This window comes from Methylomonas rivi (assembly GCF_024505165.1).
GTDB lineage: Bacteria > Pseudomonadota > Gammaproteobacteria > Methylococcales > Methylomonadaceae > Methylomonas > Methylomonas rivi.
The window spans coordinates 1-49,739 of record NZ_JANIBK010000017.1; the positions used below are offsets into that span (position 1 = coordinate 1).

The 49,739-nt window shown below is 53.6% G+C and carries 42 protein-coding genes; 26 read left to right on the forward strand and 16 right to left on the reverse strand.

Going from position 1 to position 49,739, the window contains the following annotated elements:
- Window positions 1–419 precede the first annotated feature (419 nt).
- Window positions 420–965 (forward strand): PAS domain-containing protein, encoded by a 546-nt coding sequence (locus NP596_RS05060; RefSeq protein WP_256614180.1) that lies wholly within the window; start codon window positions 420–422, stop codon window positions 963–965.
- A complete protein-coding gene (locus NP596_RS05065) occupies window positions 962–2,434 on the forward strand; it encodes a methyl-accepting chemotaxis protein (protein WP_256614181.1) in 1,473 nt (490 codons plus the stop codon). The genes NP596_RS05060 and NP596_RS05065 overlap by 4 nt, the downstream gene beginning before the upstream one ends.
- Before the next feature lie 39 nt (window positions 2,435–2,473).
- Here NP596_RS05065 and NP596_RS05070 read toward each other — a convergent pair whose 3' ends face one another.
- On the reverse strand, window positions 2,474–6,508 hold the full coding sequence (locus tag NP596_RS05070; protein WP_256614182.1) for a hypothetical protein: 4,035 nt from the start codon (window positions 6,506–6,508) through the stop codon (window positions 2,474–2,476).
- Window positions 6,509–6,694: 186 nt separating this feature from the next.
- Here NP596_RS05070 and NP596_RS05075 point away from each other — a divergent pair, with 186 nt between their 5' ends.
- From NP596_RS05075 to NP596_RS05090, 4 genes are all read left to right on the forward strand, one after another.
- Window positions 6,695–7,618 (forward strand): phosphate/phosphite/phosphonate ABC transporter substrate-binding protein, encoded by a 924-nt coding sequence (locus NP596_RS05075; protein WP_256614183.1) that lies wholly within the window; start codon window positions 6,695–6,697, stop codon window positions 7,616–7,618.
- Complete coding sequence (locus NP596_RS05080; protein ID WP_256614184.1) at window positions 7,615–10,623, forward strand: EAL domain-containing protein; 3,009 nt, start codon at window positions 7,615–7,617, stop codon at window positions 10,621–10,623. Before NP596_RS05075 ends, NP596_RS05080 begins: the two co-directional genes overlap by 4 nt.
- A gap of 594 nt (window positions 10,624–11,217) precedes the next feature.
- Complete coding sequence (locus tag NP596_RS05085; RefSeq protein ID WP_256614185.1) at window positions 11,218–11,760, forward strand: cysteine hydrolase family protein; 543 nt, start codon at window positions 11,218–11,220, stop codon at window positions 11,758–11,760.
- Window positions 11,761–11,775: 15 nt separating this feature from the next.
- Entirely contained in the window at window positions 11,776–12,213 is a 438-nt protein-coding gene (locus tag NP596_RS05090) for an SRPBCC domain-containing protein (RefSeq protein ID WP_256614186.1), read from the forward strand.
- Window positions 12,214–12,245: 32 nt separating this feature from the next.
- On the opposite strand, the gene NP596_RS05095 is transcribed toward NP596_RS05090, so the two are convergent.
- A complete protein-coding gene (locus NP596_RS05095) occupies window positions 12,246–13,121 on the reverse strand; it encodes a LysR family transcriptional regulator (protein WP_256614187.1) in 876 nt (291 codons plus the stop codon).
- Window positions 13,122–13,264: 143 nt separating this feature from the next.
- Here NP596_RS05095 and NP596_RS05100 point away from each other — a divergent pair, with 143 nt between their 5' ends.
- Complete coding sequence (locus NP596_RS05100) at window positions 13,265–13,693, forward strand: VOC family protein (protein WP_256614188.1); 429 nt, start codon at window positions 13,265–13,267, stop codon at window positions 13,691–13,693.
- A gap of 3 nt (window positions 13,694–13,696) precedes the next feature.
- A complete protein-coding gene (locus NP596_RS05105; RefSeq protein ID WP_256614189.1) occupies window positions 13,697–14,575 on the forward strand; it encodes an EamA family transporter in 879 nt (292 codons plus the stop codon).
- 57 nt (window positions 14,576–14,632) lie between these two features.
- On the opposite strand, the gene NP596_RS05110 is transcribed toward NP596_RS05105, so the two are convergent.
- A complete protein-coding gene (locus tag NP596_RS05110; RefSeq protein ID WP_256614190.1) occupies window positions 14,633–15,055 on the reverse strand; it encodes a helix-turn-helix domain-containing protein in 423 nt (140 codons plus the stop codon).
- A 136-nt stretch (window positions 15,056–15,191) separates the two neighbouring features.
- Here NP596_RS05110 and tmpT point away from each other — a divergent pair, with 136 nt between their 5' ends.
- Window positions 15,192–15,836: a thiopurine S-methyltransferase gene (gene tmpT / locus NP596_RS05115; RefSeq protein ID WP_256614192.1), complete on the forward strand. Its 645-nt coding sequence runs from the start codon at window positions 15,192–15,194 to the stop codon at window positions 15,834–15,836.
- A gap of 11 nt (window positions 15,837–15,847) precedes the next feature.
- Window positions 15,848–16,651 carry a sulfite exporter TauE/SafE family protein gene (locus NP596_RS05120; RefSeq protein ID WP_256614193.1) on the forward strand — a complete coding sequence of 268 codons (804 nt, stop codon included), beginning with the start codon at window positions 15,848–15,850 and terminating at the stop codon, window positions 16,649–16,651.
- Window positions 16,652–17,204: 553 nt separating this feature from the next.
- Here the strand turns inward: NP596_RS05120 and ruvX are convergent.
- From ruvX to gshB, 4 genes are read right to left on the reverse strand one after another with little or no spacing between them, the layout of a single operon-like run.
- A complete protein-coding gene (gene ruvX, locus NP596_RS05125; RefSeq protein ID WP_256614194.1) occupies window positions 17,205–17,690 on the reverse strand; it encodes a Holliday junction resolvase RuvX in 486 nt (161 codons plus the stop codon).
- Window positions 17,683–18,249 carry a YqgE/AlgH family protein gene (locus NP596_RS05130; RefSeq protein ID WP_256614195.1) on the reverse strand — a complete coding sequence of 189 codons (567 nt, stop codon included), beginning with the start codon at window positions 18,247–18,249 and terminating at the stop codon, window positions 17,683–17,685. Before NP596_RS05130 ends, ruvX begins: the two co-directional genes overlap by 8 nt.
- 17 nt (window positions 18,250–18,266) lie before the next feature.
- Entirely contained in the window at window positions 18,267–19,157 is an 891-nt protein-coding gene (locus NP596_RS05135) for an energy transducer TonB (protein WP_504129735.1), read from the reverse strand.
- Between the two features lie 9 nt (window positions 19,158–19,166).
- The gene (gene gshB / locus NP596_RS05140) at window positions 19,167–20,123 is read right to left on the reverse strand and encodes a glutathione synthase (RefSeq protein WP_256614197.1); all 957 of its coding nucleotides are present in this window, start codon (window positions 20,121–20,123) and stop codon (window positions 19,167–19,169) included.
- A gap of 139 nt (window positions 20,124–20,262) precedes the next feature.
- On the opposite strand from gshB, the gene rpmB reads away from it, so the two are divergent.
- A complete protein-coding gene (gene rpmB, locus NP596_RS05145) occupies window positions 20,263–20,499 on the forward strand; it encodes a 50S ribosomal protein L28 (RefSeq protein ID WP_013816852.1) in 237 nt (78 codons plus the stop codon).
- 11 nt (window positions 20,500–20,510) lie between these two features.
- Complete coding sequence (gene rpmG / locus NP596_RS05150; RefSeq protein WP_045778960.1) at window positions 20,511–20,666, forward strand: 50S ribosomal protein L33; 156 nt, start codon at window positions 20,511–20,513, stop codon at window positions 20,664–20,666.
- 61 nt (window positions 20,667–20,727) lie between these two features.
- Here rpmG and NP596_RS05155 read toward each other — a convergent pair whose 3' ends face one another.
- Window positions 20,728–22,059 (reverse strand): cyclic nucleotide-binding domain-containing protein, encoded by a 1,332-nt coding sequence (locus NP596_RS05155; RefSeq protein ID WP_256614198.1) that lies wholly within the window; start codon window positions 22,057–22,059, stop codon window positions 20,728–20,730.
- A 140-nt stretch (window positions 22,060–22,199) separates the two neighbouring features.
- On the opposite strand from NP596_RS05155, the gene NP596_RS05160 reads away from it, so the two are divergent.
- Window positions 22,200–23,549 (forward strand): DegQ family serine endoprotease, encoded by a 1,350-nt coding sequence (locus NP596_RS05160; protein WP_256614199.1) that lies wholly within the window; start codon window positions 22,200–22,202, stop codon window positions 23,547–23,549.
- Window positions 23,550–23,627: 78 nt separating this feature from the next.
- Here NP596_RS05160 and NP596_RS05165 read toward each other — a convergent pair whose 3' ends face one another.
- The 5 genes from NP596_RS05165 to NP596_RS05185 all read right to left on the reverse strand — a co-directional run bounded on the left by NP596_RS05165 (window position 23,628) and on the right by NP596_RS05185 (window position 31,845).
- Entirely contained in the window at window positions 23,628–25,679 is a 2,052-nt protein-coding gene (locus NP596_RS05165; RefSeq protein ID WP_256614200.1) for a GAF domain-containing protein, read from the reverse strand.
- Window positions 25,680–25,873: 194 nt separating this feature from the next.
- Window positions 25,874–27,880, reverse strand: a complete 2,007-nt coding sequence (gene rep, locus NP596_RS05170; protein ID WP_256614202.1) for a DNA helicase Rep — start codon at window positions 27,878–27,880, stop codon at window positions 25,874–25,876.
- Between the two features lie 261 nt (window positions 27,881–28,141).
- The gene (locus NP596_RS05175) at window positions 28,142–30,310 is read right to left on the reverse strand and encodes a zeta toxin family protein (RefSeq protein WP_371927906.1); all 2,169 of its coding nucleotides are present in this window, start codon (window positions 30,308–30,310) and stop codon (window positions 28,142–28,144) included.
- A gap of 129 nt (window positions 30,311–30,439) precedes the next feature.
- A complete protein-coding gene (gene hemF / locus NP596_RS05180; protein ID WP_256614204.1) occupies window positions 30,440–31,354 on the reverse strand; it encodes an oxygen-dependent coproporphyrinogen oxidase in 915 nt (304 codons plus the stop codon).
- 233 nt (window positions 31,355–31,587) lie between these two features.
- Complete coding sequence (locus NP596_RS05185) at window positions 31,588–31,845, reverse strand: hypothetical protein (protein WP_256614205.1); 258 nt, start codon at window positions 31,843–31,845, stop codon at window positions 31,588–31,590.
- A 706-nt stretch (window positions 31,846–32,551) separates the two neighbouring features.
- Between NP596_RS05185 and NP596_RS05190 the strand changes: the two genes are divergently transcribed.
- The 6 genes from NP596_RS05190 to NP596_RS05215 all read left to right on the forward strand — a co-directional run bounded on the left by NP596_RS05190 (window position 32,552) and on the right by NP596_RS05215 (window position 39,296).
- The gene (locus NP596_RS05190; RefSeq protein WP_256614206.1) at window positions 32,552–33,139 is read left to right on the forward strand and encodes a Tll0287-like domain-containing protein; all 588 of its coding nucleotides are present in this window, start codon (window positions 32,552–32,554) and stop codon (window positions 33,137–33,139) included.
- A 133-nt stretch (window positions 33,140–33,272) separates the two neighbouring features.
- A complete protein-coding gene (locus tag NP596_RS05195; RefSeq protein WP_256614207.1) occupies window positions 33,273–33,968 on the forward strand; it encodes a DUF4145 domain-containing protein in 696 nt (231 codons plus the stop codon).
- A 229-nt stretch (window positions 33,969–34,197) separates the two neighbouring features.
- Window positions 34,198–34,641: a hypothetical protein gene (locus tag NP596_RS05200; RefSeq protein ID WP_256614208.1), complete on the forward strand. Its 444-nt coding sequence runs from the start codon at window positions 34,198–34,200 to the stop codon at window positions 34,639–34,641.
- Between the two features lie 158 nt (window positions 34,642–34,799).
- Window positions 34,800–37,541: a DNA polymerase I gene (polA, locus tag NP596_RS05205; protein WP_256614209.1), complete on the forward strand. Its 2,742-nt coding sequence runs from the start codon at window positions 34,800–34,802 to the stop codon at window positions 37,539–37,541.
- A gap of 15 nt (window positions 37,542–37,556) precedes the next feature.
- Window positions 37,557–38,399: an HDOD domain-containing protein gene (locus NP596_RS05210; protein ID WP_256614210.1), complete on the forward strand. Its 843-nt coding sequence runs from the start codon at window positions 37,557–37,559 to the stop codon at window positions 38,397–38,399.
- A gap of 12 nt (window positions 38,400–38,411) precedes the next feature.
- Window positions 38,412–39,296 (forward strand): MBL fold metallo-hydrolase, encoded by an 885-nt coding sequence (locus tag NP596_RS05215; protein ID WP_256614211.1) that lies wholly within the window; start codon window positions 38,412–38,414, stop codon window positions 39,294–39,296.
- Here the strand turns inward: NP596_RS05215 and yihA are convergent.
- Complete coding sequence (yihA, locus tag NP596_RS05220; RefSeq protein ID WP_256614214.1) at window positions 39,293–39,910, reverse strand: ribosome biogenesis GTP-binding protein YihA/YsxC; 618 nt, start codon at window positions 39,908–39,910, stop codon at window positions 39,293–39,295. The two genes, NP596_RS05215 and yihA, sit on opposite strands and share 4 nt — an antisense overlap.
- Window positions 39,911–40,020: 110 nt before the next feature.
- On the opposite strand from yihA, the gene NP596_RS05225 reads away from it, so the two are divergent.
- From NP596_RS05225 to NP596_RS05250, 6 genes are all read left to right on the forward strand, one after another.
- Window positions 40,021–40,701 carry a c-type cytochrome gene (locus NP596_RS05225; RefSeq protein WP_256614215.1) on the forward strand — a complete coding sequence of 227 codons (681 nt, stop codon included), beginning with the start codon at window positions 40,021–40,023 and terminating at the stop codon, window positions 40,699–40,701.
- Between the two features lie 90 nt (window positions 40,702–40,791).
- Complete coding sequence (locus NP596_RS05230; protein ID WP_256614216.1) at window positions 40,792–41,124, forward strand: cytochrome c biogenesis protein ResB; 333 nt, start codon at window positions 40,792–40,794, stop codon at window positions 41,122–41,124.
- Between the two features lie 153 nt (window positions 41,125–41,277).
- On the forward strand, window positions 41,278–41,547 hold the full coding sequence (ccsA, locus tag NP596_RS05235; protein ID WP_256614217.1) for a cytochrome c biogenesis protein CcsA: 270 nt from the start codon (window positions 41,278–41,280) through the stop codon (window positions 41,545–41,547).
- Window positions 41,547–42,152 (forward strand): thiol:disulfide interchange protein DsbA/DsbL, encoded by a 606-nt coding sequence (locus NP596_RS05240; protein WP_256614218.1) that lies wholly within the window; start codon window positions 41,547–41,549, stop codon window positions 42,150–42,152. Before ccsA ends, NP596_RS05240 begins: the two co-directional genes overlap by 1 nt.
- 110 nt (window positions 42,153–42,262) lie before the next feature.
- Window positions 42,263–43,792, forward strand: a complete 1,530-nt coding sequence (locus NP596_RS05245) for a diguanylate cyclase (RefSeq protein WP_256614219.1) — start codon at window positions 42,263–42,265, stop codon at window positions 43,790–43,792.
- An 11-nt stretch (window positions 43,793–43,803) separates the two neighbouring features.
- On the forward strand, window positions 43,804–45,123 hold the full coding sequence (locus NP596_RS05250; RefSeq protein ID WP_256614221.1) for a GGDEF domain-containing protein: 1,320 nt from the start codon (window positions 43,804–43,806) through the stop codon (window positions 45,121–45,123).
- Between the two features lie 11 nt (window positions 45,124–45,134).
- On the opposite strand, the gene NP596_RS05255 is transcribed toward NP596_RS05250, so the two are convergent.
- The gene (locus NP596_RS05255; protein WP_256614222.1) at window positions 45,135–45,821 is read right to left on the reverse strand and encodes a hypothetical protein; all 687 of its coding nucleotides are present in this window, start codon (window positions 45,819–45,821) and stop codon (window positions 45,135–45,137) included.
- A gap of 210 nt (window positions 45,822–46,031) precedes the next feature.
- Entirely contained in the window at window positions 46,032–47,618 is a 1,587-nt protein-coding gene (locus NP596_RS05260; protein WP_443192239.1) for a glycoside hydrolase family 17 protein, read from the reverse strand.
- A 356-nt stretch (window positions 47,619–47,974) separates the two neighbouring features.
- On the opposite strand from NP596_RS05260, the gene NP596_RS05265 reads away from it, so the two are divergent.
- Window positions 47,975–49,699: a multicopper oxidase domain-containing protein gene (locus tag NP596_RS05265; protein WP_256614224.1), complete on the forward strand. Its 1,725-nt coding sequence runs from the start codon at window positions 47,975–47,977 to the stop codon at window positions 49,697–49,699.
- Window positions 49,700–49,739: the final 40 nt, after the last annotated feature.

A 49,739-nucleotide genomic window follows, 5' to 3' on the forward strand; every position in this document is an offset into this window, starting at 1 on the left:
GGCAATGCGGGTAAAGGCGCGGCGATTGGCGCAGCGGCCGGCGGCATAGGCGGCGGCGCCAAGCAAGGCATCCAATCCGACGATGCGTATAAAAATGCTTACAGAAGCTGCTTAAGACAGCGCGGCCATACCGTCCTTAACTAACCATCCTTTCGCGATTGCAGGCGGCCGATGTCTTCGGCCGCCTGTGGTTATTAGCGCAGCCGTGTCTGCGGACCTTGCTGTTTTTTACCTGTTACTATGGCTTAGGCAGCCGAGCAGCTCATTAAGTCGGTGTTGTCGGCTTGCCTGTGCGTATTCGCCAAGCGCTAAGCTTTCGCTTATGAGTGTCGAATACTTTGCATAAAACACGGGGCGATTAAGTTTTTTTTCAAAAAAAGGCCTAAAATTTACCGGGATTATAAGAATAAGGTGTGGACATGAAACCTAGCATTACCCCCAATAAAACAGAATATAAGTTGGCCGAGGAGGATTTTATCGTCTCCAAGACCGACAAATCGGGCCGGATTACCTATGCTAACCGGATATTTATGGAAATAGCAGGCTACCCGGAGCACGAGTTGCTGGGCGTGCAACATAACATCATTCGCCACCCCGACATGCCGCGCGGGGTATTCCGGTTTATGTGGGATACCCTGAAAGCCGGCGACGAGTTTTTCGGGTTTGCCAAAAACCTCTGCGCGGATGGCGGTTTTTATTGGGTCTTTGCCAATATCACGCCGGACTATGACAAGGATGGAAAATTGCAGGGTTATTATTCCGTGCGGCGTAATCCGCCGCGTTCGGCGCTCGAAGCGATTACACCGATTTATAACGAAATGTTGGCTATCGAAAAAAACAGTTCCGTCAAGGAAGCGCCGGTACGGTCATTGGATTATCTTTTCGATGCGGTTAAGCATGCCGGCGCCAAAAGTTATAACAATCTGGTGCTGCAGTTGTATAAACCCAACGGAGTGTTGAAATGAGCCGATCCAATGCCAATATTCCATTCTTGAAAACCCGGGTTAATTATGCTGTTGCGGGTATCTTATTTTTTGCCTTGGCGTTGTTTGCCTATTGCCTGATAGCCATAGGTTTTTCCTGGGTCGCGCTGGTCTTGACCATTCCGCACCCCGTTATAGCTTGGTATATCTGGAAAACCGCCAAACAAAACCTGGATGTACTGGATCGCATGGAACAGGTTTTGGAATTGACCAACCAGGGCGAACTTTACCACCGCGTTACAGGTACCCGCGGCTTGGGCGAAGTGGGCAAGGTGGCCTGGGAGCTGAACGAAACGCTGGACATCATCGAATCGTATTTTAAGGAAATCAATACCTGTTTCAGTGAGGCCGGCAAAGGCAATCACGACCGCTATGCAATGGGAGACGGCTTACCCGGCTTGTTAAAGCAATCCACCCAAAACATAAACCTCGCCTTGGAGCATATGAATGAAAATGTCAGGTTAATGGTGAGAAGACGCCTCTCCGCCGGCCTGCACAGCTTGAATACGGCCAATTTGTCCGGCAATTTAAAGGCCTGCCAAAACGATTTGATCGGCATCACCGAACAATTGCAAAAGGTGGAGAACATTGCCGCGGAAACCGGCCGGAATGCCGACGACAGTTTGGGTACCGTCGAACAGATCAGTTCGTCGTTGCAAAACATCAATTCCACGGTTTTTTCGGTGTCGGAGGTGATTGCCGACTTGATCAACGACAGCAAAAAAATTACCGAATCGTTATCGATGATTACCGGGATTGCCGATCAAACCAATCTGCTGGCCTTGAACGCCTCCATAGAAGCGGCCCGTGCCGGCGAGCATGGCCGCGGCTTTGCCGTGGTGGCCGATGAAGTTAAAAACCTGTCTGAACATACCAAAAACGCCGCGCTGGAAGTGTCCAAAACTTTGCGCGCTTTCAACAAGCGGGTCGAACAAATGCACCAGGAAGCGGAAAGCTCTTCTACACTGTCGCAGGAAGTCATGCAACAGGTCAGCTCGTTCCGGCACCAGTTTTCGGGGTTATCCGATTCGGCAAAGGCGTCCGTGGGATACATTACCTATGCCAGGGATAAATCGTTCGGTTTGCTGACCAAGCTGGACCATATTATTTATAAACAAAACGGCTATATTGCGATCGAGCATCCGGAAGATTGTCCGCAATACCATGCCATCAAGGTAGACAACCATAACTGCAGGCTGGGCAAGTGGTATTACGAGGGCATCGGCTACGAAAAATTCCGTACCACCGAAGCGTACAGCCATTTGGAAATACCGCATCGGGATGTCCATAGAACCACGCAATTGGCCTATGAACTTTCCCGAGGGGATTGGGTGAACGATGCATTCAAGCTCGACGAAATCATTAAGCAAATGCATGCATCGGAGGCGGCCAGCGGATTGGTCATGCAATACATCGACGAGATGGTGGAAGAAAAATATCGTACGAGATAAAAAAGCCCGGATGGCAGGCAAACACCATCCGGGACCTTATCATGCGGTTTGTTGGGGCGGTTTCGAGGCGGATTTTGTTTTCCAGACGCCGCCTCCGGCGAAACACGACCAGCCCCATTGCAGCCAATTCAACAGCGCCAGGGCCATCCATAAAGACCAGCCCAACATCATTAAACGGTAGACCATCATCGGCACGGCTACCACGGTTGCAGTGGGCAAGATGGCGTCGCTGCGGTCCTGATACCAGTTCAAGTTTAGCGCCGCGGATTGATTGCCGGTAATTTGCATATCCGGCGCGCCGAGCAGGCCTTGCCGGACGGCGGCAAATAGCAACATCACCGCTGTCAGCGTCAACAGCCCTAAACCTACTTGCGCCAAATTAAAATAGCGTGGAGACGCCGGAGGGCATTTTGCCCGCGATCCCAGGGCAAACAGCCAGGCTATTACCAGCAGGCCGGCGGCGATATGGATTTGGCTCAGGCCCAACAATAGCAAAAACCAATGCCAGGTTTTTAAAGGCGTTAATGCGGTTTTGCCTAGTCCAAGGGCCAATAACAGCAACACGGCCAATAAGCCCCAAATCAACGCGGCCGGGCCGAATTTAGGGCCGAACGTGAATAATACCCAGCGATCCTGACCGGAAGTTACCTGTATTTGGCTGTTGACGCTAGCGATTCCTAAATCAACCGTGGGGGTGGTCAAGATCGTTGCCTGCTCGGTTTGCGTCTGCCAGTCCAACGTTATTTGCTGCTCGCCCGGCCTGATCGGCAGCGTGACGGTTCGGTCTTTTTGCCGGACAGGCTGACTGACGCCGTCAATTGCGACGTTTTGCAATACGGCGCGCGGCGGCAACTGTACATTATGCTGGCCGCCCTTGGAACTGCGCATGCGCAAATTCAAACTGGCTTGCTGGCTGCGTTTGCCGGGCTGGATGCTCAGCTCGGTTTTATCTATGGTCAGGGTTGGCCCCGGCACGGCTTGCGGCCGGCTGATTTGCAAGCTTACGCTATCGCCCGGCCAGGGCCGCCATTCCGGCAGCCATGCGCCCTGTTGGTCTTGATGGTGCACAACCGCAATGCCGCTGATTTGTAAATGCCAGATAGGGCTGACGTCGGCGCGCCATAATTCGCTCCAGGGGGCATTTTCGGCGGCGGTTAACTGCAATTGCTCGCGTTTTTCCAATAGCGATTGCCATTCCAGGCCTGCTTGCCCGGCCGGTAGGTTGACGAGGACTTTGCCGTCTTTAATGTGCATTTTAGCGCTGGTGACCGCTTCTCCCGGTAGTAGCGGGAGCTCCAATACCACCGGACTGTCGTTGCCGGCCAGTTTGACCACCCGGGTGGCGATGCGCCAGTCCAGGCCCAATTGCAGGGTCCTTTCAACGCGTACAAACGCCGGCATGGCGGTTTGCCGCAAATGCTCGGTTTGCCGGGTTGCCTCGGGGTCGAGGCGGGTAAATTCCAGCTGCGGGCCGGTTTTAGCGTCTTCGTACAGCCCATCGACCCGCCAGCCGTCGCTGTCGATATGCGTTTGTTGCGGTTGCAATGGCAGGGGCAGGGTAAATTTATAGTGCGGCGCATGCCGGCCCCGCAGCAAGACTTCATGTACGCCCGGATCGAGACCCAGCCAGAGCGTGCCGTCGTTTTGCCTGAACAGGGCGCGGGCGGGTTGGCCGTCGGTACTGACCTGTTCCGGAAACCACTGCTGCAGTTGCGCGGGCAACGGTACGGCGACGGCTTCCTGCGCATGAATCGATAATGCTATCTGCATGCTGTCCGGTTGGATCCTAATTGTCATGCCGGCTATTTGCGCGCAGGACGGCAAACACTTCGGCGCTTGCAATAGCCGGGTTTTTAACTGGTCCAGCAGGGTTTGGTCGGGGATGTCCGCCGAACTGTCGTGGCCTGGCAGCATCATTACCGGTACCAGCAGCCAGACAGGCGAAGCCGGAAAGGCGATACGCCAGGGCTTGTCGGCCAAACCTAGCATTTTTAAAGCCAGCAAGGCGGCCAGCAAGGCTTGCGCAAGGTGCAGCAATAAAGTCCAGCCGGGCGGCAAATACCAGAGCCGGATTTGCTGTTGGCTATCCACGGCGCCGTTCCAGGCCAGTTGTACGGTTTGCCATTGCCATTGCGGCAAGCCGGGGCCGGTTTGCAGATTGGCTTCCGGATCGATACGGTCGAAATTGGCGGCGGCACCGGCATAATCGGCCATGCTGGAATAGGCCTTGCTCATCATTTTTCCGGCCATGCGCGGGGCGGGCGCCGGCGATGCAGGCATGGCCATGGTCCGTTGTTCTTCGGCAACGCCCTCGCTCTCGGCCATGCTCTCGACATAAGCGCCGGTTTGAATCGGTTGCCAAGGCTTTTCCAGTTGCGGGTAAATGCCGATACGGATTTGCGCGATCATGAACGGCACCACGATCGCGATCAAACCCAGCCAGCACGCATTGCGATACCACTTGACCCAATCCGAAAAGCGGCTGGCCGGCAGCACTTTCAATAAAGCCAGCGCCGCCAGCGTATGCAGCCATATCCAGCGGGGCGCCTCGGCTTCATGCCAAAACAGGATTAGGCTAAACAGGGCCAGCAGCCCCCATTGCCAGCACCACAGGCGGCCAATCGCCAGGGCCGCGATCAGTACCAGGAACAAGTCCAGCAAGGTCCAACGGGTCAGCCAGCTGTCCGGGTCGTTGTCCACGCCGCTGACCGCCAGCAGGCGCCAGCCGGGCGGGATATTCAGTTCGGCTTGGGCTTTTTGAAACGCTTGTTGCCAACCGACCGCGTTCAGGCTGCCGATAGCGTTATCGATGCGGCTATCGGCCTGTAATTGCAGCGCGCCCCGGCGCACCTCGATACCTTGCCGGTCGCCGAGTTGGGTGATCAATTGATTTTGCCCGTTCAGCAGCACCTGTCCCAATAGCGTGTCCGGCAAGGCGTTCAAGCGCCAGTCGCGGGTCATTTTGCCGTCGATCCGGTCGCTGACGGTGTAACCGCCGCCATCGAAGTCCAGCCAGAGCTTGCGTTGCAGATTCAGACGGTTGGGTTCCGGTTCGGGGTCGCCTTGGCGGATCAGCTTGAATTGCATGCTTTGCCCTTGCTTGATTTGATAGGCCGGCAAATGCCGCCATTCCGCGGGCAGGTTGGTTTGGCTGGCGTCTACGGCGGGCAAGGCTTCGATTTCCACCAAGCGCAGGGCAGGCACGGCCTGAAACGCCCACAACTCGGATGCCGGCCAGTCCGGGTCTTGAACGGCCAAGTCCAGCTTCAACAACGGCTTGGGATGGCGGGCGAGTAGGGTGATGTGCCAGCGGCCGGGGCGGATTTGCAGCAACAGGCTGCCATCTGTTTCGATGCGGGCGGGCAGCGGGCTGTCGAGCCGAACCGGAATAAAGTCCGGTAATAAAGCATGGGGCAGACTGATTTCGCGGGCCGTGCCGGAGACGTTTAATTCCAGGCGGGTGGAGAGTTGAAGCGGGTTGTCGTCTATGACTTGCCGAAAGACTTGTAAATCCAGGTTGTCTTGTTGGCTGTCCGCCGACGTGGCTGCCTGGCCTTGCAACCAGAGCGCGCCCTGATCAATGCGCGGATAGGCGATGGCTTGGCCGTTCAGGATCAGTTCGATCAAGCCTGAATCCTGGGCAATGGCGAGGCTTTCCGGCAATTTGTCCCAGCTGAATTCGCCGCTGATTCGATAATGGCCGGCCGGCATCCAAATGGTCGGTTTGTCTTGCCGTTCGATAACAACGGCCGGTTTTCGGTCGATCAGCACCTGTTGCGGCCAATGCCGGTTGTCGCCGGGCAAGCCGATCCAGCCGGGCCGATACAGAGTCCATTCGCCGTTGAAGCGGCCATGGCGCTCATGCAATTCCAGCTGTAACGGACCGGGCCAACCGCAGTCTTTCTGTTGAAAATTGTTATGGAAAAACGGGCAATCGAATTGGGGCTGATCGGCCAATACCCACGGAACCCAGGGTTTTAATGCATCCGGCAGGGATTGGCTGTCTAGCGCCGCGGCCGGATAGACCCGGCAAAGCAACAGCAGGAATATCAAAAAATTGCGGGCACTATTCATGTTTATTGCTCCGATGGGGAATGCAATCACAAGTGTAGCCGGAAATAACGGTTAAAATATTCGAGGATAATAAATTGCAATAGTGGGATCAGGTTGCGACGCCGACGAAAACTGTTGAGAGGGTGTGCTTCAATGTTAAGCTTTGGACGGGGTTGGGTTTTATGCTGTTGCTTCTGGCTGGCGTGCTTGAACCCCGCTTGCGCCGGCGCCGGCGAAACCGCCGATGCAGGCGACTGGCTGCACCGGTTGCGGGATTATTTCGGCGGCCGGCCGGGCGGCCATTATCAACCGACATTTAGCGCGCAACCCAGGGAGCAGGTAAAGGAATATATTGTCGGTATTCACCCGCTGCACAACCCCAAGCGGCTGTTTGAAGTCTATGGGCCTATCGTCGAATATATCAACCAGCGTACGCCCGGCATTGAATTTAAGCTGGAAGCGTCCCGTAATTATCCGGAATTCGATAAAAAACTCTATGGGAGGTATTTCGCTATCGCCATGCCTAACCCCTACCAAACCATCAATGCCTTGCGGCACGGCTATCGGGTGTTCGGCAAAATGGCGGACGACGAGGATTTTCGCGGCATTATCCTGGTGCGCAAGGACAGCGGCATTCACAGCGTGGCCGACCTCAAGGGCCGGGCGGTTTCATACCCGGCCAAAACGGCGTTGGCCGCTACCATGATGCCGCAATATTATTTGCATACCCACGGCCTGGATGTGAACAAGGATATCGAAAACCGCTATGTCGGCTCGCAGGAGTCATCGATCATGAATGTATTGATGGGCGAGGTGGCGGCGGCGGCCACTTGGCCGGTGCCCTGGAAAATATTTCTGGCCGAGCACCCGGAACAAGCCGGCGAATTGGTCGTGAAATGGCAAACGGAACCGCTGCAAAACAATGGTTGGGTGGCGAGAAACGATGTGCCGGCCGACGTCGTCGATAAATTTTCCGGTTTATTATTTTCATTGCAGGATAGCGAAGCCGGCCGGGCCATGCTGGCCGCCGTGCCCGTGTCGCGCTTCGAAACCGCCGACGATCAAACCTATGCCCCGGTCGAGGCGTTTTTAACGCGCTTTAACCAAACCGTGCATTCGATTGAGCCATGAGCGATTTTTTGCGTTTCCGATTATGGGCGTCGTTGCGCCGCTTTGGGCGGGAATCCATCCACCGCCGCCTGGCCTTGGCATTCGGCGGGGTTTCCCTGCTGATGATGTTGGGCCTGGCCGGCTTGTTGCTGAAGCAGCAGCAGAACTTTCTGGATCAGGCCGGCATATTGCGGGCGAAGACGCTGGCTAACGGGCTGGCAAACAGCAGCAGTTCCTGGGTATTGGCGAACGATGTGGCCGGTTTGCAGGAGGTCTTGCAAGGCTATGCGGATACCCCTAATTTAATCAGGGCGTTCGTGCTTTCGCCGCGCGGACAGGTACTGGCGTCCACGCGGAGCAACGAGACCGGTTTATACGTGACCGACGAATTGAGTCAACGCTTGCTCGGCCGGCAGCCGGCAACCCCCCGTTTAATACTGGCCGACCGGGATATGATCGATGTGGCCGTGCCCATCTTGGCGAATCAACGCCTGGTGGGTTGGGCGCGTATCGAATTGGACCAACAGGCCACTCAAGCCAATCTACGGGCGGTTGCCATTGCCAGTTTGCAGTTTATTGTGGCGACCGTGCTGATTTTGCTGCTGGTGTCGCTGTGGTTGTCGACCAGTCTGATCAAGCCCTTGCAGTCCTTGATGGGGGTGGCGTCCGCGATTGAAACGGGCTCCCGCACCGAACGCAGCCGGCTGGAAGGCAATAATGAAATCAGCCAGTTAGGCCGTTCCATGAACCATATGCTGGATACCCTGGTGAGCTCCGAGCAGCAATTGGATTTGTTGAACCGGGTGTATGCGGCCTGGACGGAAAGCGTGGCCGCCATCGCGCGCGAAGCCGACGAATACAGTTTGCTGACGCGGATATGCAATATTTTGGCGGAAAAAATTCGCCTACGCTTGGTATTCGTCGGCATGCTGGATACATCGGGCCGGATCGATGTGCTGACGCATAGCGATAGCGAACCGGGGTATATCGGCAAGCTGCATATTAGTATCGACCCCCGTTCGCCTTATGGGCAAGCCGTATTGGCGCGGGCCATACGCCAAGAACAACCCTGCATTTTGAACGATTTTATCGGCGAGCCGGATACCCGCATCTGGCATGAATCGGCCCGGGAGGCGGGTATCCGATCGGTTGCCGCTTTTCCGCTGTTGCGCAATAAGCGGATTATCGGCGGATTGGCGGTGTATTCCGAACGGGCCGGCTTTTTTAGCGACAACATCATTACCCTGTTGAATGGCTTGGTCAACGATATGTCCTACGCCCTGGACAATTTCGACCGGGAAAGACAGCGCAAACAGGCGGAAATCGAACTCGCCCTGGCCGCCTCGGTGTTCGAGAATAGCCAGGAAGGCATTTTGATTACCGATGCCGACAAGACCATTCTCAGGGTTAATCGGATGTTCAGCGAGTTGACCGGTTATGCGGCCGAGGAATGCATCGGTAAAACCCTGCGGCAAATTGCCTGCTGGCCTAGGCAAGCGGCGTTGGATCAGACTGTTTGGGACAATGCCGATGCGCAACAATGTTGGCAGGGCGAGGTCGACAGTTGCCGCAAGGACGGCCGGCATTATCCGCAATGGTTGTCCCTCATTAAAGTCGTAAATCCGCAGGGGAATTTGACGCATTATGTGGTGACATTTACCGATATTACCGAGCGCAAGCTGAATGAAGAACGCATTTATAAATTGGCGTTTTACGACCCCCTGACGGATTTACCCAATCGCCGGCTACTGCTTGAAAAGCTGGAAGCCGCATTAATAGCCAACCAGCGCAAAGGCGGCTATGGCGCCGTGATGTTTTTGGATTTGGACCGCTTTAAAATTTTAAACGATACCCAAGGCCATAATTTAGGCGATCAGCTGCTGGTCGAAGCCGGCAGGCGGCTGTGCCGGTCGGTCCGGGAAGTGGATACGGTTGCCCGGCACGGCGGGGACGAATTTGTGGTTTTGCTGGGAGAATTGTCGGCCGATGAGCAAACCGCGGCGATTAACGCGCAAAAAATCGGCAACAAAATTCTCAATGAAATGAATCAGATCTACCGCTTGCTCCAAGCCAACCCCGAAGGCGGTACGGCCCTAGTGGAACACTATTCCAGCGTCAGTATCGGCGTGGCGCTGTTTCGCGGCGCCGACATCGATAGCGAAGAGTTGTTGAAACAGGCGGACATGGCTATGTATCAGGCTAAACAGGCCGGGCGCAACACCTTATGCCTGTTCGATCCGCAAATGCAGGCAGGGTTGAATAAGCGGGCCGCATTGGAGGCCGATTTGCGCAACGGCTTGGAACAAAATCAGTTCAAGTTGTTTTATCAAGTCCAGGTAGACAGGCACGGCCGGCCGGTAGGCGCCGAGGCGGTGTTGCGGTGGGAGCACCCTCGGCGCGGCTTGGTGGAACCGGGAGAATTTATCGGTCTTGCCGAAGAAAGCGGTTTGATTGTGGTGCTGGGGCGCTGGGTTTTACTGGAAGCCTGCGCGACGTTGGCGAATTGGGCCCGGCAGCCGGCGATGGCCGAATTGAGTTTGGCGGTGAACATCAGCGCCAAACAACTGCGGCAGCAGGATTTTGCCGCGCAGTTGCAAGGCCTGCTCGGCCGGACCGGCGCTAACCCGCAGAGGCTGAGACTGGAAATTACCGAGAATGCGGTATTGGGCGGCGTGGAAAATACGATAGCCATGATGCAAGCGCTAAACAAACTGGGGATAGTCTTTTCGATGGACGATTTCGGCACCGGATATTCATCCTTGACCTACTTGCAGCGTTTGCCGCTGGCTCAGATAAAAATCGATCGTTCTTTTGTCGGCGGCCTAAACGATGAAAACCATCACGCGGTGATTGTCCGCATCATTCTGGCCTTGGGCAATAGCCTGGATTTACAAGTCATCGCCGAAGGCGTGGAAACCGAGCGGCAGCTGGCCTATTTGGTCGCCAATGGATGCCGGTATTTTCAAGGTTATCTGTTTGGCGGCCCCGAACCCGTGGCGCAATTTAATGCCCGCTTTAACGGCTAAAAACCGTGCTAATTTCCGGAAAGCCGCGTGTCAAGCAGTATCTGTCGGATCATCCGCTTCGGAGAGGGTTGCGGTGAGGGGGGTGAAAATCAATAACCTGTTGTTTTATATGCTCTCATCTTAACGATCATGAATGCCTTTACTTCGCCCCGGCTCATGAAAGCAGTATCCCCGGGTACGGTTGCTTGTGGAACAGGACGCCGTGAATACGTCCGTGTCGGCTCGGCGCCGTCATCCTTGCCGCCGACGCCTGTCGGCCGATTGTGTTGAAAAAATCGGTTTTTTAAGAATTTTGACCAATTTTACTGTTCGTCAAAAGCATAACCATTTGTTTTTATTGGATTAAAAATTAGGCATACAACTGAGTTTTTCAGAAAATGGCCTTTTTCAACACAATCGGCCAAAACCCGACCGTCGGGGTTGCTATCCAATTTCAATAGATTAGGTTACCAGTGCTCCTTTTGACTGTCAGGTATTGGGCGAGAAAAATGGCATTGTCACTGGCCGCTACGACCATAACAGAATGTGCTAAGGCAAATAGTTAACCCTAATTTAACACCGATAATAGAAAAACCTATGGAACGAACGGCTTTAATGCTAGTTGACGTGCAGAGAGGGTTCGATAACCCGCAATGGGGTATCAGAAATAACCACGATGCGGAACGGAACATCGCGCGACTGCTGACACGTTGGCGAACATTGCAATCACCTATAATCCATATTCAACACCGTTCCACCACTGCAAATTCGCCATTGGCGCCCGATCAACTTGGCTGTGATTTCAAACCGGAAGCCACACCCATCGCCGGCGAACCGATCTTCGGCAAACAGGTCAATAGTGCTTTCATAGGAACAGGGCTGGATCAGTTTCTGCAGGAGCAAGGCATACACAAACTTGTCATCGCGGGTTTCACCACCGACCATTGCGTTTCTACCACGACCCGCATGGCGGGCAACCTCGGCTATGAAACCGTACTTGTGTCAGATGCGACCGCCACCTTTAACCGCCGAGGACTCGATGGTGTCAATATCTCCGCAAATGACATCCATAATGCACATTTGGCCAGCCTTGACGGCGAGTTCTGTATGGTTAAAACCACCGACGAAGTTTTGATCGATTTATTTAAACCGCGTTAACTTGAGAGAAAGCCAATGAATAGCTATCGCTTACATACCGAAATTGAAATAGCTGCCACGCCGGAGCACGTTTGGTCCATTCTGACCGATTTCCCGTTTTACCCGGAATGGAATCCATTTATCGTCAGTATCAATGGCGACATTAAACATGGCGCCAAGCTCCAAGTACGGATACAGCCGAACGGCGGAAGAGCCATGACGTTTCGGCCGCGTCTTGTGGTTGTTCAGCCCGGAAAGGAGTTGCGCTGGCTGGGCCAATTTTTGTTCCGCAATCTCTTTGATGGCGAGCATCGGTTTGCCATTGAGCCTATCGCCGATGGACGCGTCCGCTTTACGCAGAGTGAGCATTTCAGCGGATTGCTGCTGCCGCTATTCCAAAAAAGCCTTGCGCAAAATACCAAAACGGGCTTTGAAGCGATGAATCGAGCCATCAAAGCCCGCGCCGAAACCTGACACCACCTGTATTTTGCTTTTCACAGGGTGCATCACAACCCGATAGCCCTGATGCTCGAGCGCAGCCAAGCTAGTTCGAGATTCCGGTCGGCGCCTGCCCGCCAGATCGATACAAAGTCGAAGTTGGGTATTGCAAACGGCGGTTCCAACACAACAAGATTGGGAGAGATTTTTTCAATATTGATGGCTCGTGCGGCAATGGTTAGCAGTAAATCCGTTCCCACCAGCAACTCGGCGGCAACCGTAAAATGCGGCACCAACACCGCTATTCGACGCTTCAATCCGCGCGCCGTCAGAGCGTTATCGACATGACTGTGGTGCATGGCCTGCGTTGAAACATGGATATGCGGCGCCGCAAGGTAATCGCTAAGCGATAGACCGGTTGGGGGCGTCAGGTTGCGACGATCCGTTACCAATACAAAGCGCTCCTGAAACAGAAGATCGCTTTCCAGTTCCTCGGGCAGCAGCGGAAACACACCGATGCCACCATCCAATTCACTTTCCGCCACTTGACGCAGCATCTCCAGTCGCGATGATTGGGACACAACCAGATTTACGCCCGGCGCCTCGACGCGAACACACTGCAATAGCCGAGGCAGCACAACCGCCGAGCCATAATCCGACATACCCAGACGAAAGGTTCTCTGGCAATTTACTGGTTCAAAGGGCCCCGACATGACGACTTTACGAACATGAGAAAGCGCTTCGGTAAGCGGCCCGATCAGGGTTGCGGCTTTAGCCGTCAAGCGCATTTCATTGCCAACCCGTACTAACAACGGATCGCCTATCAACTCGCGCAGTCGATTGAGCGCATGGCTAACAGCCGGCTGTGTCATCGCCAATCGGTTGGCCGCGCGCGAGATATGCCGCTCGTCCAACAGTGCGTCGAGAACCACCAGCAGATTCAAATCAATATGCCGCAAGTCATGTACTGAATTCATAGGCCACTTACAATTTATTCATTTCTATTCGTCTACAGAATAGCTGAAACTGCTTACAACGGGTTTAGCCGAAGCCATAGTGGTATCGGGCCGGTGTCAGGAGATTAAACATGTCGAATTCAAACTTACCCCTGGAATTTTCCAATGGTATCCACGTCGCACAAATCAGGATTGCCAGACCTACCAACCAATTAGACACCGTTGTGCGGTTTTACCGAGACGGGCTAGGCTTGCCGGTGATTGGCTCATTCCAGAATCATTCCGGCTATGACGGTGTCATGCTCGGTTTACCAGGACGCAACTATCACCTGGAGTTTATCCAGTATGCATCCGGGGCTCCCTACTCGCGGCCTTCTGCCGAAAATCTTTTGGTGTTATATGTAACCGATGCCGAGCAGCGACAAAAACTGTTTGCTAACCTAACCGCAGTCGGGGCCAAGGAAGTCAATCCGGAGAATCCCTATTGGCTGGATAAAAGCCGAACGTTTGTGGACCCCGACGGTTGGCGGGTGGTGATTTGTTCGGTCGTCGGCGTCTGACCGATGATGGCGCCGCGACACATCTTGCTTGCCCTATTGTGTGTGTTGGTTTGGGGCGGCAGTTTTTCGGTGATCCGTTGGGGCTTACGGGATTTACCGCCATTGGCTTTTGCCAGTCTCCGCTTTGGTTTGGTGGCTTTGCTAATACCGTTTGTCCCACGGCCAACCATTAACTGGTCAACCATATTCTTATATGGGACAGGCTGGGGAGCGGTTCAATTCAGTGGCCTTTTTCTAGCCATTCACCACGGGCTGCCGACGAGTCTCAGCTCCGTCTTGGCGCAATCGCAGGTATTTTTCACGCTGTTGTTTGCTGTCGTTTTTCGGTTGGAACGGCTCTGTATGCGTAAAGTTTTGTCCTTGGGGCTAGCGATCACTGGGGTAAGCGTTATTGCTAGTGACCAAACTTCTGTGGTGTCGTCGTTTGCCATTGCCTTGAGCTTATTCGGGGCTAGCGGCTGGGCATCGGGAAATATTGTCGTCAGAATGGTAGCGATTGACGGGCAGAGGTCTGATTCCCTGACGTTTATCGTCTGGGCATCGCTGATACCTGCTGTAGTACTGGCATTTATGAGTGCTCAGTTTGAAAACCATCAGACGATTTTCAACTTGAACCCGGCCGCCGCCTTTCGTGCGATCCTCGCATTGATCTATCAGTCGATCGGTGCATTGCTGATAGGCACTTTGGCCTGGAATCGGTTGCTGACCCATTACCCGGCGAGCACAGTTTCCCCTTTTTCCTTACTGACACCGTTGATAGGCCTATCAATCGGCTACCTTCTTTGGGGGGAGACACTTTCAACCGCGGCGTTTGTCGGCTCGATACTGTTATTTTTAGGCTTGATCAGCAATCTATCAATTGCGAAAGTGCAATCCAAATAGTCATCTTGCCTGCGCGTTGGTTCACCAAATCATCAGTTATTCAGCAGTTTGCACGCCTCATTTAAATTTGTTTTCCTTCAATTTACTTGGCTGTCTAAACCGATTCTTACCTGCAACACGGAGAAGACGAAGAAATTTTGGACACTCAAAATGGTTTGGTGCGTTGCAGACCGCAGCATGACGGAGTCCATTTCGCATGGCCGTCAGTTCTTTAATCTTTCTGTCCAACTCATCCGCCTTGGCCAAAAGCAATGCTCTATTGATTTCGGGGCCTTCAGGGGTAAACATTTCACTGATCTCATCAAGCGAAAAACCGGCGCCACGCCCCAAACCGATTAAAGCCAGCCGCTCTAGCACATCGGAATTGAATAGACGGCGCAGACCCACGCGACCAGTAGACTGGATCAATCCTTTTTCTTCATAGAATCGTAACGTCGAGGCTGGTAATCCAGATACCTTTGCGACCTCAGTTATATCCATAATTTTACCTGTCGAAATTAATACTTGACTTCAAGTTGACTTGAACTTTTATCCTAACTCGGAACACAACTTGGTTCAACACTGAAACATCAAGGCAGTGGTGATTTTTAATACGTCAATGATTTAAGGAGTCGATATGGAAGCAAGTTTCTGGCATCAAAAATGGGAACGCGGTGAGATTGCGTTTCATGAAAGCGAAGCAAATCCTTTTCTGGTAGCGCATTTCGAAAATCTAAATTTGGCAAAAGATAGTCGTGTATTTCTGCCGTTGTGTGGAAAAACACGGGATTTTGCCTGGTTGCTTACCTTCGGTTATCGAGTGGTTGGCGCAGAATTGAGCAAACTTGCCGTCGATGAGTTGTTTAAAGAACTTGGCTTAGAGCCGAAAATCTCTATAGAAGGCAAATTGACCCGGTACAGCGCTAAAGACATAGACATTTTAGTGGGCGATGTTTTTGATCTGTCTACTGAAGATATTGGGACCATAAGTGCGATATATGATCGGGCGGCTTTGGTTGCCCTACCAGCCGACATACGAGAGCGCTATACCTCCCATCTGATGAACATTTGCGGCACGGCTCCGCAGTTACTGATTACTTATGAATACGACCAACGTCTGATGGATGGGCCTCCGTTTTCAGTGACCGAAAACGAAGTCAAGCGACATTATGGAGCTGCTTACCGATTGAGGCCAGTTGAAAGCAAGAATATCGAGGGAGGACTGAAAGGGGAAGTAGCAGCAACGGAGACCGCCTGGTTACTCCAAAACGCTAATAAATAGGCTGGTTTTATATGCCCGGTGTCGAATGGATATTGTTTTACCTTGTATTGGGTGCTTTGGTTGGTTATATGGCGGGTTTGTTGGGGCTTGGAGGTGGGGGAATATTGGTTCCTTTGCTGTCATCCATTTTTCTTCAGCAAGGTATTAGCGTGGATAAGGTCGTTCATGTGGCATTGGGAACGTCATTGGCTTGCATGCTGATTGCTTCAGTAGCAAGTATCCGCGCACATGCTTCTCGAGGTGCGGTTGATTGGCAAATCGTTCGGGGAATGTCGCCGGGAATTATTGTTGGCTCTTTTCTGACGACCCAACTCGCCGCCAACGTTAACTCGGCCTTTATTGCCCTATTTTTTGCGCTATTTATGGCACTTATAGCTGTGCAAATGTTTATTAATTGGCAACCAAACCCTAGTCTAACGCCGACAAGTTTCGGCAGACTAATTGTGGCTGGTGTGGTGGTCGGATCGGTATCAGCACTTGCCGCAGTGGGTGGCGGTTTCCTTACGATTGTATACTTAGGATATAAGAATGTGGACATTAAAAAAGCTATTGGTTCTTCGTCGGCAATTGGGTTTCCAATTGCTGTTACGGGTACTGTTGGCTATATGATTAGCGGCTGGCACGACTCATTAAGCAATCCCTATGTCTTCGGGTTCATCAATGTGCCGGCATTTTTAGCAATATCGATTGCTAGTGCTATTGTCGCCCCCTACGGAGCTGCCTGCTCCCATAGTCTGCCTGTAGTTTATTTGAAAAAGATATTCGCCATTATTTCGCTGATTTTGAGTGTAAAGATGCTAGTTTCGTTCGTTTAGTATTGATCTGAGATTATTAGCTTCAACAATGCCATAAGCAGGAACGAAAAGTGGCGCGATAAAGATTTCGTAGGCATGACGGACATATCGGAACGGCAGTTTTAAAGCACATGCTTGTCATTGCACTAAATTTCCTGACCGTATCTTGTTGGCGGCTTGGTTGAGTTCGCCAACGACTGGTTTGTAGTTCGCCAGCCTTCAGAAACTGGCTTTGGCCGACTGACCGGTTTGGAGAAACGTGACAGACCGGTTTGGGTCGATTGTGTTGAAAAAGGCCATTTTCTGAAAAACTCAGTTGTATGCCTAATTTTTAATCCAATAAAAACAAATTGTTACGCTTTTGACGAACAGTAAAATTGGTCAAAATTCTTAAAAAACCGACTTTTTCAACACAATCGGTCGTAACAAGACGATCATGCCTTACCTAACCAAGCGGTGAATTTTACGAGAACCGAATTTCAATCATGTGATTGAACTCAATGATTAAGCCTAGCGGCTTGCATTCCAAACTTATTTTGCGATTAGCGGAAAAAACGAAAGGAAAAATCGCCGCTCATTTTCGTTCTTCGTCCTGTCTCTTTGCGTTGTCGGCAAATTGGTTAAACCAGCTTTGCAGAATCAGTTGCGCGGCCAGTTGGTCCTGAACTGCCCATAGTTTACCGGCACTGACTTTAAGGTCATCAAATAACAATTGCTTGGCGGCAAAAGTGGTCAGGGTTTCGTCGATTTGATGCACTGGCAGATTGTAGCGGCCGTTGAGTTGGCGGCAAAATTTTTGCATGCGCGGGGTGACGATATTGTCCGAGCCGTCTTGTTGCCGGGAAATACCCACCACCAAACCGAGCGGACGCCATTCCGCAATCAGTTTGCCGATGGCATCCCAGTCCGGCACTTGGTTGAGCGAGCGTAGGGTTTGCAAGGGGCTGGCGATGCCGGTATCCGCGTAACCCACCGCGACGCCGATTTTTTTATTGCCGAAATCGAACCCCAAATAAGCGTCGCTGCTGAATTTGGCGGCCAGCGGGTCGGGCTTAACCATGGCCGGCGGCGGTAGTGAGGCGATTGATGTCGATGCCCAGTTGGCTGGCGGCGGCATTCCAGCGTTGATTGACCGGGGTTTCGTACAAAATGGCTTCCCCGCAAGGCGTATTAAGCCAGGCATTTTCGACGATTTCCTTTTCCAGTTGCCCGCTGCCCCAGCCGGCATAACCTAGCGCAATCAGGTAATGGGCCGGGCCTTGGCCCTTGGCGATGGCTTCCAGAATGTCGCGGGAGCTGGTCAGGTTGATGTTGTCGGCGGTCGAGATACTGGAATCCCAGGTTTGTTCGCAGGGGCTGTGTATTACGAAGCCGCGTTCCTGCTGCACCGGGCCGCCGGCAAAAACCGGCGTGTTCAACACCTGTTCCAGGTCGGTTTCTATGCCCATTTGCTCGAAAATATCCTTCAATTTCATATTGGTGGGGCGGTTGATGACGATGCCCAGCGCGCCTTCCCGGTTGTGTTGGCACAAATAGGTCACGGTATGAAAGAAGTGCGGATCGAACAGGCTGGGCATGGCGATCAAAAATTGATTATTCAGGTAAGTGCTATCTGTCATAACTATGCTGGGTTGGGCTAGCGGGCGGTCATGCCGGTTTCGTCTGAAAACTTCCAGACCCGGGTAATGACTAAAACGTTCACTTCCTTGAGTAAGTCCGTCGGTAATTCCGCGAACGGCGCGCTCATTTTGACGATGCGTTTGGCCGCTTCGTCCAGCGCGGCGTTGCCGGACGATCTGACGATGCGCATGCTGTAAATGCTGCCGTCGGCGTTGATACCGACATCCATGGTCAGCGATTGCGACGCGCCGGGTTTTCTGGCCGCCGCGGGATAATTGAGATTGCCGGTGCGTTCGACCTTGTCTTCCCAGTCCTTGACGTATTGCGCCGCCAAATATTTATGGGTGCTGACCGAGCTGACGAATTTGATTTTACTGTCTTCGGCGCTTTGCCGGGTATTGCGGATCTGTTCGCCCAATTGGGCGATTTGCTGCTGCAAGGCTTCGGCGGTGAGTTTGGGTTGTTCCGTATTCGTTTCTTCCACCGGCTCTTCGACCGTTTCCACGGGGGCGGCGACTTTTACCGGGGCCTTGGCTTGGGTAACGACTTTTTGCGGCGTCGGTTTTTGAGCCTCGCGGGCGGGTTGTTTGGGCGGTTCGGCTCGAACGGGCGTTGCGGCCCGAACTGGCGGCGCGGGCAAGCTTTGCTTAACGGGTTCGGGTTTTTGGGTGGCGTCGCCCGCCCCCAGTTGATGATCCTGGGCCAGGTATTTGGCTGGCTTGGGGGCCTTTTTTAAGGGGGCGTGCGACAAGGTGATCTCGATCGATCTGTTAGCCTTCGGCGCTTGCGGGGCTTTAAAATTGATGCCCAGTAAAATGCCGACGTGCACCAGCGTTGCAACGAATACCGCCAGTAACAGCGAGTCGTCGTTGGAAAGCGGTGAGCTCGTGAGAGGCTGGTCTTGCATCATCGGGATTTACTGTTTCGGTTGTAGCCGGTTTTGGATATGGTCCATCAGTTGCGCGCTGATATTGATGCCGAATTGCTTGTCGAGTTCCTGCACGCAGGTAGGGCTGGTGACGTTGACTTCGGTCAGATAGTCGCCGATCACGTCCAGGCCGACGAAGACCAGACCCTTCTCGCGCAGGGTAGGACCGACCTGTTCGGCAATCCAGCGGTCGCGTTCGCTGAGTTCGCGGCCTTCTCCGCGGCCGCCGGCGGCCAGATTGCCTCGGGTTTCGCCGCTGGCCGGAATTCGGGCCAGACAATACGGCACCGGCTCCCCATTCACCATCAAAATACGTTTGTCTCCGTCCTTGACCGCCGGCAGATATTTTTGCGCCATGATGTAGCGCGAGGCATGCTCGGTCATGGTTTCCAGGATCACGCTGAGGTTGGGGTCGTTTTCGCGTACATGAAAAATCGAGGCGCCGCCCATGCCGTCCAGCGGCTTCAGGATGATTTCCTTATGTTGCCGCAAGAAGCCGCGAAGTTTTTGCGGGTCGCGGGCGACAAACGTGTCGGTGCAGCATTGCGGAAACCAGGCGGTATACATTTTTTCGTTGGCATCGCGCAAGGATTGCGGCTTGTTGACCACGTAAACCCCCTGCCGTTCCGCTTGTTCCAGCATGTAGGTGGCATAGATGTATTCCTGGTTGAAGGGCGGGTCCTTGCGCATCAGGATCACGTCCAACTCGGCTAAATGGATTTCCCGCTCGCCGGTAAAACGATGCCACTGGAGCTCGTTGCGCTCGACCTCCAGCAAGCGGGAGCGGGCAAATGTCTGGCCGTTTTGCAAAAACAGGTCGCCCAGTTCCATGTAATGCAGCTCCCAACCGCGCGCTTGCGCCTCCAGCAGCATGGCGAAACTGGTGTCTTTTTTGATGTTGATCTGGCCGATGGGATCCATGACCATGCCGAATTTAAGCGTCATTCGCGTCCTGTTTTAATTAAGTATCGAAAGATAATTGCAAAATTCTAACAAATTATTTTTAAGAATGTTGTTTACCGGCAAAAGTATTTTTGGTATAAAGCTCGGCTATTTTGAATCAAAAGCTCGCATTGAGGTAGTCATGTCCAGAGTATGCCAAGTAACCGGTAAGCGTCCCGTCAGCGGGCACAACGTTTCACACGCAATGAACAGAACCAAAAGACGTTTTACGCCGAATCTGCATCATCACAGATTTTGGGTTGAAAGCGAAAACCGTTGGGTTCGCCTGAGAGTATCCTCAAAAGGCATGCGTATTATTGACAAGAACGGTATCGATGCCGTGTTGGCCGACATCCGCGGCCGCGGCGAAAAAGTTTAAGGAGAATTAACATGCGCGATAAAATCAAATTGGTTTCGACAGAAGGTACCGGCCACTTCTACACCACCACCAAAAACAAAAAAACCATGCCCGAGAAAATGGAGATCAAAAAATTCGATCCCGTGGTTCGCAAGCATGTGATGTATAAAGAAGCCAAAATCAAATAACCGGCTTTTTGTTGTCAAAGCGACAGGCTAGTCAAGCATTCCGCTTGCGCTAGCCGACGCTTCAGTTCTTCCCCCCCATTCTTTCCTGCTCGGTTTTAAATTTTTCCAGTTGCCTGGTCAGCGACGAGCATTTCAATTCCAAGGTCATTTTTTCCGCCTCCAGCGCCCGGCATTTGGCTTTGAGCTGCTGAACCACTTGCCTTAAGTCGCCGGTTGCCGCTTCTTCCGTCCGCTCGTCGGTTTGCTCTGCCAGGGTCAACGGAGACGGTTCGCCGACGGGGCCGGAAAGGTTGCCGGTTTCGGTGCCGTCGTCAATGCTAAACGAGGCGGGTTCGGCGCGCAGTTGCTCCGGGTCGAGGCCGCTAATGCCGTTTTTCAGGATCAGCGCGTTGAACTTATTCTGCTGCAGTATAAAGGCCGCCATTTCGCTGGTTTTGCCGTCTTTGCAAACCACAATGACCGGATGATGGCGATTCAGGGTTTTCAGATACATGCGCAGCGAAAAAAACGGCACATTCGTGCTGTTCGGCAGATGGCTGTTCTTGTATTCATCGGGGCCGCGCACATCTATCACTTCCGCGCCCTGGCGCGTGTGCTCGTGCAGGCCGTCGATACCGATGTATTTGAGCGTGGGCAGCTTGATCAGGTTAATGAACTGTTCCTTGCCCAGCCGTAACAAGGTCATGTCGGTGATCGCCGTAACCGTGGTGCTTCTCGGTTCGCCGGAAATCAAGGCATCTTCGCCGAAGGTATCCAGGTCGGCCAGTTTGGACAGTTTGATATCCTTGGCATTGGGAGACGGCTTGCGGCTGATTACGGCCTGGCCTTTTTTGATGATGTAGTAATAATCGCCCGGTTCGCCCTGGCGAATGATGGGCACGCCCGGAGCGCAGCTGATTTCTTGTAAACTCATCAGCAGTTTTTGCAGGTTGGCGGGTGGCAGCGCGCGAAAAATAGGCGACTTCAATAAAGTCGTCATCCAGTCACCGTTCGCGTCCAAATCGTCAACCATCATAGTGCTTTCGTTCTCTTCATAAGCGGTTTCTGTTGTTATTTTCATCATATCAGCATTCAAACGCAAAAACTGAATTCTGCTATTGGCTACCGCATCAACTTTTCTGGGTACTTGGTGGGCGATCGCAAAACGGGCCGAATCGCTGCCGGCCTTGAGGGTTTCTATTGTGAACGTTTCGGTTTGCAAATTAATCGAGCCGTCCAGCAAATAATAAAGGCTGGTGTTCCGGTCGCCGCGCTTGAACAAAACCGCGCCCTGTTCGGCGTGTTCGAGCTGTAATTGCGCGCACAGGCTGATAAACGCTTGCGACGGCAAGGTCGATAGAGGAATCAATTGCCGGATGATGCGGGCTTCTTCGGACTGGGAATCGACTGCCATGGTTTGACGCAGGATGAGCGCGAATTAAAATGCCGGGAGCAAAAGCGCCTATCATAGACGATTATGCGTTAATATTTTTTAGTGAAACATTTTTACAGCCGGCTTGTCCATGCTGGCTCATTGACTGCCGGAAGACACTTATGACCAACAAGACAAAAATAGGGCTGTTTTTTTCACTCGTTTTCACTGTTTGGCAAACCCATGCCGCATTGCCGCTGCAAGTGGATGGCGAGCAATTGCCGACCCTGGCGCCGATGCTGGAGCGCAGCATGCCGGCCGTGGTAAACATTTCCACCTCCACCAATGTGCGCATGCAGGACAATCCGTTACTAAACGATCCGGTGTTCCGGCATTTTTTCGGCATACCCAATAATCCGCGCCAGCAGCAGCGGAACAGTTTGGGCTCGGGTGTCATCATCGACAAGGATGAAGGCTATGTGCTGACCAACAACCATGTGATCGACAAGGCCGACAAAATAACCGTCACGCTTAGCGATGGCCGGCAATTGAACGCCAAACTGTTGGGCACCGACCCCGAGGCCGACGTGGCGGTGATCCAAATTCCGGCCGACAATTTATCCGCGTTGAAGATTGCAGATTCCAGCCAATTAAAAGTAGGCGATTTCGTGGTGGCGATCGGGAACCCTTTTGGATTGGGGCAAACCGTTACCTCCGGCATCGTCAGCGCCCTGGGCCGTTCCGGCTTGGGCATAGAAGGCTATGAGGATTTCATTCAAACCGATGCCTCGATCAATCCCGGCAACTCCGGCGGCGCGCTGGTGAACTTGCGCGGCGAATTCGTCGGCATGAATACGGCGATTCTGGCGCCCAGCGGCGGCAATGTCGGCATCGGTTTCGCCATTCCGTCGAATATGGCCGTCAAATTGATGGAGTCGCTGGTTCAGCATGGCGAAGTCCGCCGCGGCTTGCTGGGCGTGACCACGCAGGATTTAACCGCGGAACTGGTGAAGGCCTTTAATTTGAAAGGCCAGCACGGCGCGGTCGTCAGCCGCGTTGACGCCGGTTCGCCGGCGGAAAAAGCCGGTATCGAACCCGGCGACATAATCGTCGCGGTTAACGGGCAGGAAATCAGGAACGGCAGCAGCCAGATCCGCACCGCCATCAGTTTGTTGCAGGTGGGCGATACGGCCAATATCGAGGTCATGCGCGGCGAGGAACGTTTGAGTTTGCAGGCCGTGATAGGCAAACCCAAGCGTCCTGAAATCGCGGGCGACAAGATACATCCGATTTTGAAAGGGGTGACTTTGGGCGTGACCGGTAAAGGCCAGATCGAAGGCGTGTTATTGGAAAAAATCGAGCCTAAATCGTATGCTTGGAAAACCGGTTTGCGCCCAGGCGATATTATCGTCAGCGCCAACCGCTACCGGGTCAGAAATCTGGATGAATTTAAACAAGCAGTCGACCCGCAATCCGCCTTATTAATCAATTTGCAACGCAACGGGGAAGGTTTTTTCGTCGTACTGCAATAATGCCGAGTTGGCGCCGGCCGGGTTCAGGGCCTGCGCCAACGCTCGATTTCCGCTACGGACGGTTTTCGCGGTTCCGCGCTACCGGCGGTGCTCGGCTTCGTCCATGTCCAGCGCGAAGGCAATGTCATCGGCCATGTCGCCCAGCAGCTTGATCGCCTGATTGGTAAATGCGCCGGTGGTACCCGCGTATAGCGAAAACACCCCCCGTACCCTGCCCTTGACCGTGATAGGCAGGGCCAGCACGCTATGGTAGCCCAAGGCTAACGCTTTATGCCGCCAGGCCTGAGTACGCGGATCGCGTTCGATATCGTTGCTGCCGACGCTACAAGCTTGATTGTAGGCGGCATTGGCCGGATAGGTATTTTGATCGCCGGGCGCGGCTAAATTATTGAGTTGCTCCAGGGTTTCCCTATCGATACCGGCGAAAGCGGCCGGAACCAGCGCCTTGCCGCCGGCGTCCGGCCAACCGACCCAGGCCATGCCGAAGCCGCCATCCTGTACGGCAATGCGGCACACTTCTTTTAACAGTATATCCGTATCGCGCAAGTGCACGATAGCCTGATTGATGTTGCTTAACAGGGTATACACGCGGGTCAAATTGGCCAGGCGCGTTTCGGCATGTTTACGCTCGGAAATGTTGTCTTTTACCGCAATGAAATGGGTGATGCCGCCGTCCCTGTCGCCAACCGGGGTGATGGTCAGCGATTCGGTATATGAAAAGCCGTCTTTATGCGTATTGACAATTTCCCCGCGCCAGACCCGCTTGCCGAGGATGCTGATAGACAAGGCCCGATAAAATGCTTCGCTTTGCAGCCCGGAGCGGACTAGGTCTTTGGGCGGTTTGCCGAGCGCGTCTTCCAAGGGGAAGCCGGTCAGGGCGGCAAAAGCCGGATTGGCCCAGCGGATGACGGCATGATTGTCGGTAATGACGACGGCATTGGCGGCTGCCTTGAGCGCCGCGTTCGGCAATTGCAAGCGGTTTTCGGTTTGCTCGCGCAAAGCCGCGGCCTCCTGCAATTGGGCGGTGCGCTCCGCTATCAGCTTGTGCAGATTTTGCTCGGATTGCAGTAGTTGGGCTTGCAAATGTTTTCCGGATTGACGCAGGCCGGCCAGCTTCCAGCAACCGATACCTTCCAAAAGCAACAGCGCCAGCATCGATCCCAGAACAGGCTTGAACAAAGCCCGGTCGCCGTACAGCGCCTCGGAGGGCAACAGGGAGACAATTTTCCAGGCATTTGCGGTTACCTCGTCCGGCCGGGCGTCATCGTCCCGGTCGGGGTAGAGCGTATCGAAAGTCCAGACCCCGGCGGCGTCCTCGAATTGGCCGCGCTCGGCTTGCTTAATCCGCTCCCAGATTTCGGGGTAGTGATTAGAAAAACCGGGCGTTGTGGGCGTGAAAATAAAGCCACGGTTTTTGTCGGGCAAAGGGCTGTTTAGCCAGAAGCCTTGCGGATTAAGCAGCATGGCGCGGCCGGCAATTTCGGTTCCGGCCTTCTCGAAGCGGGCCAATAATTCGGCGCCAAAATAATTGAGAACTACAATGCCGCGCCGCCCGCCAAGGCTGTCGAATACCGGCGCTGCAATACGCAGCATGGGCTTGTGGGGGAATTCCAGATTGGCATGTTCGATATTCAGGTCCAGGGGGGACACGTAAACCGCGCCGGCATTTAATTTATGGGTTTCCATAAAGTAATATCGGCTGCTTTTGTCTTGCAATTCCGCCTCGGGTGTCCGCGATGGCTTGCCATTGTTATAATCGATGCGCACTCGCTCATAGCCGGATTCGTCTATCCAGCGAATCTGGTCATAAATTTTGGTCGCGGCCGATAGGTTAAGCATATCCAGTTCGAAGTTATGCAACGCGTCGGGGGACGGATGCTCGAGGATGCGTTTCAGCTGGTAGTGGTCGGTAATCAGGCGGAGATCGCGCCTTGCCGTCCGCAGGAGGTTGTCGAGGGCGTCTTTTTTGAGTTCGACGCCGATGCGTTCATGCGCCCTATTCCGAATGGAAATGCGCTCTTGAACGCCGTGGTAAAAATAGTAAGCGCCCGCGCAGGTCAATAGGGCCAGGAATAAATAGCGTTTTAGAAACTGCGCCAAGTAAGGTCGGCTCAGGCTAAATGTTATCAATTTAGCCTTTACCATGCCGGTAAAGTCGGAGTAAAGGGCGTGCCGAATGCATATAGAGCGGATGCGGAGGTTTAAATTGGATACAGGGCCAGTATATCGCAGTCCGGACGAATTGCCAGCCGGCTGGAGAATAGGTTGAGGGCGTGAGCCACCGGCTTATACGGTTCCGACGGCGTGCGGAATAAACCGGCGGGTTATGCCAGCATTTCCCGCAGTTGCGCCAGACTGGCCTTGCCGCGCTGTTTGATCTCTTCCGGCGGCAGTTGTTTTTTATTGGCCCATTCCAGATCGTCAGCCGGCAGTTCGCTTAAAAACCGGCTGGGTTCGGATTCGCTGATTTCGCCGTAGCGTTTGCGATGGGTGCAATAACTGAAGGTCAGGGTTTTCTGTGCCCGGGTGATGCCGACGTAGGCCAGCCGGCGCTCTTCCTCGATATTGCCGCTGTCTATGCTGTTTTGATGCGGCAACAGGTTTTCCTCCATGCCGATCAGAAACACATGCGGAAATTCCAGTCCCTTGGCGGCGTGCAGCGTCATTAAACTAACCTGGTCGCCGGCTTCCTGTTCCTGGTTCCTGTCCAGAATATCCAGCAACATGACCTTGGCGATCACATCCGCTAGCGATTTCCCCTCGCCCTGTTCGTTGCCGGCAATCCGCTGCAGCCATTCGATCAATTCGTACACATTGCTCATGCGGCGTTCGGCGGCGGCCGGGGTTTTACTGTTTTCCTGCAACCATTGCCGGTATTCGATCTGCTCCAGCATTTGCTGGATGACTTTAAAGCTATCTTCCTGCTCGATTTTGCGGGCGGTCTCGTTGATCCAGCCGCAAAATTGCCCCAACCTCTGCACCGATTTTTCCGACAGCCGCTGCTGCAAGCCAAACTCGGAACAGGCGTCGAACAGGCTGATATGGCGTTCGTTGGCGTAGGCACCCAGCTTTTCCAGCGTGGTGGGGCCGATTTCCCGCCGCGGGGCGTTGATGATGCGCAGAAAAGCCGCATCGTCGCCGGGGTTGACCATTAACCGCAGGTAGGCCAGCACGTCCTTGATTTCCGCATAGCTAAAAAACGAGGTGCTGCCGCTGATGAAATACGGCACGTTGTTTTCGCGCAGTTCCTTTTCGAACAGGCGCGACTGGTGGTTGCCGCGATACAGAATCGCGTAATCGGCATAGCTGCCGCCGTGCTTGAAGCGGTGGTGGACGATTTCGGCGGCAATCTGCTTGGCTTCGTGCTGATCGGATTTATGGCTCAATACCCGCAGCGGATCGCCGTAGCCCAGTTCGCTCCAGAGTTTTTTCTCGAAGGTATGCGGATTGTTGGCGATCAATTGGTTGGCGACTTTCAAAATCCGCCCGCAGGAGCGGTAGTTTTGCTCCAGTTTGATGACTTGCAGGCGGCCGTAATCTTTCTGCAACTGGCCGAGGTTTTCCGGCTGCGCGCCGCGCCAGGCGTAAATGGATTGATCGTCGTCGCCCACCACGGTGAAGCGGCCCAAATTGCCGGCCAACAAGCGCACCAATTGGTACTGGGTGATGTTGGTATCCTGGTATTCGTCCACCAGCAGATAACGGATTTTGTTTTGCCATTTTTCCAGTACCGGCGCATGTTGCTGAAACAGTAATACCGGCAGCAAAATCAGGTCGTCGAAATCGACGGCGTTATAGGCCTTCAGGCTGCGGGTGTAAGCATCGTAAAGCCGCGCGGCGGCAAGAGTGGTAGCATCGGCGTGGCCGAGAGCCTGTTCCGGGGTGACGAAAGCGTTTTTCCATTGGCCGATTTGCCGGTTATATTGCTCGACCTCGTCGAGGTCGCAGTCTTTCAGGCCGTGGCCGATCAGATTGCGCAACAAGGCCAGCCGGTCCTGTTCGTCGAACAGGGTGATGGCGGCTTTGTAACCCAGGGTTTTGTGCTCCGCCCGCAGGATGTCCAGCCCTAGCGAGTGAAAGGTCGATACCCGCAGGCCGCGGCTTTGTTTGTCGTCCAGCAATTTGGACACCCGGCTTTTCATTTCCCGCGCCGCCTTGTTGGTAAAGGTGACGGCGGCAATATGACGGGCGGGCAGGCCTTGTTGCACCAAATAGGCGATTTTCTCGGTAATCACCCGGGTCTTGCCGCTGCCGGCCCCGGCCAGTACCAGCAGGGGACGGTCTATGATTTTAACGGCGGCTTGTTGTTGCGGGTTGAGTTTGGGCGACATGGACCAGGTTTGCTTTAGTGGTTTTTTTGCGGGCGGCCGCGGATATCGAATCGGCAATCGCGGCACTGTTGTTCCGTGCCGGATATGCGGTGTTCAACGCGCCATTAACGTAGCCCGGGGCGCTGAAATTCACGCTGTCCACGGCATTTTCCGGCTGCTGAAAATTTCAACGGATTATTGGGCATTACCGGCCAAAGCGCAATGCCGATTCGGTTTGCCGCAATGCTTATGAAGAAAATCGGCTCAAATAATACGCCGGTATTATTCCACCGTCCCCTGCAAGCGGGTAATCCAGGCCTGTTTGGCTTGCGGGTCGACGTGAAAACCCAGCGCCCAGGGTTTGTGCAGCAGGCCGTCCTCGCCGGAGGCATTGGGGTTGAGCTGGCGTTTTTGCACGAAATCCACCATGCGTCTGACGTTGTAAATAGCCAGCACCCTGTTGTGCTCGCTGCCGCGATAAACCAAATAACCGACATTATCCTCGCTCAAGGCCGGGTTGCGCTCGATCAGGGCTTTTAAGGCGCCGTCGTAATGCCGGGCCATGTTCTTCAATACCGAGTCGTGATGACGGCTCATGATGGTTTTGAAATGCGGCGCCAAAGTGCGGGCGATTTGTTGCTCGTGCAGGTGTTCGATGTCTTCGTCGTACATTAAAAAACTTTCCGCCACCAGATAATGCTGGTCGCGCTCGCCGTCGTTGGCGAACAACGAAAGTTTCGCCAGCGCGGTATCCTGCAAGGCCAGCAGAAAAGCCTGCGGCGAGCGGATGTGTTTGTCTATGGTGACCACCCAGGGCAGGGCCCGGCCGGTGGCTTCGTAACGCGATTTGACGCTGCCGATCACGCCGGCCCGCGACAACTCTTCTTCCCGCCCGGCCGGTTTGACCAGAAACGCATCGACGGCGGTGATTTGAGTATGGAAGCCGGCGCTTTGAAACTGGCTGATCACGGTCGAGTAACGCGGTTGATAAGGAATGCCGGTACCGTCGTATAACAAATTGATGCGATTCTGCCGGGCGTGGTCAGCCACCAAATCCCGCAAGCGGTTGGCGAACGGCTCCACGTAAACGTAATCGTCGCTATGATGATTGGCGGCGGTCAGCAGGCAATACAAATCGCTGAGTTTGCGGAATTCGTCCAGCGAGGCCACCACGAAATTGTCCCCGCACTGGGAGCGGGCGATTTCCTCCACCGCTGTTTTGCCGGCCCCGGCCCCGCCCATGCACATGAACAGCTTCGGTTTATCGACGGCGGTTTTGCCGTTAAAGATGTTGCGTAGCGCGGTTTGCAAGGCCAGGTTGATTTTGCCCAAGCGTTTATAGGCAATTTCTATGGTGCGTTGCAAACGGCTTTCGCCGTGGGTGGCCGCCAGCATTTTGTGTTTTAGGGCCGGATTGTCCGCCAGTACAAACACCTTGGCCTGTTCGCCGGCAAATTGCCTGATTAAATCCAGTAGTTCGGCGTGACTGGGCGGGCGCAGGCTGGTCAGCATGTTGATGTCCAGGCAGAACAGCGGCGCCACGCCATCCTCGCGAACCGGGATGGCGTCGATTTCGGTTTTGCCTGGCGCGCGCAACTCCTCGGTGCCGGGCAAATAGCCTATGACGTGTTCCGAGACGCTTAAAGAATTATCGGCAAAATGCTGGCCGGTAATGAATTGGTCGACTTGGATGCTGTCCAGCGGCACCAGGCCGCCGTTGACGGTCACCAGGCAATCGATGCCGTCCGCCGTGGTGTGGGATAAAAACGGAATGCCTTGCAGAAAGCGCTTGTTTTCCGGCCATTTGCCGTAGCCGTTGGCCTTGTTGACCAGGCTATGGGTGCGGGTCGGATCCAGCGCATTGCTAAACGCCTGGGTGATGGCGGCATGGTTGCTGTCCGGGTCGTGCAAGGCAATGGCATCCGCATGCGCCAGACGGCGGAAGTCTATGCCTTGTTCGTATACGGCCTTGAAGGCCGGCAAATTCCCCAGCGCGGTAATAAACAGATCCAGGGTAATGCGGTTGCCGAAGGAATAGGGGCGAATAACCCGCAGTTCCTGATAAAAACTGGCCAGGCGGGCGGCGATGTCGTCGCATTGCATGACAAAGCCGTTGTTGTCGAAAATCGCGCTGTCCTGATTGCTGTCGCCATCCAGCACCAGGCGTTCGATGGCAATCCGGAAGCGTTTGCGCTTTTCCTTCTCCAGCATGGTGCCCGGCCGGTGGTTGACCGTGATCTGTTCCCTCCAGTCGCTGAACATCTCCCGGTGGATGCGGGTGAACAATTCGGTCATATAAGTGACGCGCTTGGTTTGGTCGTGGGAGACGGTGGATTCCAACTCCTGCAGCAGCCGCGACAACAGCCGGCTGCCCTGGGCAATCCCCAAAGCGGTTCGCAAGCGCTTTAGTTGCCGATAACCCGGAATGTCTCGGTTCGGGTTTTTATTCATGCTCATCCCCCTGATTGCTGGCCCTGCTCTTGGACGGTGGGCTCCGCTGGTTTTAATAATTATTATGCCGGCCTTGTCCCTGGCCTTCGTGCCGGCTAATGCTGGGCCGCGCCGGCCCCTGCTACGCCATCAGATGTTCAACCAGTTTTGCGGTTGCAAATAGCTGTCGTAAAGTTCGGCTTCCGGACTGCCGGGTTCCGGTTGCCAATTATACCGCCAGCGGGCGGCCGGCGGCATGGACATCAAAATCGATTCGGTTCTGCCGCCCGACTGCAGACCGAATAGAGTGCCCCGGTCGTAAACCAGATTGAATTCGACATAGCGGCCGCGCCGATAAAGCTGAAAATTGCGCTCCCTTTCCCCATAGGCGGTAGTTTTACGCTTTTGCACGATGGGCAAATACGCCGGAATATAGTGGTTGCCGACGCTTTGCATGAAACCGAATGCGGTAGTGAAATCCGGCTCGTTCAAGTCGTCGAAAAACAGCCCGCCGACGCCGCGGGTTTCGCCCCGGTGTTTCAGGAAAAAGTACTCGTCGCACCATTTTTTATAGCGGGCATAGACGTCCGCGCCGAAAGGCTGGCACGCTTCGCGGGCGGTCTGGTGCCAGTGCACGACGTCTTCCCGGAACGGATAAAACGGCGTTAAATCGAAACCGCCGCCGAACCACCAGATGGTGGGTTCGCCTTCCTTTTTGGCGATGAAAAACCGCACATTGGCATGCGAAGTGGGCACATAAGGGTTGCGGGGGTGCATCACCAGCGACACGCCCATGGCTTCGTATTGGCGATTGGCCAGTTCCGGGCGCTTTGCGGTCGCCGACGGCGGCAAACTAAAGCCGTAAACATGGGAAAAATTCACGCCGCCCTGCTCGAACACTTCGCCATCCGTCAACACCCGCGTGCGCCCGCCGCCGCCTTCTTCGCGCCGCCAGGCATCCTCAACGAAACGCGCGCTGGGTTCTGCCGTTTCCAACGCGGCGCAAATTTGATCCTGCAGATTCAGCAAATAATTTTTGACTTGGGAGATGTCGTTTTCGGTCATGATAAGGCTGGCTACTGTCGGTAATCGTCGAAGCAGGCGAAACTAACAGCTTTTGCGGGGTTTGCGCAAATCAATACGCATTCGGAATGCTATACCGGTCCGGCCCATGCCTCTGCAATACCATGGCAAGCCGGATGCCCAAATGCATGCATTTGGGCTAAAACATAAAACGCTATTGGATATGCCCTAAGCAGCAGGCCGTTTTATGCTTGTTTGCGTTGAACGACTCCGCCTTATTTGACGATTTCCGCGGCGGCGGCTTTTAATTTGGCTTCATCGGCCTGAATGGATTTCATCATCGGATTGGTAGAGCTTTTAGCGCCCGCCACCAAGGCATCGGCGGTTTTAAACTTGGTTTTTAGCGCGTCGACGGCCGGTGCGACCGAACCGTTGTGGCAACCTTTGCAAGTATCCGCGGCGCCGGCGACCGCCAGGGACGGCAGCAAGCCGACCAAAGCCAGTATGGTGAGTGCCAATAGATTTTTTTTCATTCCAGTCTCCTCGGTTTTATAGTTGTTATGTATCTTTAGAGGTAACGTTCGAACGCTTTCTCGCTGATGTCCAAACGTCTGATGCGAATGGTTTTATCCCTCCGCGAAAAAATTTCTATCACAGCCTTAATTTCGATGCAAATTCTTTACGCTTACCGGGCCGTCGTTCTCCGGCAACCGGCAAGCGGTCAATCCGCTCCTTTACGGCTGATGGGTGTATTAAAAGCGCGAGACTCCCGGCCATCAACCCGAATGCGGCCGCATCGGCATCGTTATTCCGAGCATCCGGTTCGGGAGTTACACTGCCGCTAACCGGCGCGGTTAACAGAAACGAATCGCCTATTTTCTGCGGGAATGTAAGGTTGAGGAACGCGTGAAGATTGTCCAGCTCCGCCGCCAAGATTTTCGCGGATGCGCCGGCATAATCATTGCTTTCGCCGACACCTAACAGGGAAACCGCGCTACCGGAAAGCGTTTCGACAGGGCTATTGCTATTCCGTGCAATAGACGAAATGAAATCCAAATTGGATTGATAGATGCTGCCGGTTAAGGGTAAAACAGGATTGAATGTGGTTGCGGCCAAGCCGCTGATCGGCAAAAGAGCCCTGCACAGCCAGCTCTACGGTAATATCCGCTCTTGTCGGCGGACTGGGATTTGCCGGTCCGATTAACGTTGTATTTAAACTTAAAGCGCCCGGAGATCGTTATGAATTCGAAATTTAGCTATCGCTTATTACCCTTATTGATCATGGCGGCGCCGGTATTGGCCGTCGACGCCGATAATCCGCACGATCTGCAAGAAAGCCGCCGGATTGCGCAGGGCTTCGTGCAGCGCCTGGGCGGCACCTTGAAACAGCAATTGGCAACCGCCGGTCCGGCCGGCGCGATCGGTGTTTGCAAACATGTCGCGCCGGCCCTGGCGGCGGAGTATTCCCAGGACGGTTTTCTGGTCGGCCGGGTATCGCTGAAAACCCGCAACAAGACGCTGGGTACTCCCGATGCCTGGGAGCGCGCCATACTGGAAAAATTCGACCAGCAACAGGCGCAAGGCAGCGCGCCGGCGGAAGTCAGCGAGCTAACCGAAGACGCCGACGGCCGCTGGTTTCGCTACCTAAAACCCATACCGACCCAGCCCATGTGCCTGCAATGCCACGGCCAGCCGGACGACATGGCCACCGAAGTCAAGGCAATGCTGGCCCGGGAATATCCGGACGACCAAGCCACCGGTTATCGGGCCGGCGATATTCGCGGCGCCATCACCATCAAGCGCAGGCTGGGGGACGCGGGCGAATAAGCTGTCATAAAAATGTAGGTGCGATTAGCTTTCGTAATCGCACATTTTGAAATTAACATTCCTCCGATTACGCTATCGCTAATTGGAGCTACGCGGGCTATTTAATAACTTGTTATGAGTCATGGGGAGCGAAATGACTGATCGAACGAAAATATATTGCAACACCTGCAAAGGCGAGACCAATCACGATATTAAATTAACTCATGATCAGTCATATTACGAAGAGTATGAAGATCATGGACAGAAGTTCCTTGGATACTACGAGGAAACAGAATATCGATTTATAGTCTGTAGAGGTTGTGATACTGCTACTTTAGAGGAGAAATGGACTTCTGCTGGAATGTGCGATCAAAATGGAGACAACATTTATTCCTACAATTACCACCCCAAAAGAAAGAATCTAGGTGAAAGAGAAATCAAAAAATTTCATCATGTGGATAAAAAACTAAATGAAACGTACAAAGAAATAATATCTGCTTTTGAACAAGGGCTTGGAATTGTTACAGCTATGGGAGTACGGGCATTACTCGAGGGAATTTGTGTGCTTGAGGGGATTAATGATCAAGATACTTGGGGATTAGCTAAAAAGATAGACAAGCTTAAAGAGGTTTCCAATATCCCAATTAGCATTATTGACGGTCTTAAGGGAATAAAATTTGTCGGAGATGATGCAGCTCATAGACTAAAAGCTTGCGATAAACAGAGTTTAAGCTCAGCAATCGATCTTTTAGAATCTCTTATGATTCATATGTATGAAGCGAAAATAGATCTTGAGCGTAAAGCTGAAATAATGATGAAAACTCATAATAAGGCTAATTCAGTCCAGTAGGTCACGTTGCCGCGACAGCGGTTACGTGACATTCGAAGCCATGAACTCCGACTTTGTCAGGGAACGCTCCGCGCACCCTGACCTACCGTCCGCGCGCCTAAAAATCCAGGTGACAGCTGTGATTTTTCCGATATCATCACATTGCGAGCCGGGCAACAGACCGAGGAAGTTCTTAACCAGCGCTCAATGATTCTTAAGCGATAGCTGACAAACAAATAGGAGAGAAAAGATGGCATACGAAGCAGACTTTTACGTTCCGGAAAACATAATCGGCTACACGGGAGACATTGACGATAAACCCACCGTGTATTTCAAACGGGTTGAAGCGGATGGGATGATAACCTTCGGACATATTACCCAAAACTGGTTTGACGGAACGTTCGGTGAAAGCAATAGCCCTAACGTTGGCCGGGAAGAGGTGCGGTCCGCCAAAGACTATACTATCGAGAATGTGAATAATGCCATGCTGGAGCAAGCGCCCAGCATCAACTTTCGTCATCCGTCCCGCAGCAAGATTACCCTGTTGGACAGGGCATCGAAGGCAAGTACCAAGTACAAGTTGAGCCTTGCGATAGCAAACTTCACCTGCCAAAAGCATTGGGAACGCCTCACGGACAATGAAAAAGAGCAATTCGCCAAGGGGGCGAAATATCTCCACAGTAAAAAACCATAAGCCCCGTAAGTCGGAGCCGACCGCGCCTTGTAAGGAACGGTCGGCAACGGCTCCTGGCTTACCCGACTTCCCTCATAATCACGGTAAACCAATCTCCGCTTGCAGCCGCCCTGCTCGGACTGTATCGTTGCCGGTTTGAACCTTACGCCGCAACCCGCATGTCCGCACATTCCGCCAACACTCTGATTCTGGTCGACGGCTCGTCGTTTTTATTCCGCGCCTTTCATGCCGTGCCGCCGTTGAGCAATGCCCAGGGCCTGCCGACCAATGCCGTTTACGGCGTCTCCAACATGCTGCGCAAATTGATCAACGATTACGACACGCCCTACGTCACGGTGGTATTCGACGCGCCGGGCAAAACCTTTCGGCACGACTTATACGATCAATACAAGGCGCACCGGCCGCCGATGCCGGACGATTTACGGGTGCAGATTCAACCTTTGCACGACTTGATTCGGGCGCTAGGTCTGCCGCTAATCATCGAACACGGCGTGGAAGCCGACGATGTACTGGGCAGTCTGGCGCAAAATGCCGCCCGGCAAGGCTTCCATGTGGTGATTTCCACCGGCGACAAGGACATGGCGCAACTGGTCACCGAACAAATCACGCTGGAAAACTCCATGACCAACACCCGCATGGATATTGCCGGTGTGGTGGAAAAATTCGGCGTCAAACCCGAGCAAATTATCGACTATCTGGCCTTGATGGGCGATACGGTGGATAACATTCCCGGTGTGCCCAAGGTCGGCCCGAAAACCGCCGCCAAATGGCTGCAGCAATACGACACACTGGACAACTTGATTGCGCATGCCGACGACATCAAAGGCAAGATCGGCGACAATTTGCGCGAGGCTTTGTCGCAACTTCCGCTGTCGCGGCAATTGACCACCATTAAATGCGACACAGCCTTGCACTACAGCCTGGACGATTTGAAACGCCGGGAGCCGGACATCGCCGCGTTGAAGCAACAGCTGGGGCATTTGGGCTTCGGCAGCTGGTTGAAGACTTTGAACGGCAATGGCTCAACGCCCGCTACAATGGACGAAGCTCAATCGGCCTCCTCAACGGAGAAGCCGCCGGCTTCCGCGGCAAGCCGCGATTATCGAACCGTCCTCACCCAAGCCGATTTCGATGCTTGGCTGGATAAACTCCGGCAGGCCGAACTGTTTGCCTTCGACACCGAAACCACCAGCCTGAATTACAGCGATGCCGAAATCGTCGGGATCTCGTTCGCGGTGGAAGCGGGGCAGGCGGCCTATGTGCCGTTGGCGCATGATTATCCCGAGGTTCCCGTTCAATTGGACAGACAAACCGTACTCGAGGCGCTGCGGCCACTATTGGAAGACCCGGCAAAACCCAAATTGGGTCAAAACCTGAAATACGACGCCCACGTGCTGGCCAACCACGGCATCAGCCTGCGCGGCGTCCAACACGACACCATGCTGGAATCCTATGTATTGAACAGCACCGCCAGCAAACACAACATGGACGATCTGGCCAAGCATTATCTGGGCGTGGACACCATTCATTTCGAGGACGTGGCCGGCAAGGGCGCCAAGCAGATCGGCTTTCAGGAAGTGCCGATCGAACAGGCCGGACAGTATGCGGCGGAAGACGCCGACATCACGCTACGTTTGCACCAAACTCTGTCGGCGCAATTGCAACAGCTGCCGCGTTTATGGGATTTATACAAAGACATCGAAATTCCGCTGATAGACGTGCTGGTGCGTATCGAGGAAAACGGCGTACTGATCGACAGTGCCATGCTGGATCAGCAAAGCCTGGAGCTGGCCAATCGCATGATAGGTATCGAACAACAGGCCCACGATCTGGCCGGCTCGGCGTTTAATCTGGGTTCGCCGAAACAAATTCAGGAAATTTTGTACGACCGCCTGAACCTGCCGGTGCTGAAAAAAACCCCGAAAGGCCAGCCGTCCACCGACGAATCGGTATTGCAAGAACTGGCCGTGGATTATGCCTTGCCCCGGCTGATTCTGGAATTTCGCGGCATGAGCAAGCTGAAATCCACCTATACCGAAAAATTGCCGCAGCAGATCAACCGCAGGACCGGGCGGGTGCATACCTCTTACCACCAAGCCGTGGCCGCCACCGGGCGCTTGTCGTCGTCCGACCCCAATTTGCAGAACATTCCGATCCGCAGCGAAGAAGGCCGCAAAATACGCCAGGCCTTTATCGCCCCTACGGGCTACAAAATCGTCGCCGCCGACTATTCGCAAATCGAGCTGCGCATCATGGCGCACTTGTCCGGCGACGCCGGCTTGCTGGCGGCATTTTCGCAGGGCGTGGACGTGCACAGCGCCACGGCGGCGGAAGTTTTCGAAGTCGATCTGGATCAAGTCACTCACGATTTACGTCGCTCCGCCAAGGCCATTAACTTCGGCTTGATTTACGGCATGTCGGCTTTCGGCCTGGCGCAACAGCTGGGATTGTCCCGCAACCAGGCGCAAGCCTATATTGATCTATACTTTAGCCGCTATCCCGGGGTGAAACTGTACATGGACAACATCCGCGAACAAGCAAAGCAACTGGGCTATGTAGAGACCCTTTTCGGCCGCCGCCTGTATTTGCCGGACATCAACGCCCGCAACGCCGCGCAACGCCAATATGCCGAGCGCACCGCCATCAACGCGCCGATGCAGGGCACCGCCGCCGACATCATCAAGCGGGCCATGATTGCCTGCGATGCCTGGATACGCGACAGCAAGGCCGATGTAAAAATGATCATGCAGGTGCATGACGAGTTGGTGTTTGAAGTAGCCGAAGCGCAATTGGCCGGCTGCATGGCCGAGATTCGCGGCATCATGTCGGCCGCGGCCGATTTACAGGTGCCGCTGCTGGTGGAAGTGGGTTGCGGCGAGAATTGGGACCAAGCGCATTAACGGGGGATTAACGTTTTGACCAGCCTGGATGAAGAGCAGTTATTGGCATTTGTCGACAAAATGCCTGCCTTCCGCGGTAGCGTACAGCGTTTGCTGGTGTTGGCGGCCGATCTGGATGCCGATAGCCGGGAAATCGTCCAGGTGATCGAAACCGACCCGTTGATGACGGTGAAAATTCTGAAAGTGATCAATTCGCCGTTCTATGGCCTGGCGCAAAAAATCAGCTCCGTGCAGCGCGCGGTGGTGCACCTGGGTATCAACACCATTAAGAACCTGGCCTTGTCGGTGGCCGCCATCGGCGTATTACCCAGCCAAAACCAAGCCGGCTTCGATACGCACGCCTTCCTGTTGCATTCTTTGACCAGCGCCGCCCTCTGCAAACTGTTGGCCGAACGCCTGAACGTTTCGTCTATGCAAAGCAGCGATTATTTCGTGGCCGGCTTATTGCACGACTTCGGTAAGATCGTGTTCGCGGAATTTATACCCGCCACCTATAAACAGGTTTTGCATGCCGCTCGCGCACAGGAAATAAACCTGTTTCAGGCAGAGCTCGATCTTTTGGGTACGGACCATAGCCGGGCCGGCAAGCTGCTGGCGCAGCATTGGGGTCTGGCCGATGAATTGATCGAAGCCATCGACCACCACCACAGCGAACATCGGCATACGCAGTTGGGCGACTGCCTGTTCGCCGCCAATCAAATCAGCAAAAAATTGCAGTTCGGTTTTGCCGGCAACCCGGTAGTCGATGAATTGCCGCCCGGCACGGCGCGCGTTTTCGGCATGAATTTGGAGGGTTTGATCGCCGACCTGGGCGACCTGTCTCCGATCAAAAACGAAGCCTTGGCTTTTATCGATTAGGCGGGGCGGGCGATGAAATTCAAATTTTGGGGCGTCAGAGGCTCCATTCCCACCCCCGGCCCCAACACTGTCGAATACGGCGGCAACACCACCTGCATCGAAGTCAAAAACGCCAGTAACGATCTGTTGATTCTGGATGCCGGCACCGGCATTTTCGCCTTGGCGCAAACCCTGGGGCAGGCGCCCGTCGTCGCGCACATTTTGATTACCCATACCCATTGGGACCATATTCAGGGCCTGCCGTTTTTCCTGCCCTTGTTGTCCGCGCAAAATCAAATCCACCTTTACGGCGGCATGGACCCGGTCACGCAGCAGGGTATCGAAAGGGCTTTAACCGTCCAGCTGCAATACAGCTACTTTCCTATCATCGAATCGCAGTTGAAAGCCGAGGTGCATTACCACACTCTCAGGCCCGGCGAAGCCTTACAAATCGGCAGCACCAAAATCACGCCGACGGTATTGAACCACCCGGTATTGAATCTAGGGTACCGGCTGGACGATAGCGACGGCGGTTCGCTGTTTTTTACCGGCGATTACGAAGCCCCTTGCAACCTCTATTCCGCCGACGATCCGGACTACGTTTCCAACCAGCAATTTATCGAAGCCAGATTGCGCGAAGTGCATGCCGCCATGCGGGGCGTGGACGCGCTGATAGTGGATTCGTCCTACACCGATGCCGAATACGTTAAAAAAGCCGGCTGGGGCCATGGCACCTATGGCGCCGCCTTACAACTGGCCCGGCAGGTACAGGCGAAAAAACTGTTTTTGACCCACCATGAACCTACCCGTAGCGACCGGGAATTGGAAGCGATTTTTCGGGATGTCCTGGCCAAGGCCGGCCCGACGGATTTTGAGATTGCGCTGGCTCGGGAAGGCGTCGAGCATGTATTGCGCTAAGCCGGTTTTTCAGCCGTATTGAACCCGAACCATTCGTCCAGCAGTTGGTGAATATCCTCGACACCGGTTTTATTCAAGGCGGAAAACAACTGCAAGGTCACGGTAATGCTGCTCCGGCCCAATTCCCGCTGCACGGCCAGCAGGGTGTTTTTGGCGGCGCCGAATTTTAACTTGTCCGCCTTGGTCAGCAAAATATGCAAAGGTTGACCGGTATGCTCGCACCATTCCACCATTTGCCAGTCGAATTCGGTCATGGGGTGGCGGATGTCCATTACCAACACTATGCCGCAGAGGGCTTGGCGGTTTTTCAGGTAGTTTTCCATCATTTTTTGCCAATCGCGCTTAACCGCCACCGGCACCTTGGCGTAGCCGTAGCCGGGCAAATCGACCAGCTTGCGTTGTGCGTCTATTTCGAAAAAATTCAGCAGCTGGGTGCGGCCGGGGGTTTTACTGACTCTGGCCAATGCGGTTTGCTGTACCAAGGTGTTGATGGCGCTGGACTTGCCGGCGTTGGAACGCCCGGCAAAAGCGATCTCCATGCCTTGATCGGGAGGCGCATCCTGCAAGCGGGGCGCGCTGTTGATGAATTTGGCCTGATGGTAGATTGGATTCATCGCTGTCTCGCTTAAGGGTTATAAATCGGTTAGAATCCGGGCATTATAGCGTCCGGCAGTATATTTAAGGCTGCTTGTCGTCGATTAACCTTCCTGAACAGGGGCCAATAATGATAAAAAAACTGCTGACTGTTTCCATTGCCTTGGCGCTTGCCACCAGCACCGGTTTTGTTTATGCGCAAGGTAATGCCGGCGCGGGTAAAGAAAAAGCCGCGTCTTGCGCGGGTTGTCATGGCGAAGACGGCAACAGCATGATGCCGGGCTTTCCAAAACTTGCCGGCCAACACCAGGGTTATCTGGTCAAGCAATTAAAGGCTTTCAAGGGCGGCGAGCGTATTTCGCCGATGATGGCCCCGCTGGCGATGGGGCTTGACGAGAAGAGCATGGAAGAGATTGCCGCTTATTACGCTTCGCAAAAAATCTCCACCAACCCCGCCCCTGTTTTACCGGCCGGCGATGAAGACGATGATAAAGCGGCCAAAACCGATGAGGAAAAGCAAGCCGAGCTGGCTAACTTGATCGAGCAGGGCAGCGATTTATACCGCAACGGCAACATCGGCCGCGAAGTCTCGGCTTGCGTGGCTTGCCACGGCCCGTATGCGGAAGGCAATAAACCGGCCGCGTACCCGGCCTTGCATTCTCAACATGCCGACTATTTGATCAAAACGCTGACCGACTTTAAAAACGGCGCCCGCAGCAATAACCGCGAAAACATGATGCATATGATCGCCAAAAAAATGACCGATGAAGACATCAAAGCCGTGGCCTACTACATCTCGACCATGAAATAACCGGCCACGGTTAGCCGCTCCGGCGGATTCGGCCGCCGGAACTCAATAAATCCCCGTCTGGGACGGGGATTGTAAGAAAGTCCTTAGTTCATGCCGCAATCGACCTTTCCTATTCTGCCGCGCTTTTCAGGTTCGATGAACCTGGCGATTGCCGTAGCCGCGGCGATAGGCACGGTGGTGCAACAAAATCAGCCTTATCCCGATTATGTTTTGAAATTCGGGCCGTTCAATGTCAATCCCGATCCCGGTGGCGAGAAAAAATTCGTCAATCTCGGCCCCAGCTTCCAATACAAGCTCCGCCAGGCCGACGAATATCCGACCTTGCAACCCCACGGACGATTGTTCTATCTGCGCGGCGGTCGGCATTCAACCCTTAATACCGGCCTTGAACAGTTATTGGATGAAAATCCACGTATCGGCTAATTTCGTCGGTTACGGAGCATTTTCCCTGGCGGCCATGATAGGCTTGGTATATGTATTAAAATGCCGAATCGGGGCCGCCAATCCGGCGGGGGCATTATCCGTCAGACTGCCGGAACTCGCTTTGTTGGACGGCTTGATGCATAAAGCATCGCCTTGGGATTTGCTTTTTTCACTCTGGCAACCATACTCGGTGCGTTATGGGCGGCGGAGGCCTGGGGCGGCTATTGGTCCTGGGACCCTAAGGAAACCTGGGCGCTGATCGTCCTGGTTGAATTACGCCGCCTGGCTGCACATGCGGCCGACCAAGGGCTGGAGCGGCAAACCCATGGCCCGGTGGGCGATAATCGCTTTTTTGTCACCCTGTTTGCGTTTCTGGGCGTGAACATGTTTTTATCTGGTTTACATTCTTACGGAGAACTTTGATGTTGAAAAAAATTGCATTCCTGGCGCTGTTTTGCTTGACCGGTTTAGCCCGCGCGGAAGGCGGCTACGAAGCCGTATCGCCCGCGCAGCCGGTACAAAATCCGGACAAAATCGAAGTCATCGAGTTTTTCTGGTATGGCTGCCCGCATTGCTACAGTCTGGAGCCTTCCTTGGCGGCTTGGCTGAAAACCAAGCCCGCCAATGTCGAGTTTATCCGCCAGCCGGCCGTTTTCAGCGATTTGTGGGGCAAGCACGCCAAGGCCTTTTTTACCGCCGAAGCCTTGGGTGTGGGCGAAAAAGTCCATGCCGATTTTTTCGACGCCATTCAAAACAAAAAACAAAAACTGACCTCGGAAGACGAACTGGGCAAGTTCTTTGCTGCTCACGGGGTAAAGGATGAGGATTTCCGCGCCGCCTACAACTCGTTTATGGTCGACGCCAAAATGCGCCAAGCTGAAACCATGGCGGCCCGCTACGGCATCAGCGGCGTACCGGCCATCATCGTCAACGGCAAGTACAGAGTAACGGCAACCACCGCCAAATCCCAGGAAAATATGATTGCCGTTACCAGTCAGCTGATTCAACAGGAATCGCAAGCCAAATAAATCCGCCGGTTTTATTGCGTCTTTGCCGGCCACTTTTGTTGCCGGCAATTCGTTATCGGTAGACTATAATCACACATCGATTGCCGTTTATTCCGAGGTAATAAGTCTTCATGAGCTTTTTCAAAACTAAGGATGATTTGCCGGTCAAGTGGAAGGAAAAATACTTCGACTTGCTGGACAGTCAGGAAAAACTTGAGAAAGAATATAAAACCAACCAAGACTTGCTGTGCAAAACGATTATCCGCTTCGCGCTGGCCGCCAAGGGTTTCAACAAGACGCTTGATCCGCATTTGGATCGTATCCGCGATTTATTAAAAGCCGGCATAAAAACCCAACCATTACGCACCGAGCTCGAAGTGTTTTCCAATGCCCTAATGGCGATGGAGGACCATTCGAGCAGCAGCCAAGTCGATGCCTCGCTGTTATTCGACTTTTTGGCCGCCCATTTTCCCGGCCGTTTAGCCGAGCTGCGGAAAATTCGCCAGAGTTATGACGCGCGCGAATTTATTAATCCGCAACGCTTATTCATAGCCTTGGCCGAAATTCTGGAGGGCGATAATACTCCGCCGGAAGCAGACGATTTTGCCAACGAGCTGGCATTGGCGGACACAAAAGCGATTAGCCAACAGCTGCTTGGATTGTTGGAAAACGCCGATTTGCCCCTGGAGTTTCTCGACGAGGGCAACAACCTAAGGCTCCGCTTGCAAAGCGGCCAACCGCTCGGCCCGGTATTTGAAGACGCCGTTAACCTGCTGCTCGCGATTAAAAAACATCTGCAGCTTGAGCAACAGGAAATGGCGGATTTTCTGTCGTCTTTAACCGAAGAATTGGCCGAATTGGGTTTAATCGCCGCGGGCGTGAATATCGCCGCCGAAGATGCGGAGAAAAAACGCAACAACCGGGAACAAGATGTCGCGGCGCAAATGGCCGATTTACAGAAAAAATCCGCAACCGCCACGCAGTTGGAGCCCTTGAAACAACTGGTCAGCATCCGTTTACACGGTATTAATCAGCAACTGCAATCGTATGCCTTGCAGGAACAATTCGAACGAGAGAAAACCCAAAAAGAATTAAGAAATCTGCTGCAGAAAATCAGAGAAATGGAAACGGAAACAACGGAACTGCAATCCCGGCTGGAAGCGGCTCAAAGCAGAGCAACGCGCGATCCGTTAACCAATTTGCCCAACCGGCTGGCTTTCGAGGAGCGGCTGACCGATGAGATCGCCCGCTCCCACCGTTATGGCACCACGCTGATTTTGGCGGTATGGGACATCGATTTTTTTAAAAACATCAACGATACTTACGGTCATAAATCCGGCGACAAAGCCTTGCAGGTGATTGCCAAGTTGCTGTCCAAGCATTGCCGGGAAGCCGATTTCGTGGCGCGTTTCGGCGGCGAGGAATTCGTTATGCTGCTGCCGGAAACCACGCTACCGTCGGCTTTGAAAATGGCGGATAAATTGCGGGAAAACATCGAAAAGAGCAGCTTCCACGCCAACGGAGACAGGCTATCCATTACGCTGTCTTGCGGAATTGCTCAATATAACAAGGGAGATGACAATGAGTCGCTATTTATTCGGGCGGACGGTGCCTTGTATCAAGCCAAACAGAATGGCCGCAATCGATGTATAGCCATATAAGCTGACATGCGATGAGCGCCCTGCCCCCCCCCCCGCATCCCGACCAAGAAAAACTGCTTTATAAGCTGGTAATACAGTTTTTAATTTTTTGTCAGGGCAGCCATAAATTATTGGAACCGCATTTGCTGCAGATCGGCAAGCGCCTGAAATCCGGCGCCAACTTGAACGAGTTGACGCCCGAATTACAGGCGATTTCCAAAACCTTGCTACACATTTCCAAACAGCCCGAGGCCGACAAAAAGGACACGGGCGAAAGCCGGCAAAATAATTATTTATTGCAGCGCCTGGACGAGCTGCTGGCCGATAGCGATGTGCCCCTTCGCTTTCAACAACAGAAAGCCGCGCTAAGGCAACGCGTCAAAACCAACGCGGACGACCAGTCATTCAATAAAGTCATCGATTCGGCGGTGGCCTTGCTGGTCGATATCAAGGACTACGCCGTATCGGAACAAAAGGATATCGGGGGGTTTTTAACCCAGTTATCCACCCAATTAGGCGAACTCGAGCAACACGTGGAAATGGTCGGGTATTCCAATCAACTGTCTTTCGATCAACGCCAATACCTCGATGTAGAAATTAACCAGCAACTCGGCGACATCAAAGACGACACCCGCCAAGCCGAGGAATTAGCGGCATTAAAAACCATTACCGGCGAGCATCTCGACCGTTTAATGATGCAATTGATGGAGCACAAACAACAGGAAGGCGAAAGGCAGCTGCAGGCACAACAACAAATTGCCTTGATGACGGAAAAGCTGCAAGCGCTGGAAACGGAAACGGAAGCCCTGCGCACCAAGCTTAAAATCGAACACGACCGGGCGCTGTGCGATACCCTGACGGGGCTGCCGAACCGGTTGGCATATATGGACCGGGTGGAAATGGAAGCGAACCGCTGGAAGCGCTATCACGCCCCCTTGTCGTTATTGATTTGGGATATCGATTATTTCAAGCCCGTCAACGATAACTACGGCCACAAGGCCGGAGACAAAACCCTGATCCTGGTCGGCCAGTTGCTGCTGAATAATTGCCGTTCGACAGACTTCGTCGCCCGCTACGGCGGCGAGGAATTCGTCATGCTGATGCCGAATACCCAGGCCGTCCAGGCGTTCGCCATGGCGGAAAAAGTCAGGGCCTTGATAGAAAAATGCGGGTTTAATTATAACGGCGAAATGATTAATTTAACCATCAGCTGCGGTATCAGCGAGTTTGGCTCCGGCGACCAGCATGACGAAGTGTTTGTGCGCGCGGACCAAGCCTTATATCAAGCCAAGCAGGCCGGCCGCAACCGTTGCGTGGTTTATCGAAACGACCCTAATCTCCCGCCGGCTTAAAGGATCGAAACTCAACGGCCCGAAAATGCCGGCGTATTGCTCCAACGCTCATGTTGCTGGGCCGATAGGCATGCATCGAAAATAGCGATCGCCTCGTCGCAGCTGATGATTTCCTGCCGGCTATCCAGAATAAAGTTCGCCAAACTCCGAATGCAGGCCCAATGCCGCGGATGGTCGATGAAGCGGTAGGCCTGTGCGAGCAATTCCGCCAATTTTTTTTCGCGATGCGGCTTGGAGGTGATGAAATACTCCAAATAATATTGCGCTCTCTCCAAATCGCTATGCCCGCCATAATGCCGCAGCGCTTCCAAATTCATCAGTTCCAGATTAAAAATTTCGCCATCGCGGATAGCGACATGTTTGGCTTCGGCGAGAGGCCCCACCAGCAAGTTGACCACGTCGGCTTCGTATGCGCGTTGGCAACTGTGCTGGCCGGTACCGGTCATGGAAGAAAAACTTTCGATTACGGCAATCGGTAGATTTTGAATCAGGTTGCCATCGACTACTTTGGCGAAAAATCCGGATTCGCCGGCATGGGGTCTCTTGACTTGAATTTCGAAGAATACAGGCGGCAGCTGTTTTTGTCGGTTGCGGAGATGAATAGCGGCGGCGTGACCGGCTTCGTGAAAGGCCGTTCGGCAATGCAGCTCGTCCGGATGTACGAAAACGGCGGCGGCGACTTGATAGTTTCTTTCCATAATCGACCTCGTCCAAAAAAAGATGCGGCATTGAGCCGCATTTGAGGAAGGATATTAAAACTCTTTCCCTTAGGAGAGGGAGCGCATACAAGAGTTGCACACAGTTTAATAAACAAGTGGGACTTTGAAAATGTGACAAATTGCCGCGCACAAAACCGTCGGCAGCGCAAAAGGCGCGCGGGCTAACGTCCAACCCGCCCCCGCATTAACTTAAGCCTTGGCTCTATTGCCGTTATTCGACCAAAAAGGCAGCGTTAAAACCACTAAACACGCCAGCCACATAAGCAGTTGCCGATTATAAAGAGCGTATCCCAAGGCAAACGGTAAACCTTCCGATAGCCCGGGATGGGCTTGAATAAAATCCCTGCCATCCATAAAGGCCATGGTTTCCCCCAATACCATGGCCATCGCCGCAAAACTTAAGCCGTAGGCAATCAGACGGTCGCGCCGCCCTTGTATACTCCAGCCGCATAAATAATCGAAACTTAATCCATGGCTATTGATTTTGCCGCTAATAAGGTATCGGCAAAACAAAAGCCCCAAAATGCCGATGGCGGGAAGCGCGAATTGCTCGACCGGAAAACTCAGATAACGCCCTGCAACGGCCAAACCATAGGTTTTATAAAGCGCCAGCAATATAAAGAACAAATAGCCGTTCCTGAGCCTGCCCGCCAATACCTCATTACCCGGTTTATCATGCAGAATATCCAGGTAACGTTGAACCAACAGCGCGGCCAGCGCCACGTTTGCAACAGTCATAAAAACGGTATAGCCGCGCTGCATTCCGCTGTAACTGGTGTACCAGAGAAAATGCGCCAACGTCACCAAACAAACGCTAAACAACTGGGTAAACGCTAAAAAAACCAGCAATCGCGTCCACGCTAGGGGCCGGATTTTCTTAGCGCAAACCGCGATTATCAACCACCATATTGCTGTTGCCGCCGCCCAATGGATGGCCCAATCCGGATTTTCGTATACCGGGCCGGTCAGGGGGAAAACCGGCTTTCTATCGGCCGAAAACAAGCCCCAATTGGCACCGACCACGCCTTCTAAATTGCTTTTCCAAGGCTGGTTAAACGCCTCCACGATGTTGTAATCGAAGCCGTGCCGGGTGGCGACTTGTATCATGCCCCGGATAAATTTGGCTTCGTTGACGACACCGGGAATAGCCAAACCGCGCTGCCTACCCGCGCTGGGCCAGCCGGATTCGCCAATCAAGATCGGCTTACCCGGCGCAATGCCGCGGGCTTCGTCTTCCACCTGTTTGACGATTTTTTCCAGATGTTCCGAAGCATGCTCCACCGAAATAGGCTCGTCTTCCCAATACGGCAAAATATGGATGGTGATGAAGTCCACTTCCTTGATCAACTGCGGGTGCTTCATATACATCGACCAAACATCGGCGTAGGAAACCGGTTGTTTAACGGCCCGTTTGACTTCGCGGATATAGCCGATCAGGCGGTCGACATCCATATCGCCGCGCAACAACACCTCATTGCCGACAATCACCCGCTTGACCACATCGGGGTTGGCGTTGGCGGATTTGATCAAGGCCTCCATTTCTTTTTTATTATCCATGTAACCATAACCCAACCAGCAACCCTGGATTACCCCCAGCCCATGCTTGCGCGCCAATTCCGGCACATTTTCCATGCCGCCGCCCAAACTGGAATAGGTACGGATGCTATGCGTCTTGTCCGCCAATAGGCGTAAATCCTCCTCCACGTGTTCCCGCGGCGGAAAAACTTCTTCCAAAGGGCTATAACCCTCCCGAAAAGGCGCAAACGATAAGCTCATCAACTTGCCGGAAGGCACATCGACGCCAGCATCCTCGGGCCGGTTAAGAAACCAGGCGAAACTAGCGTGAACTAAAAGCACCAATAAGGCACAAAGCAATAATCGAGCTGAAGGCATAATTGTAAACCGACGTTTGGTTGGCGATCGTTTAAGGTGAAAAAAACCCGCAAGCAAGATTATAACGAGTTTCCGGAATGGACGTGTTTCAGCCGGCCTCGGCCGTAGTAATGAAAGACATTTTTCGAAATAATTTCTGTACTTTACCTATGGGTTCTGGTTACAGTATCGGGCTTTCCTGATATTGGAACCGTAATTCGTTATCCAATAGACTCGTGTCAATTTTTATGAGGCTTTCTATGCATAAAAAAGTTCTTCCCATTCTGTGTGGGGCCATGCTGCTGCCTATGCCACCCTTGGCCACGGCCGTAGCCGACAAATTGCCTGCTTCCAGCAATGTCGCAATAGGTACCGCGGAAGAGGTATGTTCCGATTTTACGGATCCGAAATGGCGCGATGCTCAAGTCATTGATGGCGTGGAGATTCAGGAATCAAGGATGTGCAACCCTGATAATCCCGCCGATATTGCGGCATTCGTCAAAGGCACCAACAACATCTCCATGGAAACGCTGATGCAAACTCAGCTGGCCGCCGATGCCATTACCGTCAGCAACGACATGGATGGGGACGGCGACCCCGATCATTACATCATCAAACTGGAAATCGCCGAATTAAACGGGCACTCGCCCGATTCGCAGTTGCCCACCACGACCTTCGACATTGCGCCCGGCATCCAGCCTACTTTTTGGGTCTATGCACCCAAAACCCGCGACATGTCTACGTTAAGCCTGTATGAACCGATCGCCAATCCCTTGCTACGCACGCCCTCCCCGGTGATACGGGTCGAGCAGGGCGATATTATTTGGCTAGTATTGGAAAACAGCCACTATTTACCGCACTCCATCCATTTACACGGCGTCGACCACCCGTACATGGACCACGGCGGCGAAGGTAACGACGGCGTGGGCCAAACCGGCCAAATGGATGTCATGCCCGGCAGCAGTAAAACCTACGTCATCAAACCGCGCCAGCCCGGCACGCAGTATTACCACTGTCACGTACAGCCGCACACCCATATTCCCATGGGTCTGCAAGGGATTTTCGTGGTCGAGGAAAACCGTCCGAACAACTGGGTGCAGGTTTTCAACGTCGGCGCCGGTCAGGTCAGACACCCATCGGTGGCCGTCAAGGAAAAATACGCTTACGAATACGATATGCACTACCAGTCCGCGGACAAGGAGCTGCATGAAATGGCCCGCTCGGCCAACGATCCGCGCTTGATCGGCAAACGCCTGAATCTGGAATACGACATCACCGATTCCACGCCGGACTATTTCATGCTGAACGGCCGCTCTTTCCCTTACACGCTGAGGGAATCGCTGATCGTCATGGAAGAAAACAAAAAAGCCAAAATACGCATACTTAACGGTCATGAAGAAGCCTTTGCCATGCACATTCACGGCCACAAACCCATGGCGACCCATTACGACGGTGTCGACAACGGCCCGGCCAGCTATATCAAGCGCGATGTGCACGGCATGGTACCTGCCCAGCGCTTGGACTTGGAATTGAGCGGCGTCGACGACGGCTTGAACAGCTTCGGCCAGGGCGTATGGATGTTCCATGACCACGTCGAAAAGTCGTTCACCACCGACGGCATTGGCGAAGGCGGCGATATCAGCCTTGTGGTATACAAAAACTTTTTGGATGCGAAAGGTATTCCCGAAGTGCACGGCATGAGCTTGCTGCCTTATTTCACCAAGGAATTCTGGCAAGGCAAGTATGCCGCCTGGCAGGATTACGATAAATGGAAAAGCTTGGGCTTGCCGGAAATTAGAACGGCCAAGGAAAAGGCTTTTGTCGTACCGCCGCCCTCCGCCAGCCCGACCAGCCAAGGTCAAGTCAGTGCGGCGGCGGACAAGCCGTCGTTTATCGGCCAACTGCTGTACGGCTTTGCGCTAGGCCTACTGGGCTATACGCTGTATATCAAACGCAAAGACATCATGGCTAAATTCGGCAAATAGACCGGCACCGCCGGCACCATTAAAAAACCGCGCCAACCTT

What these genes read in the sequence shown, in the direction of transcription:
- NP596_RS05060 (WP_256614180.1), top strand. Translation starts at nt 420, where the DNA reads ATGAAACCTAGCATTACCCCCAATAAAACAGAATATAAGTTGGCCGAG.
- NP596_RS05065 (WP_256614181.1), top strand. Translation starts at nt 962, where the DNA reads ATGAGCCGATCCAATGCCAATATTCCATTCTTGAAAACCCGGGTTAAT.
- NP596_RS05070 (WP_256614182.1), bottom strand. Translation starts at nt 6,508, where the DNA reads ATGAATAGTGCCCGCAATTTTTTGATATTCCTGCTGTTGCTTTGCCGG.
- NP596_RS05080 (WP_256614184.1), top strand. Translation starts at nt 7,615, where the DNA reads ATGAGCGATTTTTTGCGTTTCCGATTATGGGCGTCGTTGCGCCGCTTT.
- NP596_RS05085 (WP_256614185.1), top strand. Translation starts at nt 11,218, where the DNA reads ATGCTAGTTGACGTGCAGAGAGGGTTCGATAACCCGCAATGGGGTATC.
- NP596_RS05090 (WP_256614186.1), top strand. Translation starts at nt 11,776, where the DNA reads ATGAATAGCTATCGCTTACATACCGAAATTGAAATAGCTGCCACGCCG.
- NP596_RS05100 (WP_256614188.1), top strand. Translation starts at nt 13,265, where the DNA reads ATGTCGAATTCAAACTTACCCCTGGAATTTTCCAATGGTATCCACGTC.
- NP596_RS05105 (WP_256614189.1), top strand. Translation starts at nt 13,697, where the DNA reads ATGATGGCGCCGCGACACATCTTGCTTGCCCTATTGTGTGTGTTGGTT.
- NP596_RS05110 (WP_256614190.1), bottom strand. Translation starts at nt 15,055, where the DNA reads ATGGATATAACTGAGGTCGCAAAGGTATCTGGATTACCAGCCTCGACG.
- tmpT (WP_256614192.1), top strand. Translation starts at nt 15,192, where the DNA reads ATGGAAGCAAGTTTCTGGCATCAAAAATGGGAACGCGGTGAGATTGCG.
- NP596_RS05120 (WP_256614193.1), top strand. Translation starts at nt 15,848, where the DNA reads ATGCCCGGTGTCGAATGGATATTGTTTTACCTTGTATTGGGTGCTTTG.
- ruvX (WP_256614194.1), bottom strand. Translation starts at nt 17,690, where the DNA reads ATGGTTAAGCCCGACCCGCTGGCCGCCAAATTCAGCAGCGACGCTTAT.
- NP596_RS05130 (WP_256614195.1), bottom strand. Translation starts at nt 18,249, where the DNA reads ATGACAGATAGCACTTACCTGAATAATCAATTTTTGATCGCCATGCCC.
- NP596_RS05135 (WP_504129735.1), bottom strand. Translation starts at nt 19,157, where the DNA reads ATGCAAGACCAGCCTCTCACGAGCTCACCGCTTTCCAACGACGACTCG.
- gshB (WP_256614197.1), bottom strand. Translation starts at nt 20,123, where the DNA reads ATGACGCTTAAATTCGGCATGGTCATGGATCCCATCGGCCAGATCAAC.
- rpmB (WP_013816852.1), top strand. Translation starts at nt 20,263, where the DNA reads ATGTCCAGAGTATGCCAAGTAACCGGTAAGCGTCCCGTCAGCGGGCAC.
- rpmG (WP_045778960.1), top strand. Translation starts at nt 20,511, where the DNA reads ATGCGCGATAAAATCAAATTGGTTTCGACAGAAGGTACCGGCCACTTC.
- NP596_RS05155 (WP_256614198.1), bottom strand. Translation starts at nt 22,059, where the DNA reads ATGGCAGTCGATTCCCAGTCCGAAGAAGCCCGCATCATCCGGCAATTG.
- NP596_RS05160 (WP_256614199.1), top strand. Translation starts at nt 22,200, where the DNA reads ATGACCAACAAGACAAAAATAGGGCTGTTTTTTTCACTCGTTTTCACT.
- rep (WP_256614202.1), bottom strand. Translation starts at nt 27,880, where the DNA reads ATGTCGCCCAAACTCAACCCGCAACAACAAGCCGCCGTTAAAATCATA.
- NP596_RS05175 (WP_371927906.1), bottom strand. Translation starts at nt 30,310, where the DNA reads ATGAATAAAAACCCGAACCGAGACATTCCGGGTTATCGGCAACTAAAG.
- hemF (WP_256614204.1), bottom strand. Translation starts at nt 31,354, where the DNA reads ATGACCGAAAACGACATCTCCCAAGTCAAAAATTATTTGCTGAATCTG.
- NP596_RS05185 (WP_256614205.1), bottom strand. Translation starts at nt 31,845, where the DNA reads ATGAAAAAAAATCTATTGGCACTCACCATACTGGCTTTGGTCGGCTTG.
- NP596_RS05190 (WP_256614206.1), top strand. Translation starts at nt 32,552, where the DNA reads ATGAATTCGAAATTTAGCTATCGCTTATTACCCTTATTGATCATGGCG.
- NP596_RS05195 (WP_256614207.1), top strand. Translation starts at nt 33,273, where the DNA reads ATGACTGATCGAACGAAAATATATTGCAACACCTGCAAAGGCGAGACC.
- NP596_RS05200 (WP_256614208.1), top strand. Translation starts at nt 34,198, where the DNA reads ATGGCATACGAAGCAGACTTTTACGTTCCGGAAAACATAATCGGCTAC.
- polA (WP_256614209.1), top strand. Translation starts at nt 34,800, where the DNA reads ATGTCCGCACATTCCGCCAACACTCTGATTCTGGTCGACGGCTCGTCG.
- NP596_RS05215 (WP_256614211.1), top strand. Translation starts at nt 38,412, where the DNA reads ATGAAATTCAAATTTTGGGGCGTCAGAGGCTCCATTCCCACCCCCGGC.
- yihA (WP_256614214.1), bottom strand. Translation starts at nt 39,910, where the DNA reads ATGAATCCAATCTACCATCAGGCCAAATTCATCAACAGCGCGCCCCGC.
- NP596_RS05225 (WP_256614215.1), top strand. Translation starts at nt 40,021, where the DNA reads ATGATAAAAAAACTGCTGACTGTTTCCATTGCCTTGGCGCTTGCCACC.
- NP596_RS05230 (WP_256614216.1), top strand. Translation starts at nt 40,792, where the DNA reads ATGCCGCAATCGACCTTTCCTATTCTGCCGCGCTTTTCAGGTTCGATG.
- NP596_RS05240 (WP_256614218.1), top strand. Translation starts at nt 41,547, where the DNA reads ATGTTGAAAAAAATTGCATTCCTGGCGCTGTTTTGCTTGACCGGTTTA.
- NP596_RS05245 (WP_256614219.1), top strand. Translation starts at nt 42,263, where the DNA reads ATGAGCTTTTTCAAAACTAAGGATGATTTGCCGGTCAAGTGGAAGGAA.
- NP596_RS05250 (WP_256614221.1), top strand. Translation starts at nt 43,804, where the DNA reads ATGAGCGCCCTGCCCCCCCCCCCGCATCCCGACCAAGAAAAACTGCTT.
- NP596_RS05255 (WP_256614222.1), bottom strand. Translation starts at nt 45,821, where the DNA reads ATGGAAAGAAACTATCAAGTCGCCGCCGCCGTTTTCGTACATCCGGAC.
- NP596_RS05260 (WP_443192239.1), bottom strand. Translation starts at nt 47,618, where the DNA reads ATGAGCTTATCGTTTGCGCCTTTTCGGGAGGGTTATAGCCCTTTGGAA.
- NP596_RS05265 (WP_256614224.1), top strand. Translation starts at nt 47,975, where the DNA reads ATGCATAAAAAAGTTCTTCCCATTCTGTGTGGGGCCATGCTGCTGCCT.